Here is a 56,997-nt window from a genome sequence, read left to right on the forward strand (position 1 = left end):
CGTTTTCCATCATCAGGTCGTGCCACTTGCGCAGGACGACCGCGCGTTCCTTTGCCGTCTTCTTGCGCCACGCCGGCCATGCGGCGTTCGCGGCTTCGATCGCGTGACGCGTCTCGGCCGTGCCCATCAACGGCACCGTCCCAACAAGGTCTCCGGTTGAAGGGTCCCGGACTTCGAAAGTTTCGCCGCTTGCGGCCGCCTGCCATTCGCCGTTGACGTAGGCCTGCTGGCGAAACAGCGCCGGATCCTTCAACGCGCTTCCAAATTCCATCATCGTTCCTCGACTTGCAGAAAAATGTATCGGGCAATCCAATACGAATCCAACATGAAATCCGGCCACGGCGCGGCATGTCGACTACCATGACGCGCCGTGGCCGGGTCAGGCATCGCAGCACATTCGGAACGGGCTCGATCCAGTCATGCGTGCGCCATCATCCGGCGTGTTTCCCGCTGGCGTGCTCCTGCCCTTCGCCCAACAACGTCCGGGCAATTTCGGCGACGCGGTTGACGTGCGCAAGCGCAGCCTCGCTTGCGGCCGCGGCGTTCCCGGCCCGTATCGCAGCCACGATCAGGCGCATCTCCTGCACCGCCTGCTGCCCGCGATCGTCCGAGGAGATGGTCATCGCCCTCAGGCGGTTGATCCGCGCCATCAGGGACTGCACGATCTCCCACGCCACCTGCTTTTTCCCCGCCAGAAACATGCGCTCGTAAAAGGACGTCGTGAGCATCCGGACGCTGCGGTAATCCCGGCTTCCGAATGCATCCCGAATGTGATCGATCAGCGCTTCCAGTTCCGCGATCGTCCGTTCGTCCGCCAGTCGCGCACACGCCGAAGCGGCCTCCCCTTCCAGCAGGCCCCGAATCTCGTAGATCTCGGCTGCCCGGTCGAGATCGAGCACGGCGACGATCGGGCCCTGGTTGGGCACCGTATCGACGAGCCCTTCCGCTTCCAGATGGCGCAACACCTCGCGCACGACGGTACGGCTCACGCCCAGTTCTTCGCACAACGTCCGCTCGACGAGCCGTTCGCCCGGCAGAAAGCGGGCGTCGAGGATGGCTGCGCGCATTTTCTCGAGGACGAGTTCCCGCAGCGTGGTCGTGCGGCGCTCGACCTTCAGGGATGGAAACGATTCGTGCATCGCCGGCTGCCGGTTCATGCCTGCGCAAACAGACGCACGTCACGTGCATCCCAGTCCACCAGCGCACGGGTACCGACGACGATGCCGCTGTCCCGGTGATCGCCTGCCGGCATCCGGACGGAGATCTCCTGCTCCCACGGCGTGGTGACCGAATAGTGCATCGCGTCGCCGAGATACGTGATGTCGCGAACGGTCACCGGCAAGCCGGCCATGCCTTGCGCCGCATGGGCTGCACGGATGCGCATCTGCTCGGGGCGAACCATCAGCGTGCCGTCGCCACCGACGGCGACGGACGCATTGCCGGCGGTCGCGACGTGGTGGCCGCTCGGAAACACCGCATTCGATTGCGCCGTGCCGCTCGACGTGACGCGCACCGGAAGAAAATTGGAATTGCCGATGAAGTTCGCGACGAAACGCGAAGCCGGGTTCGCATAGAGCTCCTCGCCCGTCCCGCATTGCTCGATGCAGCCCTTGTTGAATACCGCAATACGGTCCGACAGGCGCAACGCCTCCTCCTGGTCGTGCGTGACGTAGAGAATGGTGACGCCGGTTTCCTGGTGAATGCGGCGCAGCTCGAGCTGGATCTCTTCGCGCAGCTTCTTGTCGAGCGCGGAGAGCGGCTCGTCCATCAGCAGCACCGGCGGATCGTAGGCCAGTGCGCGCGCGATCGCCACGCGTTGCTGCTGCCCGCCGGACAACTGGGCCGGCATGCGGTCACGGAACTCCGAAAGATGGACCAGCTCCAGCATCTTGTCGACTTTCCTGCTGATTTCCGCTTCCGGCTGGCGGCGCACCCGCAACGGAAATGCGACGTTCTGGCCCACGGTCAGATGCGGAAACAGCGTGTAGCGCTGGAACACCATGCCGATGTTGCGCTTGTTCGGCGCAACGGCGAGCAGCGGTTTGCCGTCGAGCAGCACCCGGCCCTCGGTCGGCTCCTGAAAACCGGCGACGATATAGAGCGTGGTGCTCTTGCCGGAGCCCGACGGCCCCAGGAACGTCATGAACTCGCCCTTTCGGACATCGAGCGACACCTGGTCTATCGCGACGACATCGTCGTAGGTCTTGCGCAGGCGCTGGATTTGCAGGAATGCGGAAGTCATGGCTCGGTTACCTCGTTTATCGAGCGCGGCGCAGCATTGCGCCCGCCAACATCAACACAGTCGTCAGGCCGACCAGCAACGAAGACGCTGCCGCGACCACGGGCGTCAGGTCCTGGCGCAGCGTCGCCCAGATGCGGACGGGCAGCGTCTGCAACGTGGGGCTCGACATGAAGATCGAGACCACCACTTCGTCCCATGATGCGAGGAACGAGAAGATCGCCGCCGCGAACAAGCCCAACCGGATCGCCGGTATCGTGACGCGCAGCTTGACTTCGAGCGGCGACGCGCCGCAGATCAACGCGGCGTCTTCGAGCGCGGTGTCGAAGCTCGCGAGCGAGTTGCTGATCGAAATGATCGAAAACGGCAACGCGATGATCAGGTGGCCGATCACGAAGCCCGTCATCGTGCCGTCCAGGCCGACGCGCAGGACGAACGCATAGAGCGCCACGGCCAGCACGACCACCGGCAGCACCATCGGCGTGAGGAAGAACGCCTGCACGGCAGCGCGGCCGCGAAACTTGCCGCGCACCAGCGCCAGCGACGCGAGAAAGCCGATCAGCACCGACAGCACGGTCACGATGACGGCGAGCCTGGCGCTCGTCATCAGCGAATCGAGCCAGCCCGCGTCGGTGAACAACTGGCGGTACCAGTCCAGCGTCCAGCCGGGGGGCGGGAAGATCAGCCACTGCGAATCGCCGAACGACAGCGCAACGATGAACAGGATCGGAAGCAGAAGAAACAGGGCGACCGCGCCGCCGACCGACAGCAACAGCCAGCGCACTGCACCCAGACGGTCGAAATCGAGCAACATGTCAGCGACCTCCCATACCGGCGCGCGCAGCGCCCGTGAAGCGCAACTGAAGCGCATAGAGCGACAGCGTCACCGCGAGCAGCACCAGTGCCGCGGCGCCCGCGAGCCCCCAGTTCAGCAATTGTTGAACGAGCTGCGCGATCAGCTCCGCCAGCATCATGTATTGCGCGCCACCCAGCAGTGCTGGTGTCACGAAATAGCCGAGCGCCATCACGAACACCATCAACGCACCCGACGCGATGCCGGGCATCGCAAGCGGGACGAGAATGCGCCAGAACGCCTGCCATCGGCTCGCCCCGCAGACCGCCGCGGCGCGCAGCGTGGACGGGTCGATGCTGCGCAGCGTCGCGTGCAGCGGCATGACGAGGAACGGCAGCATGATGTAGGTCATGCCGATCGTCACGCCGACCAGGTTGTTCACCAGCGCCAGCGGCTCGCTGATGAGGCCGAGCGCCATCAGCATCCGGTTGATCGGGCCGGTCGCCTGCAGCAGGACCATCCACGCGAACGTCCGCGCGAGCAGGTTGGTCCACATCGACAGCAGCAGGATCGAGAACAGCACCGAACTCAGCTTCCTGGGCGCGATCGCAAGCAGCCATGCGGTCGGAAAGCCGATCGCGACGGTCACCACCGTCACGACGGTCGCGACCAGAAACGTGTTCCCGAACACGCGCAGATAGGTGGTCGAACCGAGTAGCTGCACGTAGTTCTGCAAGCCGGGCGCCGGCTCGAGCACGCTGCGCAACAGCAGCGACAGCACCGGCAGCAGGAAGAAGATCGCGAGCAGCAACATCGCCGGGACCAGCAAGCGGATGTTGCGCCAGTCGGGCCGCCGGCGCGCGGCCTTCGCCGGCGGATGAGCGACGGAACTCAGAACATTGGGCATGGTGTCTCCTGCATCTCTCCTGTTTCAGTCATGCACCGCCCGTGTCATGGCTGGATCGGGGCATGCCTGCGTCAATCGTATTGACGTCGAGTCGTGCTACTTCGATTGCCACGCATACCAGCGCTTCGCAATCGCATCGCGATGGTCGGCCCAGTACTTCATGTCCAGGTTGATCTGCGAATCCTTGTACTGATCCGGCAACGTCTTCGCCACCGCGGCGGGCATCAGCGCCGCCGACTTCACGTTGACCGGCGCGTAACCCGTATCGGCCGCGAACTTCGCCTGTGCCTGGGCGCTGGTCGCCGCAGCGAGGAACTTCATCGCTTCGGCCTTGTGCTTCGCCCCCTTGGGAATCACAAGCATGTCGGCAGCCGTCAGGTTCTGGTTCCACGAAATGCCGACCGGCACGCCGGTCTGCGCGAGCGCATGCAGGCGCCCGTTCCAGAACATGCCCATCGGCGCCTCGCCCGACGCGAGCAGTTGCTGCGATTGCGCGCCGCCGCTCCACCACACGATGTTGCTCTTGATCGTGTCGAGCTTCTTGAATGCCCGATCGAGGTCGAGCGGATAGAGCTTGTTCGCCGGCACACCGTCGGCCAGCAGCGCGATTTCGAGCACGCCGGGCGCCGACCACTTGTAGAGCGTCCGCTTGCCGGGGAATTTCTTCGTATCGAACAGGTCGGCCCACGACTGCGGTTGCGCGCCCTTGAAGCTCGACTTGTTGAAGCCCAGCACGAACGAGTAGTAGAAGCTTCCCACCGCATGAGTCGTCGAGAAGCGCGGGTCGAGGTCGTCCTTCTTCACCACCGAGTAGTCGATCGGCTCGACGAGGCCGGCCTGCGCGGCCGCGTACGCGAAGTCGCCCTCCACGTCCACCACGTCCCAGTTGACGTTACCGCTGTCGACCATCGCCTTGAGCTTGCCGTAGTCGGTCGGCCCGTCCATCAGCACGTTGATGCCGCTCGCTTGCGTGAACGGCTGCGCCCAGTCCTTCTGCTGCGATGATTGCGTCGTGCCGCCCCAGCTCGTGAACACGATCTGCTCCGCGGCCGGCGCCGGCGTCGCAGCCATCGTCGCCGCGCAAAGCATGGCCATCGGGGCAAAACGTGAAAGGCTTCTGCTGCTCATGGTCTCTCTCCAGGGGAAAACGGTTGCGCGTCGCGGCCACCGGAGCGGCAGCCATCCGAACACGCGTATTCGGGCCGGCGACGCAGATCGCGCCGGCTTCATGATCTTGTCGCTCATCGCTGCGCCGTGATGGCACCTGCGCATTCCGGTTCGGCAGGTATCCTCAGTGTGCAAGCGCGAGCGTCTGTACCGTTCCTGCGTCGGCATCGCCGACATAGATGCCGTACGCGTCCTGCCTGCGTTCGCGCACATAGCGCTCGAGCATCGAACGCACGGCGGCATCGGTGATGTCGTCCCACGGAATCTGCCAGAGCGGCACGATGCGGATGCTGTCGTCGAACCACGGTGAACCGGTATGAATCACGCGGCCGCGGTAATAGATGTGTACGCCCGGCTCCTGCTCGTCGCTTGCCTCGAACACCGCGAACAGGAAGTCGAGATGCGCGTTGAGTCCGAGCTTCGCGAGCACGCCACGCAGGCTCGCCGGGTTGCCGGCCGGTTCGAGCCTGATGCCGGCCGGCAACCGCAAGCCTTGCGCGGTGTCGACGAGCACCAGCCCGTCGCGATGTTCCAGGATCGCGCCCACCTGGGCACGCGCGCCGAGCGCACGACGCAAGCCGGGCGCATCGAATGCCTGTTCCGCGGTGTGTCCGGTCATCGACTCAGCCATGGCGTTCTCCCGTGATCGCTGCGTTATTCGATGAGATTATGGTATGCCATCTTATGGCCCACAACAATGCGCATCGTATTATGGAATACCATGAGTCGATTCGGCATATAAAACAAAAAGCCGCCGGCGTGGTGTGCCGGCGGCCTTCCGTGTCGAACTTCGCGCGCCGTCCCCGCGCGCGGGATTCCGTCAATTGTCGGCGACTGCCTCGTTCTGCTCCGCGAGCGCCGCCAATGCCAGTTCGGAAACCCGTTTGATGTGCGCGGCCGACGCCGCAGAAGCCGCGTCGCCGTCGCGCCGCTCGATCGCGTCGAGCAAGCGGTTCATTTCGGCATTCGAGTCGCCGCCGCGCCCCGGCATCGCGATGGTCAGCGCGCGCAACCGGTTGATACGCGCGTTGAGCGTCTTGACGACCGTCAGCGACACCTGCTTCCCGGCTGCCTCGAACAGCGTTTCGTAGAAGCGCTCGGTGTACTCGAGCACGCGCGGCAGCTCCCGCTTCTCGAACGCATCTTCGATCACCGCGCGAACCTCGCGCAGCTGCCGCACGATCTCGGGGGTCGCGCCTTCGGCACAGGCCCGCGCGGCATTGGCTTCGAGCAGGCCGCGCAGTTCGTAGATTTCACCCACCTGCGCCGGATCGAGCCGCGCGACGACCGGGCCTTGCCGCGACACAGTCTCGACCAGCCCTTCGGTCTCCAGATGGCGCAGCACCTCGCGCACCACCGTGCGGCTCACGCCGAGCTCGTCGCACAGCGTGCGCTCGACGAGCCGCGCGCCCGGCCGGAAATACCCCTGCACGATCGCCCCGCGAAGTTTGTCGAGCGTCAGTTCACGCAGGGTCTTGGCATTGCGGTCGATCTTGAGGTCTTGCATGGGCGGCACTCTAGAAACAGGTTGGTAGCCTGCGCCGGCCGCGAGGCAGGCGCAAACATGGAATGCCATATTATGACTTAACTGTCATCAGGCTTTCCATCCCGCGCGATCGCGGCCCTCAGCCCGCCGTCAACATGCGGAACCGTCCTCCAGCCCTTCGACGATCGCGATCTGCGCGCGGCAGTGCCCGTCCCGCTTCGATTTCGCCGCCTGGTACTCGGGCGAGTGATAGCACGCGAGCGCCGTTTGCATGTCGGCAAACCGGATCACGACGTGGCGCTCGAACGACGCCCCCTCCAGCACCTGCGACGAGCCCCCGCGCGCCAGGAAAACGGCGCCGAACTTCCTGAACGCCTGCGGCGCGATATCCGTGTAGTCCTTGTATTTCGCGGCATCCAGCACCGTCACGTGGGCAATCCAGTACGCAGTCATTTTCCACCTCCATTTTCGAGAAATTTCCGGACGAGGGTTAACACTCATGGCATGCCGTAACATGGTATACCACAATCAAATCCACAATCAACGCACGAAAGGAAGGTGCCATGAGCCTGATTCGGAAATCCGTCCTCCATGTCGAGACCGTCTACGTCGATGGCGACAAGGTCGCGGCCAAGCCGCTGAAGATGATCGGGGCGGTCGCCGTGATCAAGAACCCGTGGGCAGGCCGCGGGTATGTCGAGGACCTGTCGCCGGAGATCCGCGCGCTGGCGCCGCAGCTCAGCGAACACCTGACGAAGCTGATCCTCGACGAAGCCGGTTCGGGCGAAGCCGTCGAAGCGTTCGGCAAGAGTGCGATCGTCGGCCTCGACGGCGAGATCGAGCATGCGTCCGCGCTGATCCACACGCTGCACTTCGGCAACACCTATCGCACGGCCGTCGGCGCGAAGTCGTACCTCGCGTTCAACAACACGCGCGGCCCGGCCAATGCGCCGCTGCTGATCCCGATGATGGACAAGAACGACGAAGGCCGCCGTTCGCACTACCTGACACTCCAGTTCGCGATTCCGGACGCACCGGCCGCCGACGAACTGGTCATCGCCATCGGCGCCGCCACCGCCGGCCGTCCGCATCACCGCATCGGCGACCGCTACAAAGATCTCGCAGAGCTCGGAAATGACGTCAAGAACCCTGCTGCTGTCAAATAAGCGCGCCGCCCACTTTCTCGAGCAAGGTGCCGGCGAACCGCTGGTCCTGATTCACGGCGTGGGCATGCAGGCGAACGCGTGGTATCCGCAGATCGACGACCTGTCGCGCGAGTTCCGCGTGATCGCGGTCGACATGCCGGGCCACGGCAAAAGCGACGCGCTCGACCCAGACGCCGACCTGCAGCAGTTCGTGCAATGGGCGATCGAGTTCATCGAAGCGCTTCACGCCGGCCCCGTGAATCTGGCCGGCCACTCGATGGGTTCGCTGATTGCCGCTGGCGTGGCCGTCACGCGGCCCGAGCTGGTCAAGCGGGTGGCCGTCCTGAACGGCGTCTACCGCCGCACCTTGCAGGCACGCGAAGCCGTGCTGCAACGCGCCGCGGAACTGCGTTCAGGAATCGTCGACGTGGAAACGCCGTTGCGGCGCTGGTTCAACGCCGACGAAGCGCAACAGGTCGCCGCGCAGAAGGTCGAGTCGTGGCTGCAGTCCGTCGACCTGGAGGGTTACGCCACCGCGTACACGGCGTTCGCGAAGGGCGACGAAGTGTATGCGGACGGCTGGCACCGGATCGCCTGCCCCGCGCTCGTGCTCACCGGGTCGGACGACCCGAATTCGACGCCGGAGATGGCCAGGCAGATGGCGCAGGCCGCGCACGACGGAACGGCCGTCGTGATCGAGAACGAGCGCCACATGGTGAACCTGACCGCGCCCGACGAAGTCAATCGCGCCCTGCGTGCCTGGTTGCAGACCCAGCCACAGGCGGAAACCCTGAAATCGGAAGTGTGACATGAGCCAAGCAACCAGCCAGGAAGCCCCGGTGATCAACACCCGGGAGCTGCGCGACGCGTTCGGCGCGTTCATGACCGGCGTGACGATCGTCACCACCGCGCGCGACGACGACCAGCCGCTCGGCTTCACCGCGAATTCGTTTTCGTCGGTGTCGCTGGACCCTGCCCTGCTGCTCGTGAGCATCGCGAAGACGTCGAGCAATTACCAGACGTTTTCCGCCACGGGCCATTTCGCGATCAACATTCTCGCGGAGGGGCAAAAGGACTTGTCCAATACGTTTGCCCGGCCGAGCGAAGATCGCTTTGCGAAGGTCGACTGGCAACTGAGCGCCCATCGCAATCCGCTCATCGACGACGTCAGCGCATGGTTCGACTGCACGACGCACGCTGTGATCGATGCGGGCGATCACGCGCTGCTGATCGGCAAGGTCGAGGCGTTCCATTCCACCGGCTACGCGGGCCTCGGCTACTACCGCGGCGGCTATTTCACGCCGGCGAAGGTGTCGGCCGAAGTCATCGCCGGCCCGAAGGTGATCGTCAGCGCGATCATCACGCGCGACGACAAGGTGCTCATGGTGAAGACGACCGACGGCAAGTGGGCACTGCCCACGAAGGAGATCGGCAACGAAGGCGCCGACAAGGCGCTCGCCGAACTCTTCCGACGCTACCTGCCGGATGCATCGGCAAGCTTCATCTATTCGGTCTACAACAATACCGAAACGCACTACCAGTACATCTCGTTCCTCTGCAGCGCACCGGACGAAGCGGCGATCGCGGGCGAATTCGTGAGCATCGACGACATCGCGTCTGACGCGTTCCAGGACAGCGCGCTGGCCAGCATGCTCGAACGCTATCGCAAGGAGAGCCAGTTGAAGAGCTACGGCCTGTACTTCGGCGATCACAGCACCGGCACCGTCCGCCCGCTTCTTTCCTGAAAGGTCACATCATGCGTTTTTCGCTTTTCGTTCACATGGAGCGCGTCTCCGACCAGACCAGCCAAAAGCAGCTGTACGACGAGATGGTCGAGCTGTGCCAGATCGCCGATCGCGGCGGCATGCACGCCGTCTGGACCGGCGAGCACCACGGCATGGATTTCACGATCGCGCCGAACCCGTTCATCAACCTCGCCGATCTCGCGAACAAGACGAAGCGCGTGCGGCTCGGCACGGGCACGGTGGTCGCGCCGTTCTGGCACCCGATCAAGCTCGCCGGCGAAGCCGCGATGACCGACATCATCTCGGGCGGCCGCCTGGAACTCGGGATCGCGCGCGGCGCATACTCGTTCGAATACGAGCGCCTGATGCCCGGACTCGATGCATGGGGCGCGGGGCAACGCATGCGCGAGCTCATTCCGGCGGTGAAGAAACTGTGGGAAGGCGACTACGCGCACGAAGGCGAGTTCTGGCAATTCCCGGCGACGACGTCGTCGCCGCTGCCGCTGCAGCAACCGCACCCGCCGATCTGGGTGGCCGCGCGCGACCCGAACAGCCACGAGTTCGCTGTGGCCAACGGCTGCAACGTGCAGGTCACGCCGCTGCACTTCGGCGACGAGGAAGTCGAGAAGCTCGTCGGCCACTTCAACGCCGCATGCGAGAAGTTCAGCGACATGCCGCGCCCGAAGATCATGCTGTTGCGTCACACCTATGTGGCGAGCAGCGAGGACGACGCGCAAGTGGCCGCCGACGAAGTCAACGTGTTCTACAACTACTTCGGCGCGTGGTTCAAGAATGAGCGGCCGATCAGCCGCGGGATGATCAAGCCGCTGAGCAAGGAAGAAATCGCCGCTCACCCGTTCTATACGCCGGAAGCGATGCGCAAGAACAACGTGATCGGCACGCCCGCCGAGGTCATTGCGCGCCTGAAGGCATACGAGGCGCTCGGCTTCGACGAGTACTCGTTCTGGATCGACACCGGCATGAGCTTCGAGCGCAAGAAGGCTTCGCTCGAACGGATGATCCGCGATGTGATGCCCGCGTTCCAATAAGGTCCCGACGCCATGAATGTGCATTTTCAGCTGTATATCGACGGCCGGTTCGAGCCCGGCGCCGCGACGTTCGGCAGCGTGAATCCCGCGACCGGCACGGTGTGGGCGCAGATGCCGGAAGCCCGCACCGACGAGGTCAACCGCTCGGTCGCGGCGGCCCGCCGCGCATTGATCGAACCGCAATGGGCCGGACTGTCCGCGTCGGCGCGCGGCAAGTTGCTGTACAAGCTCGCCGATCTCGTCGAACAGGCCGCCCCGCGACTCGCTGAAATCGAAACGACCGACACCGGCAAGATCATCCGGGAAACGTCGAGCCAGATCACCTATGTTGCGGAGTACTACCGGTACTATGCCGGCATCGCCGACAAGCTCGAAGGCAGCCATATCCCCGTCGACAAGCCCGACATGCAGGTCTGGCTCGAACGGCAGCCCGTCGGCGTGGTCGCCGCGATCGTGCCGTGGAACAGCCAGCTGTTCCTGTCCGCGGTCAAGGTCGGGCCGGCGCTCGCGGCCGGCTGCACGGTGGTGCTCAAGGCGTCCGAGGAGGCGCCGGGCCCGTTGCTCGAATTCGCACGGCTCGTGCACGAAGCGGGATTTCCGGCTGGCGTCGTCAACGTCATCACCGGCTTCGGCCCGGAATGCGGCGCGGTGCTGAGCAGCCACCGCGGTGTGGACAAGGTCGCGTTCACCGGCGGCCCGGAGACCGCGCGCCACATCGTGCGGAACACGGCGAACAATCTCGCGAAGGTGTCGCTGGAACTCGGCGGCAAGTCGCCGTTCATCGTGTTCGCCGATACCGATATCCAGAGCGCGGTGAATGCTCAGGTAGCCGCGATCTTCGCGGCGAGCGGCCAGAGCTGCGTGGCGGGTTCGCGCCTGCTGATCGAGGCCTCCGTCAAGGAGCGGTTCCTCGCGCTGCTGGTCGAACGCGTGTCGCGCATTCGCGTGGGTTCGCCGGGCGAGATGGCAACGGAGTACGGGCCGCTCTGCACGGAGCGACAGCTTCGCAACATCGAGACGGTCGTCGCGAGCTCGGTGCGCCAGGGCGCGACAGTGCTCACCGGCGGGAGCAAGCTGGAGCGCGACGGGTACTACTACGCGCCGACGATTCTCGACTGTACCGGCGTCGACCATGCCGACAGCATCACGACCGAACTGTTCGGCCCCGTGCTGTCGGTCGACACGTTCGAATCCGAGCAGGAAGCGATCGACAAGGCCAACAGCACGGCCTATGGCCTCGCGGCCGGCATCTTCACGACCAACCTCACCCGCGCTCACCGTGTGTCGAAGCGCGTGCGCTCGGGCATCGTCTGGATCAACACCTACCGGGCGGTGTCGCCGCTCGTGCCGTTCGGCGGCTTTGGCTTGTCGGGGCACGGCCGCGAAGGCGGCCTGAGCGCCGCGCTCGAATACACGACGACGAAATCCGTGTGGCTTCGCACGTCGGACGAGCCGATCAGCGATCCGTTCGTGATGCGTTGAGCTACGGCGCATTCACCCGCAGTACTGATCAAAAGCCTCGAAGGTGATGCCGGGCCGCGCGCGAGAACGTGCGCGGTTCTCCGGCATGAGCATCAGGCAATAAGAATGGAGACAGCATGACAAACCCGGAAAGCGATAACGGCGTTCTGGCTATCGAAAGCAACTCGATCGACTACGTTGCACCCGAGGCCCGGCACGGCAAGCCGGCCGACCTGTTCACCCTGTGGTTCTGCACGAACGTCGCGCCGCTGGCCGTGATTTCCGGCGCCACGTCGGTGCTGGTGTTTCACCTCGACCTGGCGAGTGCGATTCTCGCGATCGCGGCCGGCCAGTTCTTCGGCGCGATCTTCCACGCGCTGACCTCCGCGCAAGGGCCGCTCGTCGGCGTGCCGCAGATGATCCAGAGCCGTGCCCAGTTCGGCCGGTACGGGTCGCTGCTGGTGGTGGGCTTCACGACGCTGATCTACCTCGGCTTCTTCGTCTCGAACATCATTCTCGCGGGCAAGACACTCCATACGGCAGCGCCCTGGGTGCCCATGCCGCTCGCGACCGTCGTCGGCGCCATGCTCGCGACGCTGGTCGGCGTGATCGGATGCCACTTCATTCACCGCTTCAACAAGGTGGGCGCGTGGTTCATGGGCGGTGCCCTCGTCGTCGGCATCGCGCTGATGGCGCCGAACCTCGATGCCCGGATCTTCCAGCAGGGCCAGTTCGATCTCGCCAACTGGTTCGCGATGTTCGGACTGTGCGCGGTATGGCAGATCAGCTTCGCCCCCTATACGTCCGATTACTCGCGCTATCTCCCAGCCTCGACCGGATTCGCGAAGACCTTTGCGTACACGTACTTCGGCACGTCGCTCGGCACGATCTTCGCGTTCCTGTTCGGCGTGCTGGCCGTCAGCACCGGGCACTCCACGGACGCGATGCAGGCGATCCGCGATCAGACCGGCGTGTTCGGCTACGTGCTGATCTTCCTGTTCCTGGTCAACATCATCGGCCACAACGGGATGAACCTGTACGGCGCGGTGCTGTCCTTCATCACCGCCGCGCAGACCTTCCGGCCGCACTGGGTTCCCGGTCGAAGCGTACGCGTCGTCGTATCGATGGTCCTGCTGGTCGCGTCGACCGCCACCGCGCTGTGGGCATCGAGCAATTTCATCGCGATCTTCCTGAATGCGGTCTTCGCGATGCGCATCGTGCTCGCGCCGTGGATCGCGATCAACCTGATCGATTTCTATGTCGTCAACGACCGTCACTATCGGGTCGCGGAGATCATCGGCAGCCACGGCGGCGCATACGGATCGCTCAACTGCCGGAACATGGCGATCTACGTGTTCGGCATTGCGGTCCAGGTGCCGTTCATGGAAGAGCGTTTCTTCCACGGCCCGTGGGCATCAATCCTCGGCGGCGCGGACGTATCGTGGATGGTGGGCCTCGTCGTCACGGCGCTGGCCTGCTATCTGTTTGCGTCGAAGGACGGTTCGCACGTCGGCCGCAGGTGTCCGGCGGCCGCCGAGGCATTGGAGTAAACGGGGGTGTCGCTCGTCGGCGAGGTTCGCGCGGAACGCGCTCAAACACCGCTTCACGATCTTGTTCCGACGGTGACGGCAGGCTTTCAACGACGCTCGTGCGTCAACAGGAGAAATCGATCATGAACGAAGATGATGCGCTGTTTCAGAAGGGGTTGCCGATTCGCCGCGAAGTGCTCGGCGCCGAATATGTCGATGCGTCGATGGAAAAAGCCGATGCCTTCATGATGGCGTTCCAGCGCGCCACGACCGCCTGGGCCTGGGGATGGGCCTGGGGCGACGACACGCTCGATCGCAAGACACGCAGCCTGCTCAACCTCGCGATGTTGACGGCCGCCGGGCATACCAACGAACTCAAGCTGCACGTCAAGGGGGCGCTCAACACCGGGGTGAGCGTGGATGAAATCAAGGCCACGCTGCTGCATGCGACCGCTTACTCGGGCATCCCGCACGGCCTGAGCGCATTCAAGGCCGCACACGAAGTGCTTGCGGCCGAAGGCGTGTTGAAGTGAGTATCGCGAGCTGAACAAGGCTGAGCGGACAGTGCCGATGACTGGGCGGCCGTGTTTGCAGTCACGCCTGACGATCCGTGTCGGACATCCGGTCGTCCAGTCGTTTCGTCGACGTCGCCGCTCACGCCTGCCTGGCCGTGGCCTGCGCCGCCAGCGCGGCCCGCTCGATCCAGCGGATGGCCGGCGCATCCTGCTCGCCCGGTGCGGGCTTGCCGATCAGGAAACCCTGCACCTCGCGGCAGCCGGCTTCCGTGATGCACGCCAGTTGCTCTTCCGTCTCGACGCCTTCCGCGACGGTCGTCACGCCGAGGCGCTTGCCGAGATCGGCCACCGTGCGCACGACGGCCGCGCAGTCCGGGCGCGTGACCGCATCGCGCACGAAGCTGCCGTCGATCTTGATCTTGTCGAACGGGAACGCACGCAGATGCGCGAGCGACGAGAAGCCCGTGCCGAAGTCATCGAGCGCGACGCGCACGCCCATCGAACGCAGTGCGCGCAGGTCCGCGATGGCCTTGCCCTCGTCGTGCAGCAGCGCGGTTTCCGTCACCTCGATTTCCAGCCGGTCGGGCGCGAGCCCCGCGCCTGCCAGCGCCGCCGCGAAGATCGGCGCGATCGTGCCGTGGCCCAGCTGCCCCGCCGACACGTTGACGGCGACGCGCGCGCCGTCGGGCCAGCGCACCGCCTCCCGGCAGGCCTGCTCGAGCACGAAGCGGCCGAGCCGGTCGATCAGGCCGCCGCGTTCGGCCACCGGAATGAAGCGGCCCGGCGAAATCCAGCCGGCGCGCGGGTGATGCCAGCGCAGCAGCGCCTCGCGCGTCGTGATCTGGCCGGTGAGGACATCGACGATCGGCTGGTAGAACACGTACAACCCCTGGTTCTCGTCCAGCGCGACGCGCAGTTTCGATTCGAGCGCGACCCGCTCCTGCGCGCTCGTTTCCCTGTCCGGCGAGAACATCCGGTAGGTGCCCTTCCCGGCTTTCTTGGCCGCATAGAGCGCCATGTCCGCGCGTGACAGTAGCACGCCGGCGTCGTTGCCGTGATGCGGCGCCAGCACGCAGCCGATCGATGCGCCGATGCGGAACGGCCGGTCGGGCGACGGCGCATAGGGGGCGACGAGCGTGTCGACGAGCCGCGCGGCCGCGCCCATCGCGCGATCCGCATCGGTGTCGCGCAGCAGCACCGCGAATTCGTCGCCGCCGATGCGTCCGAGCATCATCGCCGGCTCGGGGCACTGCCCGCGCAGGCGTTCGGCGACCTGGCGCAGCACCGCGTCGCCCGCCGAATGCCCGCACGCGTCGTTGATCAGCTTGAAGCCGTCGAGGTCGATGAAGAGCAGCGCGAGCACCTTGTCCGAGCGGCGCAGGCTCGCGTCGAATTCGGCCAGGAAGGTCGCGCGGTTCGGCAGGCCGGTGAGCGAATCGTGATGCGCGAGCTGGTGAATGCGCGCCTCCGCCTCGGCCTGCTGCGTGACGATCGACCACGACAGCATCGGGCCGATGTAGCGCCCCTGGGCGTCGCGCACGGCCGAGACCTGGATGTCGAGCACTTCCGGCCCGAGCGGGACGCGGGCGCGATGCGGCAGGTTCGCGGGATCGGCGAGCAGGCGGCGCTGGTGCTGCGGGTGCGGATGGAAGAAGTCGATCGACGCGCCGAGCGCGTCGTCCGCGCGGATCGGCAGCAGGTGCTCGATCGAGCGCAGCAGGTTGCGCGACGTCGCGTTCAGGTAGTTGATGCGGAACGTCTCCGGGTCGGCCGTCATCACGGCCACCGGCATGTCGTCGATCATCCGCATCAGCCGCGTCTGCGCCTGCTCGCGCAGACGCGATTCGGCCTGCGCATCGACGGTGCGCAGGAAGCCCCGGTAATTGACGGAGATGACGGCGATCAGCGCGGCCGACACGAAGGCCATGTTGACCGCGGTGGCGACGAGTGTCGGCTGGCGCGTCGAGAGGAAGAACGCGATGAACGCGACGTTGACGACCAAGGCCACGCCCAGCGCGGCCGTACGCAGGTACATCAGGCTGAAGACGCAACCGATCACCGTGATCGCCATGTAGAACGCCACCTGGGCCTTCTGCCACGCATCGCCGTACGGGAACAGCAGCAGCGCCCAGGTGGTGAACGTCACCGCGACCGGGATCACCACCCAGTTCGTGACCGTGAGCGCGCGCATCACCGCGTCCGGCGTCGGTTCCAGCAGCCGGGTGCGGTGCCAGTGCAGCAACCGCGCGAGCGCCGCGAGCGTCATCGCGGCCGGCATCGCGACCGACAGCCACCACGGCGTGCTGCCGAAATGCGTGACGGCGAGGCTCCAGGTGCTCGAGATGAGAATCAGGTACGACACCGGGATCTGGCCGGCGAATACCCGGTATTGCGCCGCGAGCAGGTCCGGGTTCCGGGCCGGCGCCGCGATGCTTGCCAGTCTTGCCATCCGTGCGTAGAGGATTTTCATGTGAGCCTGCGGGGTGCAACCCGGGGGCGGGCTGCCGTGTCCGGCATCGAGGGTTACCCGCGCGGGCCCGGGTCGAGATCGGCCTCGACGGCCGATTCGGACGCAGGAGCCGCCGTGCGGGCGCGGTTGCCGCCGGTCAGCGCAATCTGCCCGCTGCCGACGATCTCGTTGAGGGGAGCGGGCCTGCCGAGCAGGTAGCCCTGCACTTCGTCGCAGCCTTCGTCGGCCAGCAACGCAAGCTGGTCGTGCGTCTCGATGCCTTCGGCCAGGATCGGAATGCCCAGGCTCTTGCCGAGCGCGAGCACGGCGCGGATGATCGCGCGATCCTGCGGTTTCGCTTCCGCGTCCGCGACGAACGACTGGTCGAGCTTGATGCGGTCGAACGGGAACGAGCGCAGCGTGTCGAGCGACGAATAGCCGGTACCGAAATCGTCGAGCGCGATGCTCACGCCCAGCGCCTTGATCTGCCGCAGCGTGTCCAGCGCGCGCTCGCGGCTGGCGAAGATCGTCGATTCGGTCAGCTCCAGCTGCAGGCGCGATGCCGGCAGGCGGGTTTCTTCGAGCACGTCCGCCACGAGCGTCGTCAGGTCCGCGTGCATGAACTGCACGGCCGATACGTTCACCGCGACCGCATAGGGCGGCTCCCACGTGGCCGCCCGCGCGCAGGCCTCGCGCAGCACCCATGCGCCGATGTCCAGGATCACGCCGTTTTCCTCGGCGAGCGGAATGAACTCGGCCGGCGGAATCGTGCCGAGCGTCGCATGATGCCAGCGCAGCAGCGCCTCGTAACCGCGGATCTCGCCGGTCGCGAGCGACGCCTGCACCTGGTAGTGAATGCTCAGCTGGTTGTCGGCCACCGCGCGGCGCAGGTCGGCCGCGAGGCTGCGCCGCGCGCGGACGATCAGGTCCATCGCCGGCTCGTAGAAGCAGATCGATTGCGCGATGCTGCCCTTGGCGCGGTACATCGCGAGATCCGCGTTGTTGATGAGGATGGCCTTGGTGGCGGCGTCGTCCGGGTAGACGGCAACGCCGAAGCTCGCGCCCGGCACGACCTCGTAGTCGTCCAGCCTGACCGGCTTGTAGAGCGCCGGCTCGAGCCGTTCGAGCAGATCCATCAGGCGCGTGTCGTCGTCCATCCGGCAGAGCGCCGCGAATTCGTCACCGCCGATGCGGGCGACGAATTCGCCTTCGCGCAGCAGGTTCGCCATGCGGCGCGCAAGGATGCGCAGCACTTCGTCGCCGGCGTGGTGGCCGCGCAGGTCGTTGATTTCCTTGAAGCGGTTCAGGTCGATGCCGATCAGCGCGAGCTTCGTGCGTTGTTCCTGCGCAAGCGCGATTTCGAGGTCGAGCCGCTCGTTGAAGCTGGCCCGGTTGGGCAGGCCGGTCAGCATGTCGCTCAGCGCCAGCCGGCGCAGGTGTTCGAGCGATTCTGCCCGCACGTTGCTGTCGATCACGTAGCTCACGAGCCCCGTGCAGACGATCACGAGCGACGTGCCCGCGACCGCCAGCGCGAGCGGACGCAGCTCGCTCATGTCGGTCCAGTTGCCGTCGAGCATCAGCGGCGTGACGCGCAGCGCGGACATCCCGGTGAAATGCAACGCGAGGATCGCGAGCGACAGCACGCCGGCCATCTGGTTGACGGCGTGCGGCGACGGCCGCATCGCGAGGTGCAGCGCGAGCGCGGCGAGCGTCATCGCCAGGACCACCGACGCGATCAGGTAGCCGACGTCCCACGACACGATCCCCTCGACCCGCCACGCGAGCATGCCGGTGTAGTGCATCAGCACGATGGCCACGCCGACGATCGCGCCGCCGAGCGCGGGCGCGACCTTGACGATGCGACAGGTCGTCAGCGCGAAGCCGATCGTGCTGCCGCCGACCGCGATGAGCAGCGACACGAGCGTGAGCGGCAGGTTGAAGTGCACGGGCGCGCCGGCTTCGAAGCCGAGCATCGCGATGAAGTGCGTGCACCAGATCGCCACGCCGGCCGAAATGGCCGTCAACACCTGCCAGCCGAGCCGCTGCGTGCCGGAGGTGCTCACCGTGCGCTGGAACAGGCGCGCGGTGACCCACGAGCCGCCTCCGCACAGCAGTGCGGCAAGCAACACCAGCCAGTGATTGTGCCGATGAACGATGCACCCGAAAACTGTCACCAAAACCTTTCTTCCCCTATCCGTCGCATGGGCTGATGCCATTCCCGATCGGTGCGGCGGGGGCAATGCCGCTTCGATCAGGCGCGCCCCCGAGATATCGGCATGCGATGAATAAACTGAACGCCGCGCGGCCGGGCGCAAACGATTGCCGGCAGATATTTTTTCCGGGAAAAAGGTGCCGGGACGAGGCGGGACGGGATAGCGGGGGGGCGGGCGATCGCTGGCCTGCCTGATGCGTGGTGCAGGCGACGGGTAATGCTGCGGGTGCAATGAAAGCCGGACTTCAAAAAAATCGACCGCCTGCAATAGCAGGCGGTCGATCAACCTCTGCCCTCCGTTCGCCCGGGCATCGTGTGGCTTCGACTGGTTCGCACTACTCCGAAGCGCAGGGTCCGCCATGCGACCCTCGGGCGTTCGACGCGCTCACACGAGCGCCATCAATTCACCCCGACCGCACTCCACGCGCGAGCGACCGCTGCGCTTTCGGGCGAGTTCGTGCCATACAGGTCGTTCGCTGCCTGGATCGATGCACGGCGTGCGTTCGGGTAGCTGGAGTTGGCGTTCAGATACACGGTCAGCGTCCGGTACCAGATCTTGCCGGCCTTCTCGCGACCCACGCCGCTGAAGGTCGTGTCGCCGTTGCAGACCAGCTGCGCCTTCGTCAGGCCGGTGTCGGTCGACGGCACCGTCGGGCCTTCAGCGAGCAGGTAGAACAGGCGGTTGCCGACGCCCGACGTGAAATGCGGATCGTGGCGCGGATTCGACCACGAGAATCCGCCGGACGGGTAACAGCTGAACGACCGGCCGTCGAGATCCTGCTTGTACATCTTGCGCAGGCCGCCGCTCACCACGCGCGCACCGATCACGTAGTTGCCGGGATCGTTCGGGTTGTTGGCGTAGTACTTCACGAGCGTGCCGAAGATGTCGGACGTCGATTCGTTCAGGCCGCCCGCGTCGCCCGAGTAGTTCAGGTTGGCCGTGGCCTCGGTCACGCCGTGACTCATCTCGTGTCCGGCGACATCGACCGACACGACGGGTTTCGGCAGGCTGGTGCCGGGTTGGCCGTCTCCATACACCATCACGTGCGAATCCAGCCATGCCGCATTCGCGCCGGTCGTGCCGCTGCCCGTGTTGAACACCACGTGCGCGTAGCTCTTCACGCCGCGACCGTCATTGAAGATGCCGTTGCGGTTGTGCGTGGTCTTGTAGTAGTCCCAAGTCAACGCGAGACCATAGTCGATGTCGGCGGCGACAGTCTGCCGGTCGGTGGTCGTATTGTTGCCCCACACGTTCGTGCTGCTCGTGAAGATCGGCAGGTCGGTCGCCTGCTCGACGTCGTCCGAGGTCAGCCCGCGGCCGTCGTAGACCGAGCCGGAGCCGCGGCTCGGATCGAGCATCCGGTACGCGTTCGTGCCCGTCTGGTCGGTGGTGAGCGTCAGGTTGCCGTAGTACAACGAACGGCCGGTGCCGGTCGCCGCGGCCGTCTTGATCAGGTCCTGTGCATCGAGCACGGTGCCGGTGCGCGCGTCGACGTAGTACAGCACCGCGTCGCCGTGCACATCGGTCGCCTTGCCGTAAACGCGCACCGCGTAGGCCAGCGTCGGCGTGACGTCGCGTGCGAACACGACGAGTTCCGCATCATCGACGCGGCGCACGTCGGAGTCGAAACGCGCGGCTGCGATGCGCTTGACCCGGGCAGCGCCGATGTCGGGTGCGTTGCGTACCACCGCGCGGTTTCCGACCTTGCCGATCGTGCCGGCGAGATTGATCGGCTCGAGCTGCGTCACGCTCGCCTGCTTCAACTGCCCCTTGCTCGAATGGACGACCACGTCGCCGCCGATCACGGGCAGGCCTGCGTAGAAGCGGTCGAAACGCACGTGCTCGGTGCCGTCGGGGTCGACGATCACGTCGCGCACCTGGAACTGATCGCCGTCCGCCGGCGCGCTCGCCTGCGGCCCGGCGAACTTCAACGTGCGTGCTGCGCCGCCGGCTGCGAGACTGAAGGCGGACGGGTTCTGCTGGATCAGTTGCAGTGCCTTGTCGACCGTAGCCGACTGGTCGCCGGCCTGGGCAAAAGCACTGAGACTCGCGACGGTAATCGCGGAGATGGACAGCAGACGAGACAGTTTCTTCATGTAATCCCCCGGGTTATAAGTGGGTGATGTTCGAGGAATGCATCAAGTACAAACTTTGATTTAAGACATGTCACGAACCGCAGAGGGATGCTAGAAGGTCATTTTTATAATTACAAGATATTTTCCAACAGTTTAATTTTTTCTGTCATCGGTGTTAATCGAGTCATGGTTTGGTGAGAAATTCGAAATGATCTTGTCGGCAGCGATGGCGGGATCGACAAGCTTGCATCGGTGGAATGTGCCGGCGAGGCCCGTGACGCCTGGGCGAGGCGGTGCGTGGCACGGGTCGCGCGGGACGAATGAAGTGAAGCCGGGGTGAAGCGCCGGCTACTATTTACTTTATTAAATATTTATTTTGATTGTTGCCATTCCCGATGCGTCAATGAAACCTTTAATGGCCCTTCGATTCTCGCTTTCGATGGCGACGCCGCTGAATTCGTAGCGAAAGCCTTCAGAGCGACGCACGAGGTAATGCTTTCTACGAATCGTTCGCCCGAGCGGCGCGGCGCAATCTATCGCATGTAGCCGATGAACGATCGACGTCCGCCGCCTGGCCGGCCCTCACCTTGAACCGCACCACCAGCCACGTCAGTGCGCCCAGCACGAACACGGCGAGCGTCCAAGTGCCGCCCTGGTGCTGCAGCACCGCGGCCGTCGCCCGCGATGCCCGCCAGTCCTTGCTGCAGGAAACGGCACAAGGCCATCGCATGCACGCCGTGTTCGTGCGCATCGCTGACGGCGGTCGCCATACTGTTCGGAAACGGCAACGCCTTGCCGAAAATCGCGACGAGCATGGGTGAACGGTGTGCCGGCGGCTTCGCACCAATCGCTGCGGATGGCGTTCTCCCGGGAGTCGGTGCTGCTGTGGTCGTACACCACGTTCGCCAGGAATCGCATCAAGTTCGCCGCCCTGCGGGACGACCCGACATTCGCGCATCTGCACTGGACGGAAATCACCCGGCCTTCGCACACCCGCACGGTCATCGACAGGCTGGCTCGCGCCGGCGGCCGAGCGCAACGCGATGCTTGCCTGCGTCAGTCGAACGTGCCTTGATAGGCCGGCGCGGCATCCGCGCGCGTGTTCAGTTCGAACATCACGCCGCCCGGTGCGCGGCAGAAGAAACGGGAACCACGCCCGTTGTTGAAGACGTCCGTCACCATCTCGACGCCCTCTTCGGTAAAGCGCTCGAACAACGCGCGAACGTCATCGAAGCTCGGCAGTTCGAACCCGACGTGGAAATTCGTCGGCCATGCCGGCATGTCGTCGCTGACGTGATCGATCACCACGTCGAAGCCCGGGCGCTTGAGGATCCAGGATTGCTCCCAGCTTCCCGCGATCGTGAAACCGAGATGCCGCTCGAAGAATCGGGCCGTCGCCAGCGTGTCGGACGACGGGAAGCTCAGGTGGTTGAGCTTCATGGTTTGCGTAATGGCAGTCATTGCGAGTCCCTGTCATGCGTGAATCGGCGGAGGCCCCATGCCGTTCCGCCCGACGCATTCAGAATACGAGCCGGCGCTCACATTCGACAACTCGCATTAGCCGCACGTCCGGACAGCCCGCGAGCCCGCTTGAAACCGAGGGCCGGGGCACCGTTTCGATCGCCGCGGATCGCGCTATTCGCATTCGGCAGGGATGAGCCTGAACACCCTCGTTTCCCGCCCCCCACGTCCATCTTCGTGACGATGCCGGCATGGGTCCAGCCGGTATCGTCAGGATTGCTTGACGCAGGGGTGTGCTGATGGAAGAAGATGCTGAACGACTCGATCCGGATACCGGAGGCCAGCGTACCGATTGCCCGGGCGCTCGACTGCCGGACGCGCCCGGCGCATCCATGTCGCGCTGCGCGACGCATCAAGCGTCGATGGCCCGAGGATGAAAAAACCACCCCGGGCCACGGATTTCCCGCCAGTGCCGGACATCACGACCGATGCCCGGCCCCACCGGTCAATCGATGCTGCGCGGACGACGTCAGAACTGGTAACCCGCGCCCACCACCGCACCGAAGTCCGAACGCGCATTGCCCGTCACCGACGCCTTGACGACCCAACGGTTGCTTTCCGTGACGTACGAATACCCGGCGGCGAAACCCTGCTGGCCGTGATAGTTCGACGTCGCCGCCGAAACCATCGAGCGGCCCGCGCCCGTCGGTTGCGGCAGGCCGGCCACGGCCATCGCCGATGCCACGCCGCCGTACATGTCCTTCTTCAGGTCGTTGAACGAGTTGTACACCTGGCCGATGCGCTGGTCGGTGTAGCCCTTCGCCTGATTCGACGCGGCCGACAGGTTGTCGTTCAGCTGCTGCACGTTCACCGCGTCGGTGGGCGCCGTGCCGGCCGCGACGTTCGTGACCTGGCGCTCGCTGCCCTTCGCGCCGACCGAGAACGAATTGTCGCGATCGGCGACGGAGCCCTGGCCGACCGCCACCGCGTTCTTGCCGGTTGCGGTTGCCGTCGACCCGATCGAACCCGCATCGGCACGCGCGATCCACGACGTGTTCGCATCGGTCACCGCCGCACGGATCTGATCGTTGGCCGCGACGTTCTTCAACGCATTGTTGAACTGGCCCATGTTGACCGCGTCGTTGTTGTTCACGCCAGCCGCGACGCCGGTCAGCACGCGGTCGCCCGACGTGCCGGAGAAGTTCACGCTGGTGCCGCCGGTGTCCTTCCCGACCGTGATCGCGCCGTTCGGATCCTGCTGCTGCACGAGGCCGGCCTTGCCGTTCGCGATGCTGGTCACGTTCCCCTGCAGGTTCGTGATGTCGGTCGTGTTCTTCGCAACCTGCTGGTTGGTCGCGTTGAGCTGCGAACCGTTCACCGCGTCCGTGCTGGTTGCGCTGAGCGTGCCTGCCTGCACGTTGGTGATGCGCGTGCCGCCGGCGCCGCCGAGCGTGATCGAGCTCTTCGAGCTGTCGTCGTACTGCACCGCGAGCGCGCCGAGCTGGTTGAGACTCGACTGCACGCCCTTCAGCTGCTTCACGTTCACCGCGTCCGTATCGTCGGTACCCGCCGCGACGTTCTTCAGCACGACGGCCGCATTCGTGTCGCCGCCGACCAGCGATACCGAATTCAGCCGGTTGCCGTTCGTGTCGACGTTGTACTTGACGACGTTCTTCACGGCCTCGCCCGCCTGGTTGGACACCTGCGTGATCTGCTGTTCGAGCGACGACTTCACGCCCGACAACTGGCCGCCGTTCACCGCGTCCGTGCTGCCCGCGGCGATGTTGCCGTCGGCCACGTTCGTCAGCTTCGTCGGTGCGCCGCCGCGCGCCGCGTTGTAGGCGCCGGCCTTCGGGTCGAACTGGAGTGCGTCCTGTTGCAGCCCGGCGATCGCGGCCGTGTTGCCAGCGATGTTCGTTTCGGCGTTGCCGATGCGCGTTTCGTGATTCTCGAGCGTCGTCGTGTTGCTGCCGACGCGGCCGTCGAGGTTCGTGAGCGCGTCGCCGACGTTGTTGAACGAGCCGCCGCCGACTTTATAGGCCGGCGCGCTGATCGAGCCGTCCGGATTCGCCGTCGCGCCGCCGCCCAGCGCGGCCGCCGTGCCGTCGGTCGAGCGGCGCAGTTGCGCGCCGTTCACCGCATCCGTGCTGCCGGCCGCCACGTTGCCTTCCGCGACGTTGGTCAGGTGCACCGGGCTCCCGCCGTTGCCCACGCCGAGCGAAACCTGCTTCTTGCTCGCGTCGTCGTACTTCACCGCGAGCGCGTCGAGCTGGCTCGTGCCGTCCTGAATCGCCGCGTTCAACTGGTCGACGTTGACCGCGTCCGTGCCGTTCTTGCCGGCCGCGACGTTGCCGATGCGTTGCGGACCGTTGCCGCCGTGGCTCGCATCGTAGGTGCCGAGGGTCGCGTTCCACTGGAGTGCGTCCTGCTGGAGGGCCGCGATGTTGCCCGTATTCGTCGTCACCTGGTTGCCGAGCGTCGTGACGCTGTTGCCGACATTCGTGATCGACTGGTTCAGCGTGTCGGTCGCCTTGCCGAGCTGACCGACGTTCACGGCGTCGCCTGCGGCAACACCGTCCGCGACGTTGTGCAGCGCGACTGGTGACTGCGCGCCCTTGCCGCCGAGCGTCACGCCGCTGTGCGCATCATCGTCGTACTGCACGGCGTTCTTCGTCGCGTTGCCGATCTGGTTCGTGATCGACGTGCTCAGGTTGCCCAGCGTCGTGCTGATGTTGTTCGTCACGCTCGTGCTGAGCGATGACAGGCCGCCGTTCAGTTGCCCGACGTTCACTGCATCGGTGTTCGCGACGCCGGCTGCGACGTTGTGCAGCGTCGTGCCGTTCGTGCCGGCGAACGTCACCGAGTCGAAGCCGCTCTGGCCGTCGTACTTCACGTTGCGTGCGTCGGCTGCCTGCAGGTTGCTGATATTGGTGGTTGCCGTGCTCAGCGACGCGTTGATGCCGGTGACGCTGGTCTGCAGGTTCGTGATGTTCGACGACGCCGTCGAAATGGACGTCTGCAGCGGTGCAACGCTGCCCTTCAGCTGGCCGACGTTGACCGCATCGGTATCGGCGACGCCAGCCGCGACACCGTTGATCGTCGTGCCATTGGTGCCGTCGAGTGCGATCGCCGCATGCGAATCGTCGGTGTATTTCACGACGTTCTTCGTTGCGGTCACGATGCTGGTGCTGAGGCTGTTGCCGACGCTGGTCACGCGCTGGTCGACATTCGAGATCGTGGTCGACAGCGAATCGCCGACCGACGTCACACGCGCATCGACCGTGGCGATGCTCGTGCTGAGCGTGCCGTTCACGTTCTTCAGCTGCTGGACGTTGACGGCGTCCGTATCGGCCGCGCCTGCCGCGACGTTCTTGAGCTGGCGCTCGTTGCCGATCGAGCCGAACGACACCGCGCCGCCAACCGGCGCGGCCGTGCCGCCGAACACCGGCGTGCCGCCATTGTTCGCACCGACGCTGCCCGAACCGATCGCCACCTGGTTGTTGTCGTTCGTCTGCGCGCCTGCGCCGATCGCCACGGACTGCGTGCCTCCGGCGCGCGTCTGGGTGGCTGCGTCATACGACGCGCCGGCCGACACGCCGTCGCTCGACGTCGGGTTGGCACCGCCGATCGCAACCGAGCGATCGCCGCTGGCGAGGGCCGAGTGACCCAGCGCGATGGAGCTCGTGCCGTGCGCATCGGCGACGTTGCCGAGCGCCATCGAGAAATCACCGACCGCGGCCGACTGGCGACCGATGGCGAGCGCCGTGTTGCCTTGCGCGACGGCTACCGTGCCGATGGCCGTGGCCGAGTTCGCCAGCGCCTGCGAACCGACGCCGATCGCGATCGCACCGCCGCTGCTGGTGCCGCCATTGCTGCTTGCATTCGACTGGTCGCCGATCGCGATCCCGCTGGTGCCTGCCTTGGCATTCGTGCCCATCTTGACGTTTGTCGTGCTCACTGCCACGTAACTCCCGCTCTTGGTCGCGACACACAGCGGGTTCGTCCCGTCGATGCACTGGCCGTTCAGCGCGTTGTCCGGGTTGCCGCGGTCGACGAAATTGTCCGCATGCGCGGCGCCCGAGATCAGGACACCTGCACCCGTGAACATGGCGGCGGCAAACGCCGAAATCTGCTTCCTCTTCATGGTCTTCTGCTCCGTTTTGTAGCGTTTGGTTTGGATACGGACTACTTACTTTTATTGAAGACTTCACCTGCGATTGCGATTGCGACTTCAGTGCGGAACCCGATTCCCGTGCCTGGCCCGAGCGTGCCGGAGGCGACACGCATCGTCCGACCGTGGCGACGGGACGTTCGAAAGCGCGGGCACGCCGTTCGCGTGACGGCCCGTTCCGTTAATTCATGCAGTGCATTAGGAATGCATATCGTTTTATATGGGCGAATTCGCCCAGCGACTGAATCCGGAGATTCAACCCGCCGTTATGGACACCCCTGATTTGATGTCGCGCCGACCGCGACCAACCCCGCTTCTTTTATTTCATCCACGGCAACCGGATTCGCGCTTGCGCGCAACGGACATGCGCCCGGAGTCACATCAATTGATGCTTCGGACCCGAATCGCACAACGTCCGTCACAACCCGCCGTGCCTTGTGCTGCTCGGTGCAACCCTGCGCTCAAAGTTCGGACGAATTATGAGACACGATTTAAAATTACTGAAGTCGACATTCTTTATAGATTGTAAAATTCAATATATTCAATGAGTTGCAACAAAAACACGTATCTCGCAAACGATTTCGCGCCATCGCAATTAATCGAGATGTTTTACCGGGAGGATAAAATCTTTGCTGAGGCGGATTAAAGAAAAATTCCCCGCAAGGTTTTTCCAGAAAAAACGCGGAACTGCGCGATTGCATGTGGCGACGAAAATTGAAATGGCGGAAATGGACAGGCATCGGCGTGCGGTACTGCAAACACAAATCACGATATACGATGAAGCATCCGAAAAACGGCATGAAGCAAATAGAGCCAATGCGTCTGGCGAGAATTGAAATATGCTCCTACAATTCGGCTCGCATCGATCCCGGCGGGCGCGCACCTTTCAGCGCGCGACGGCGACAACGCTCGGCGCCTTTACCGGGTCAGTGATCGGAACCCGCCATGCCGGGCATTACGCCGACCGGTTGTCCGTCATGTCGTCGGGTGAAATCCGAATATCGATGCGCTTGTACGTCGCCATGGAGCAGCTTCCGACGATTGATCCGAACCGGGCCGGCCACCCGCAGGAACGCAGCCAGCAGCCATTCCAGAACAGGTGCACGATGCATCCATCGACCTCCGCATTGGGCGGCGCCCATATCCTGATCGTCGACGATCAGCCCGACCAGCTTCGCTTGCTGATCGACATCCTGCGCGGCACGGGGTGCCGGATCAGCATTGCATCCGACGGGCTGCAGGCGTGCCAGCGCGCGCAGGCGCTCCTGCCCGACCTGATCCTGATGGATGTCCGCATGCCGCGCATGGACGGCTTCACCGCGTGCCGGCTGCTTGCCGCCGATCCGCTGACGTGCGCGATTCCGGTGATCTTCCTGACCGTGGCCGGCGCCTTGCACGAGCGCCTCGAGGGGTTCGACATCGGCTGCGTCGACTATGTGGTGAAGCCGTTCGAGCCCGCCGAAGTGCTCGCGCGGATTCGCGTGCAGCTCGCGCGGGAGAAGCGCGAGCGGCCCGTCGACACGGACAGCCCGTTCGTGGCCGGCAAGGACGACGACATCATCGTGCGCGCGGCCATCCGCCACCTGGCACGAACGCTGAACGATCCGCCGACGGTGGAGCAGCTGGCCCGCGCGGTCGGCACGCATGAAAAGCGGCTGTCACGCGCGTTTCGCGACAATCTCGGCCAGACGGTGTTCGAGTATCTGCGCCAAGAGCGGCTGCGGATCGCGCAGGACCTGCTGGATTCGACGTCGCTCAGCATTGCCAGCATTGCGAAGGAAATCGGTTTTTCCACACCGGCGAATTTCGCGACCGCATTCCGCGAGCGTTTCGGCCTCACGCCGACCGAGTGGCGACGCCAGCGTCACGCCGGCGAACGCGCCGCGCGCCGGGAGCCGCAACGCGACGCATAGGGCCGTTCCGCGCGTTCGCGATTACCAGTCGTATTTCGCGGTGGCCAGCACGGTCCGCTCGTTGCCGAACACGCAGACGGCGTACGATTGGCAGCCGCTGACATAACGCCGGTCGAACAGGTTCGCGACGTTCAGCGCGAACCGCCAGTGCGGCATCTCGTAGTGCAGCGCCAGGTCAACCAGCGTCACGCTCGGCACGGTCAGCGAGTTGTCGGGCGCGCCGGCCGACGCGCTCTGGTAGCGCGCGCCGCCGCCGATCCCGAGGCCCGACAGCGCGCCCGTGCGCCAGGTCCAGTCGGCCCACATCGACGCCATCTGCCGCGGCAGCGGCACGGCCACCGGCCAGTTGTTCAACGACGCGTCGTTCGCCTGCACGTTCTTGACGTCCTGATACACATACGACGCGACGACCGACAACTCGCGGGTGACCTTGCCGACCGCGCTCAGCTCGATCCCGCGCGAGCGCACCTTGCCGGTCTGCACGGACGTCGTGCCGGTCGGGTCGAGACTCACCGGTGTCGGCGTCGCGACGTTGGTCTGGTCGATCTGGTAGACGGCCGCACTCAGCAGCAGGTTCTTGCCGGGCGGCTGCCAGCGCAGCCCGGCTTCCGTCTGCTTGCCGCGCGTCGGCTTGGGCATGCCGCCGCCATACATCCTGACGCCGATGACGGGATCGAACGACGTCGAATAGCTCACGTACGGCGACAGCCCGGCGTCGCCCTGATAGGTGAGCCCGACGCGCCCGGAGAACGCACTGACGTCCTGCTGCGCCTGCGTGCCGGCCGTCCGGTCGTCGAACCGCGCATTGACGAAATCCTCGCGGCCGCCGAGCGTGAGCGTCCAGCGCTTCCAGCGGATCTGGTCCTGCGCATACACGCCGAACACGTTCATCGCCGTGTACTGGTCGACGTGGCCGAGCGACGTCGGGCCGGAGAAAATCGCGTCCGTGACGGGCCGGTAGACGGGGCGATACAGGTTGAGCGACGGCGCCAGCGCGAGCCATACGCTGTTGGTCGTCGTCTGCCGGTCATATTGCGCGCCGAGCAGCAGCATATGTTCGAGCGGCCCCGTGCCGAAGCGCGCCTGCGCGTGGTTGTCGATGTCGAACCGGCTGTAGTTGAGCTGGAACAGCCCCGCATAACGCATCATGGTGGTGCTGCTGCGGGGCATGAAGCCGATACCGAACACCGTCGCGTCGTCGAGCGACAGGTGCGACCAGCGCACGTCCTGGTGCAGCGACCAGATCGCATTCACGCGGTGCTCCAGCGCGTAGCCGAGCGACCACTGCTTCTTCCGGTAGTCGTTGAACCCGGGGGCGCCCATGTAGATGTCCTGCGACAGCCGGCCGTTCGGGTTCGGCAGCACCGTGCCCGACGCGGGCAGGAAGTTCGACGAAATGTCGCTGCTGTCCTGCAGGAAGGTCGCCGAAAGCGTCAGCGACGTATCGGCGTTCGGCCGCCATCGGAACGACGGCGCCAGCGCGACGCGCCGGTCTCCGTTCGGGCCGGTGACCGCGTTGCCGTCGCGCGCCACGCCGACGAAGCGGTACGCATAGCGGCCGTCCGGGTCAAGCGCATCGCCGACGTCGAGCATGAATTGCTTGCGCGCGTCGTTGCCGATCTGCACGCCGGCTTCGCGGACGCGCTCGCCGTCGGCAAGCTTCGTGTGCGCATCGACGATCGCGCCGGGTTCGCCCGCGCCGTACAGCACCGACGTCGGCCCGCGCAGCACGGCGATCGAGTCGATCGTGTACGGGTCGACGCGCCAGTTCGCGATGACGGCCGTATTCGGCGCGGCCACGCCGTCGACGTACAGCGTCGGCGTGAAGCCGCGCAGCGCCGCATACCAGTCGGTGCGGCTGTCGGCGCCGAACGTGGCAAATCCCGGCACATAGCGCAGCGCCTGGTTCAGGTCGGTCGCGCCGGTCATCTCGATCTGCTGCGCGGTCACGAGATTGATCGTCTGCGGGATCTCGGCCACCGGCGTGTCGGTCTTCGTGCCGGCCGTGGTGCGCAGCCCGACGAGCCCGCTCGACGCGCGGTCGCCCTTCCCCGTCACGTCGATTGCCGGCAGCACCGCCGCCGCCGCGCCGGCCGGCGGCGTGGCTGCCGCCCCCGATGCCTGCGCGTGTGCGCCGCCTGCCGCCGCCATGACCCACGCGCTCCCGGCAGCGACCGCCCTCGCGCGTCGCGCCGCACCCGTCCCCGTTACCATCGTTCCATGCTCCGTCGTGCTGGTGGCCGAATCGGCCCGATCGCGGCGCGACGCACCGCCGGCGTCCGCCCTGTGTTGTCAAGCCTGCGATGCTGGTTGCGCGCGAGTCGGCATGCACCGGCCAATGGCGTCGTTCACGAGCGCAGCGATGATACCGGGCGAACGTGGCGCAGTCTCAAAAAAGATGCGCCGGCGTTCGGTGCGTGAAAAGCGGAGCCGGTTCGGCATCGATCCGTACGGCTTTCGCCAGGCAAGGCAAGGCGGATGAAAGACGGAGACGCCGGATTGCGTGCGCCACCGGAGCGGCCGCGGGATGCACGGCCCTGCACGCGTCACCGGGCTTCGCCGAGCGTTGCGGGCCGTGCGCGCCCGACGTCGCGATATCGTCGGCCGGCAGCTTCTCGCGAGAGTGTGGCACCCGCAGCGACCGCACGGAACCCACCGGCACATTCAATCGAGGCTGTCCCGATCGCCCGCGAGTTGCGCGTTCAGCACGCGCGCGTCCGCCTGCCGGTCCAGCGACAGGCACAGGTCGCTCAACGCATCGACGCGCGCACGGTCAAGCGCCAGGCTCGCGAGCGCACGATATTTCGCCAGCAGCGCCGCATCCGGCAGCGGATTGCGCGGATCGCCGAGTGCGATCGGAACATGACGCGATTCCCGCATCCCGTTCGCGCGGCACAGGATGACCGTCGGTTCGTCGAGATCGCCGAGCGCCGGGTCGACGTCGATCTCGATGCGCGCGAGCAGCGCGGTGACGCGCGGATCGGTGCGCCGGTCGTCCCGATAGACGCCGAGCCCCGTATCGCCGAACGCGAGTGCCGCCGCCACCGCGTACGGCAGGCTCATCTGCGCGGACGACAGCGTCGACAGGTCGCGGCCGCCGCACATCCGTGCCACGAACGCGCTCGCACGCACGACCACCCGCTCGATCTCGCCCGCGTCCAGCGTGCGGCCGCCTGCAAGCTGCAGCGCCGCGTCGACGGCTGCATGCGCGCTGCGGCACGATGCATGCGGCTTGATCGAGCAGCGCATCAGCTTCCAGCGCACACCCAGGCCGTCGGTCAACGCGTCGGGCACACGGGACTGCGCGGCGAACGTGTTGAAGAAGCCGCCCCATACGTCGTCGAACACGCGGGCCGGACCGCTTACGCCTTCGCGCGCGAGCAGCGCGGCGAGCACGCCGCCTTCCGCTGCGCGCCCGGCGTGCAGCCGCTTCGTCTGCGATCCGTCGTGGATGAAGCCCCACAGCCCGCCGGAGAAGCTGGCCGCGTGGCCAAGCGCATCGCGCGTGCGTGCGGCGTCGAGCCCGAGCACGCGCGCGCTGGCGGCCGCCGCGCCGAACACGCCGCAACTGAGGGTCGAGTGCCAGCCCGCACCGTTGTGGACCGAGTAGCCGCCGGCCGCCTCGAGTACGCGCCGCCCCACGTCATAGCCGAGCACGATCGCCGCCACGCATTCGCGCCCCGTCACCGGACGGCCGGCGCACGACAGCGCGGCGAGTACGGCAGGCAGCACGACAGCCCCCGAATGGTCGCAGCCGCCGGAATCGTCGAGCTCGAGCGCATGCGCGGCAATGCCGTTGACGAATGCCGCGTCACGCGCGCCGGCGGTCCGGCGCGTGCCCCAGAGCGATGCGCCGCCGTGAGCGGTGTCGCCGGTCAGCGCGCGGGCGATGCGTGTCTCGACGGCCGACGTGCCGGCCAGCGCGGCACCGAATGTGTCGAGCACGTGACGCCTGGCCTTCGCGACGACTTCCTCCGGCAACGCGTCGGCGTCTGTCTGCGCGACGAATGCCGCGAGCCGCGTCGCGCGCGTTTGCGCATCCGTCGTCATCTCGCCGACGCCTCGGCCACGCAGTGCGCGAACACGTCGACCGGATGGCCCGGTTCATTGACGGGCGCCTGGGTACGCCACCAGCGCGCGATGTCGCTCCCGGTGGCGAACCACACGTCGCCCGCGTCGCGCAGGTGAGCCAGCAACGCCCGCAGCAGCTCGATGCGCGCCGCCGTGCCGATGATCTCGGGATGCAGGCGCAGCACGCAGCACAGCCCGAAGCGCCGGAACCCGTCGACGTCGCGCAGCCAGTTGTCGAGCACGTCGCGATAGGCGGCGATGCGAGGCTGGCCGGCAGGCACGGGCGGCGACAGGTTGAACGCGAAGTACGGCTCGTCGTCGAGTTCGTCGTGGAGCGGCAGTTCGACGAGCCGCGCACCTCCCGTGCTGCCGTCGCCGCGCGGATGCACGTACGGCCGATCGTCGCCGCGCCACGACGACGACCACGTGAAGCCTTCCGCGACGAGAAAATCCGCGAAACCGTCGGCCCAGTTGCCGGTGAACGAGCGAAACCCTTCCACGTCGCGGCCGGTCGCGTCCGCCAGCGCGGCACGCCCGGCGCGGCACGCATCGACCTGCGCGGCGAGCGGCAGCGCATCGAAATCCTCGCAGCGATAACCGCTCACGCCGAGTTCGTGGCCGGCCGCCGCGATTTCGCGCACCGCGGCCCCGTGGGTGTCGGCGACGACGCCGGGCACGAACCAGCTTGCCGGCACGCCGAATGCGTCGAATGTTGCGAGCAGCCGGTCGACGCCTCGGGTCGCGCCGTAGCGCCACACCGACAACGATTTCTCGCGGCCGACGATGCGCGGCTCGCGGGTCTGGATGCCATGAATGTCGTTGAAGTCGACCGTGATCGCGACCGCGCAGCGCGCGCCGCCCGGCCATGCAGGCAATTTCGTCACGCGTTGCTCCGTTGCGTCGGTCGTGCATCTCGCGCGGCCTGCGCGAGCCACCAGTCGGCCACTTCGCGGCAGCGCGCGAACCATACGCCATCCCGTGCGCGCATGTGCGCGAACCACGCCTCCAGCAGCGCGATGCGCCCCGGCTTGCCGCAGACCTTCGGATGCAGCAGCGTCGTCAGGCACAGCCCTTCACGGTACACGCCGTCGAATTCGCGCGTCCAGTTGTCAAGTGTCGCGCCGTAACCGGCGATCCGGTCGAGCCCGGCCGGATAGTCGGGGTTGCGGTGATACGCGAGCGACGCGTAATCGTCGGTCTCCCAGCGGCCCGGAATCTCGACGAGCGGCGGCGCGCCGTCCGTGTCGTGCAGCAGGTAGGGCCGGTCGTCGCCGCGCATCGAACTCGAATAGCGCACGCCCGCCTCGCGCAGCACGGCCACGGTCGCGTCGCTCCAGTCGCCGGACGGCGTGCGAAACCCGACCGGCCGCACGCCGAGCGTGCGCGCGAAGACGTCGGCCGACTGTGCCATGATTTCGCGCTGCCGCTCGGGCTCGAGTGTCCAGAACGCTTCGTGCCGATAGCCGTGATAGCCGATTTCGTGGCCGCGCTCGACGATCGCCGCGCATTGCGCGGGCCACGTCTGCGCGATCCACGCGGGCACGAAAAACGTCGCGGGCAGGTCGAACGACGCGAGCACATCGAGCAACCGGCCGAGCGCGCGCCACGGCCCGTAGCTGCCGAGCGTGAAATAGGCCGGGTTGCGCCAGATCGACCCGTTCAGCATCGCGTCGCCGGTCGGGCCGTCGAGATCGAACGCGAGCGCGACGCATGCGCGCTGCGCGTCCGGCCAGCGGGGAGCGAGGCCCGTCATTTCGCGCTCAGCGCGTCGCGTTGATCGTCGCCTTCGCCACTGCGTGCTCCTGCAGCCCCCACTTCGCGAGCAGCTTCTGGTACGAACCGTCGGCGATCAGCTGGTTGAGCGCCGTCGTCAGCGCGCTGCTCAGCGCCGTATTGCCCTTCGCGACGCCGATACCCGTGTATTGCGACAGGAACGGCTTGCCGACCGGCGCATACGCGTTCTGTTCGAGACCGTTCTGGTACGGCAGCGTCTCGCCGCCCTGCACGGCCGCGTCGATGCGGTTCTGGCGCAGCTGCATCCGGGCGTCCGCGGAGCCGTCGGTGCCCACCACGACGATCGCCGGCTTGCCGGCCTTCACGCAGTTCTCCGCGCTCCACGCAGTCGTGTTGTCCGGAAACGACGTGCGCCGGCTCGACCCGACGCGCTTGCCGCACAGCGCGTTCATCTGCGCGAACTCGCCGGCGCGCGCCTTCAGCGTATAGAACTGCGGGCCTGTCTCGATGTAGTCGACGAAGGTCACTGCATCGCGGCGGGTCGGCAGGTCGGTCATGCCGGACAGGATCATGTCGACGCGTTGCGTGGCAACCGCGCTCATCATCTGGTCGAAACTCGTTTCGACCCAGTTCAGTTTCGCGCCCATCTTCGCGGCCAGCGCCTCGCCGAGATCGACGTCGAAGCCCGCCAGCTTGTCGGTTGCCGGGTCCTTGTACTCGAACGGCGGATAGTTCGGCACGATCGCGACGTTCAGCGTGCGTTTCGCGCTCGCGGATTGCGCGGCGGCATACGACGCGTGGAGCGCGAGCGCGCCGAATGCGACGGCGGCCAGCGTGCGGGTCAGGACGGATGCTTTCATGGGATGTCGCCTTGTCGTAATGAAGTCATGGGGGGACTGCGCCGCTCTCGTTGACGGCTCGATCGTTCGGGGGCCCGGCCCGTTCATGCAATCACGGCGGAGATGAACTCGCGGGTGCGCGCCTGCGTCGGCGCGGACAGCACCTGGTCGGGCGGCCCGCTCTCGACGATCCGGCCGCCGTCCATGAACACGACGCGGTCGGCCACCTCGCGCGCGAACCCGAGCTCGTGCGTGACGACGATCATCGTCATCCCGCTCTTCGCGAGATCGCGCATCACGGCGAGCACTTCGCCGACGAGTTCGGGGTCGAGCGCCGACGTCGGTTCGTCGAACAGGATCAGTTGCGGATGCATCGCGAGCGCCCGCGCGATCGCGACGCGCTGCTGCTGGCCGCCCGACAGCTCGACCGGAAACGCGTCGCACTTGTGCCCGAGCCCGACGCGCGCGAGCAGCGCGCGCGCTTCCTCCTCGGCTTGCGCGCGGCGGCGCTTGAGCACCTGCACCGGGCCTTCGATCACGTTCTCGAGCGCGGTCTTGTGCGGAAACAGGTTGAAGCGCTGGAACACCATGCTGGTCGCGAGCCGCTGGCGCGCGACCTGGCGCTCCGACAGCGCGTGGAGGCGGTCGCCGGTGCGCCGGTAGCCGGCCAGCTCGCCGTTGACCCACAGCGCGCCCGCGCTGATCGTCTCGAGCTGGTTGATGCAGCGCAGGAACGTGCTCTTGCCCGAGCCCGACGGCCCGATGATGCACAGCACTTCGCCCGGCGCAACGTCGAGCGTGATGCCGTGCAGCGCCTGGAAATCGCCGTACGACTTGCGCACGTCGACCGCGCGAACGACCGCGTTCGTCATGACGTTCTCCCGATGATTGAGGATCGTATCGTTCATTTGCGCCCTGCCGCGCGGCCCGCGCCGCGTGCGTAGCGCCGTTCGACGCGCGCCTGCGCGAGCGACAGCACGGTCACGACCGCGAGATACCAGATGCCGGCAACGATCAGCAGCTCGATCACGCGGGCGTTCGCGTAATAGATGTTCTGCGCGTTGTGCAGCATCTCCGCGTATTGTACGACGCTCGCGAGCGACGTCAGCTTGACCATGCCGATCAGCTCGTTGCCGATCGGCGGCACGATCACGCGCATCGCCTGCGGCAGGATGATCCGGCGCAGCGCCTGCAGGCGCGCCATGCCGATCGATTTCGCGGCCTCGTACTGGCCGGTGTCGACCGACAGCAGCCCCGCACGCACGACCTCCGACGTATACGCGCCCTGGTTGATCCCGAGCCCGAGCACTGCCGCGAGGAACGGCGTCATCACGTCGACGGTCCGGAATTCGGCGATGCCGGGGATGCCGAGCGTCGGAAACACCAGCGCGAGGTTGAACCACAGCAGCAGCTGCAGGATCACCGGCGTGCCGCGGAACAGCCAGATGTAGCCCTGCGCGATCGCGCCGAGCACCGGGTTCGACGACAGCCGCATCACCGCGGTGACGACGCCGAGCACGACGCCGAGCGTCATCGCGAGCACGGTCATCACGATCGTGTTGCCGAGCCCCGTCAGGATCGAATGCGCGGTGAGGAACTGGCCGACGACGCGCCACTCGATCTGCCCGCGCGCGAACGCGGCGACCACGTAGGCGAGCGCGGCGATGATCGCGATCGATGCGACATAGCGGCCCCAGTAGCGCCGGCGCACGCGCACGAGGCCGGCGGTATCGTCCGCCGCGGGGCCGGCAGGCACGGATGCGCGGTCGAGACGGCTGGAATCGGACGCGCTCAGCATGACGGCCCCCGGTAGTCGGCCGCCCACGCGGCCTGGCGTTCGATTGCTTCGCTCAGGCGGCCGATCTGCTCGCGCACGCGGGCGGGCGACGTGCCGCCCGCACCGCCGCGGGCCGCGACGGCCGCATCGAGCGTCAGATGCGCGCGCACCGCCGGCGCGAGCCGCGCGTCGACGGCCTGCAGCTGTGCCGTGCTCGCGTCCGCGAGCTCGATGCCGTCCCGCTCGCACGCACGCACGAGCGCGCCGGTGATCTCGTGCGCTTCGCTGAACGGCACCCCCGTCAGCGCCAGCCAGTCGGCGACTTCGGTGGCGAGCGTGAAACCGAGCGGCGCCTGGCGACGCATCTCGTCGACGTTCACGCGCATCGTGCGGATCATCCCGGCCATCGCGGGCAGCACGAGCTCGAGCGTATCGATCGCATCGAACGCGGCGATCTTGTCTTCCGCGAGATCGCGGTTGTACGCGAGCGGCAGCGATTTCAGCGTCGCGAGCAGGCCCGTGAGATTGCCGATCAGGCGCCCGGCCTTGCCGCGCGTGAGTTCCGCGATATCCGGGTTCTTCTTCTGCGGCATGATCGAGCTGCCCGTCGCATAGCCGTCGTCGAGTTCCACCCAGCGGAATTGTCGCGACGTCCACAGGATCACTTCTTCCGACAGGCGGGACAGGTTGACGGCCAGCATGCTCGTGACGAACGAGAATTCGGCGACGTGATCGCGGGCGGCCACCGCGTCGATCGAGTTCTCGCACGGCGCGTCATAACCGAGCTCCTGCGCGGACAGCTCGGGTCGCACGCAGATCGCCGAACCGGCGAGCGCGGCCGCGCCGAGCGGCGAACGCGCGGTGCGGCGGTCCCAGTCGACCAGGCGGTCGGCGTCGCGATACAGCGACTGCGCGTGCGCGAGCAACTGATGGCCGAACACGATCGGCTGCGCCGGCTGCAGGTGGGTGAATCCGGCCGTCACCGTATCGACGTGCCGGCTCGCCTGGCCGACCAGCGCATCCTGCAGGTCGAGCACACCGCGCACCAGCTGGCGCGCCTTGTCGCGCAGGTACAGGCGCAGGTCGTTCGCCGCCTGGTCGTTGCGCGAGCGCCCGGCGCGCAGCTTGCCGCCCAGCGCCGGCAGCCGCTGCGTGAGTACGCGCTCGAGGAAGGTGTGCACGTCCTCGTCGGCCAGCGACGGCGCGATCGCGCCGGCCGCGTAGTCGCGTGCGACGCCGTCCATCGCGGCCAGCAGTTGCACCAACTCGTCGTCGCTCAGGATGCCTGCGCGATTCAGCTCGCGCGCATGCGCACGGGAGCCGGCCAGGTCGTACGGCACGAGACGGAAGAAACTCGGATCGGAGCGGGACAGGTTCAGCAGCGCATCGGACGGCTGCGACTGGAAGCGGCCGCCCCACAGGCGTTCGATCGGTTCGGTAAGGCTCATTGCGGTCGACCTCGACTCGGTTGGATTGCCCCCACTGTAGGCATTCAATTTTTTTGTTGTAGCGAGAAATTGAATCCGCTTAAATGAAATTTTTCTCAGCACAGCGTCGTTCGACGTGCCTGCCGATGCGCAACCGCCTGCCCCCGCTGAACCCGCTTCGCGCGTTCGAAGCCGCCGCCCGGCGCGGCAGCGTGTCGGCCGCCGCCGACGAACTGCATGTGACCGCGAGCGCGGTCAGCCACCAGATCCGGATTCTCGAAAGCACGCTCGGCGTCGCGCTTTTCGTCAGATCAAAGGCGCGCGTGAAGCTCACGCCGGAAGGCGAGGCGCTGCTGGAGCCGGTCGGCACGGCGTTCGACATGATCGCGAACGCGACCGTCAGGCTCGATTCGCCGGCCGCCGCCGGCGATCTCGTCGTGTCGACGCCGCTGTCGCTGACGTCGCGCTGGCTCGCCAGGCACATCGGCGATTTTCTCGAGCGCTACCCGGGTATCCACCTGAAAGTGATTCCGTCGAACGACGAGCGTGAGATTTATTCGCCGGACGTCGACGTCTGCATTCGCTATGGGGAAGGCAACTGGCGCAACCGGCACGTCGAGTTGCTCGAGCATCCGGCGCTGTTTCCGGTCGTGAGCCCCGCCTTGATGAACGGGCCCGATGCGATCCGCAAGGTGCAGGATCTCGCGGGACGCACGCTGTTCTGCGAGCATGCGGGTTCGTGGATGCGCTGGCTGGCGGAAGCGAACGCCGACCAGCTGCCGGGCATCCGCATTCTCGAAATCGGCAACGCGCACATCGGCGTCGAAGCCGCGGTGCACGGGCAAGGCGTGGCGCTCGGCGACAGCCTGTCGGTGCGCGACGACCTGATCGACGGCACGCTCGTGCGGCCGTTCAGCGCCACGGTGCCGTCACGTCATGCTTACTATCTCGTCACGCGTCAGGAGCTGGCCGACTCGCCGCTCGTGACCGCGTTCACGTCGTGGCTGCGCGCGCGCCTCGCGTGATGTGCGTCGCGACGCGACGCGAGCGCGGACTCAGGTCGCGAGACTCGCCAGGTCGTCCCACACCATCACGATGTTGTGCGACCGCCAGACCGGCCCCGGATCGATGGTCTCGCCGGCAAACCGGCCGTGCAGCGCCTCGTAGAACGCGATCGCGGTGTCGTTTCCGGTGACGACGCTCAACGCGGCGCCGCGGTAGCCCGACCGGCTCAAGTGCATCGCCAGTCGTGCCAGCAGCTGACGGCCGATGCCGCGCCGCTTGTACCCGGGATCGACATACAGGAATTTGATCTCGCCGCGGCCGCCGAAGATCGGTTCCGACGGCGTGCCGGCCGCGCCGATTCCAACGATCCTGCCGTCGATCTCCGCAACCAGCACGAGCTGGTGCGCGTCGTTCGACGACAGCTTTTCCTGCCATTTCCTGCCGCGATAGCGTTCGTCGAGGACGGCATACGCTTGCGCCGGCGCAAGATCCCTGTAGGTATGCCGCCAGACCTTGACGTGAAAATCGGCGATCGCCTGCGCATCGTCGAGATGGGCGGACCGGATGGTGATGCCAGTCATCGAAAACTCTCCCGGGCAGCGTGGCGATGGGGGTATGGCGTGCATCGCGGATTGTCCGCGATCCGTGCAGCGATGTCGATCACCGCTCATCGCCGGCGGCCGGGAACGCCGAACGTGCCCGCCGTTTCCTTCGTCAACCCCGCGCGCGCCGCATCCTGAGCGTCGCCGACGGCGATTCGCCGAATGCCCGCTTGTACTCGATCGCGAACCGCCCGAGGTGCGCGAAACCCCATTTCATCGCGATGTCCGTCACCGACGCGTGCCCCGGCGCCGCGTCGGCCAGCAGTTCATCACGCACATGCTGCAGCCGCAACTGCCGCACGAAGCCCATCGGCGTGATCCCGTGGCGATGGCGGAAGCCGGCGAACAGCGTGCTCGGGCTGACGCCCGCGAGTTCGGCGAGCCGTTCGATCGTCAGCGGCTCGTCGAGATGCGCGCGGATGTAGTCCTCGACGCGCCGCACGTAGAACGGCGCAATCGCGACCGGCAGATGCCGCGTGCCGTTGCGCGCGCTGTTCGGGTGGCCGTGCAGCAGCAGGTTGAGCAGCGTCGATTCGAGCTGCTCGAACGCGAGCGGATGACGCAGCGGATGCGCATCCGTCGCGATCGCGCCGGCAAGGATCGGCAGCATCTGCATCAGACACGTTCCCTGCGACGACGACAGGCTGAATTCCGGCTCGAATTCGACCGGCGCGCGCCGGTCGTCGCCGAAATGCCGCTGCGCGTGGCGCTCCATCACTTCGCGCTCGATGCGCAGGATGACTTGCGGGCACGCGTCGCCCCAGCGCATCTTCAGCGACAGCGTCGGCGAGATCAGCGACGCGGTGCCCGGCGACGACACGAAACGCGCCGAGCCGCACTCGATCTCCGCGTCGCCGCGCAGCGGGATCTGCAACAGGAAGAAGTGCTCGAGCGGCCCGGGCTCGATGCTGACGCCGCCGCCATAATCGAGCAGGTTCAACGACAGGTTGCCCCAGCGCGCGTGATGCATGCAGCTGTGCAGCGCGCGCGATTCGCCGGTCGGCGTGAGCCGGTGCGGCTTGAAGACGTCGGCGACGCGTGCGCGCACCTCGTCGACGTCGTTCGACTGCAGCAGCAGGTTGTCGTGATTGAAACAGGCCGTATCCGGCAGCCAGCCCGTTCCGGAAAATTGCGCCATCGATGTTCTCCCGTCATGCTCGGTTGCACTCGCGTCGTGCATGCGTTCCCGGTATGGGGGCATTCGCCGCACGATCCGGATAGCGCCCGGAGTATCCGGACAGTCCGGCCGCCAAAGCACGCAAGTCCCGCGCAAACAACGCAAGAAGCGGACCGTTCGCGCATCGTAGAAAACTGTGCGGGCCTTCCGCATCCGCACATACCCGCAGTCAGCCGCGCGCCCGCCCACGCGCGGCGGCCGGTTTCCCAGGTTTCCGGAATTCGCGGATACCGGCCGAAGAAAGCGGATAGAAGTGCCCATTTCGTCCGCCAATACTGGGCCCGTCGCAGCAAAAAACTGGAATGGAGGGACACATGCAAGGACGTCACATCGAGATTCCGTCGCCGGACGGCGGCACGTTTCGCGCGTACCTGAGCACGCCGGCCGCCGGCAAGGGGCCCGGCATCGTGCTGTGCCACGAGATCTTCGGCGCGAACGCGACGATGCGGGAAGCGGCCGACTACTACGCGGAGGAAGGCTATACGGTGCTCGTACCCGACCTGTTCTGGCGCCAGTCGCCGGGAATCGAACTCGGTTACACGGCCGCCGACATGGAACGCGCGATGGCCCTTTATCAGGAATACGACGAGAACAAGGGCGTCGAGGACATCGGCGCCGCGCTCGCGGTGCTCAGGCAGTTGCCGGAATGCACGGGCGAGGCCGGCGTGCTCGGTTACTGCCTCGGCGGCAAGCTCGCGTATCTCGCCGCATGCCGGCTGCCGGGCGTGGCCGCGGCGGTCAGCTACTACGGCGTGGGCATCGAGCAGGCGCTCGGCGAGGCGTCGCACCTGCACGGCCGGCTCGTGCTGCAGATCGCGGGGCAGGACCGCTTCTGCCCGCCCGACGCGCAGCAGCGCATTGCCGACGCGCTCGCCGGGCACGACGGCGTCGAGGTGTATGTGTATCCCGGTGTCGATCACGCGTTCGCACGCGCCGGCGGCGATCATTTCGACAAGGCCGCCGCGATCATGGCCCATCAGCGCGCGATCGCCGCGTTCCGTGCCGCGCTCGGCCCGCACTACGATCTGTCCACACTGTGGGAAGCGCATCTGAAACACGAATTCGACACGCGCAACGTCGACGCCACGATGGCGACGATGGTTGCCGAACCGTACGTCAACCATATTCCGACGCTGACGGGCGGCGTCGGCTACGACGAGCTCAAGCGCTTCTACACGCATCATTTCGTGCATGCGAATCCGCCGGACACGACGATCACGCCGATCTCGCGCACGGTCGGCGCGAGCCAGATCGTCGACGAGCTGCTGTTCTGCTTCACGCACACCACCGAAATCGACTGGATGCTGCCGGGCGTCGCGCCGACCGGCAAGCGCGTCGAGATTCCGCTCGTCGCGATCGTCAAGTTTCGCGGCGACAAGCTCTATCACGAGCACATCTACTGGGACCAGGCGAGCGTGCTCGTGCAGATCGGCCTGCTCGATCCGGCCGGCCTGCCGGTCGCGGGTGTCGAAACGGCCCGCAAGCTGCTCGACGAAACCGTGCCGTCGAACGGCCTGATGCACCGTTGGCAGGACAGCGAACCATCGGCGGGTGCGCATTGACGCGGCCCTTCCCTCACCCCACGATTTCCGGAGAGACCCCATGACTGCCGTTGCTGGCAAAGTCGCGATCGTCACCGGCGGCGCCACGCTGATCGGCGCCGCGGTCGCGCAGGACCTGAGCCGCGCCGGTGCGTGCGTCGCGATCCTCGATCTCGATGCCGAGAACGGCGCGCGCGTGGCCGATTCGCTCGGCGAACGGGCGATGTTCGTCGCGCTCGACATCACCGACGATCGCGCGATCGAGCACGCGGTATCGGCCATCGTCGAGCGGTTCGGCGCGATCGACGTGCTCGTCAACCTCGCGTGCAGCTACGTCGACAACGGGATCCAGGCGACCCGCAACGACTGGCTCGCCGCGATGGACGTCAACGTCGTGTCGGCGGCGATGCTCGCCAAGGCCGTGCACCCGCACCTGGTCCGGCGCGGCGGCGGCGCGATCGTGAACTTCAGCTCGATCTCGGCCCAGTGCGCGCAAACCGGCCGCTGGCTGTACCCCACGTCGAAGGCGGCGATCCGCCAGCTCACGCGCAGCATGGCGATGGATCTCGCGCCCGACCGCATTCGCGTCAACTCGGTGTCGCCGGGCTGGACGTGGTCGCGCGTGATGGACGAGCTGACGCACGGCGATCGTGCGAAGACCGATCGCGTCGCCGCGCCGTTCCACCTGCTCGGCCGGGTCGGCGATCCGTCGGAGGTCGCGCAGGTCGTGACGTTCCTGTGCAGCGACGCGGCGAGCTTCGTGACGGGCGCCGACTACGCGGTGGATGGCGGCTATTCCGCGATGGGCCCCGAACAGGCGGCGCCGGCCATTCCGCGTCTCGCGGAGTGACCGTCCCTCACCGCCGCTTCCCGCAATCATTTCGATTCCGGCCGGCATCCGGCCAACCAAGGACATACCCATGAGACGCATCGCCATCGTCGGCGCCGGCCAGTCCGGCCTGCAACTCGCCTTCGCCCTGCTCGACCAGGGCTACCACGTCACGCTCGCGACCAACCGCGACGCCGAACAGATCCGCACCGGCAAGGTCATGTCGAGCCAGTGCATGTTCCACACGTCATTGCAGATCGAGCGCGACCTCGGCCTGAACGCCTGGGAGGAAGCGTGCCCGTCCGTCGAAGGGATCGGCATCGCGGTGCCGCATCCGGACGGCAACGGCCGCAAGGTGATCGACTGGTCGTCGCGGCTGACCCGCTACGCGCAGTCGGTCGATCAGCGCGTGAAGATGGCCGACTGGCTCGACGGCGTGAAGCGCCGGGGCGCGGATGTGCGCATTGCCGACATCGGCGTGCCCGAACTCGAGGAACTGGCGCGCAGCCACGACCTCGTGCTGCTCGCGGCCGGCAAGGGCGAGATCGTCAACCTGCTCGGCCGCGACGACGCACGCAGCGCGTTCGACCGCCCGCAACGCGCGCTGGCCCTTACCTACGTGAAAGGGATGACGCCGAGCCAGCCGTATTCGCGCGTGCGCTTCAACCTGCTGCCGGGCATCGGCGAGTACTTCGTGTTCCCCGCGCTGACCACGACGGGCCCGTGCGAAATCATGGTGTTCGAAGGCATTCCGGGCGGCCCGCTCGACTGCTGGGCCGACGTGAAGACGCCCGAGCAGCATCTGGACCGCAGCCTGTCGTTCCTGCAGCAGTACGTGCCGTGGGAATTCGAACGCTGCCGCGACGTCGAGCTCACCGATCCGAACGGCACGCTGTCCGGGCGCTTCGCGCCGACGGTGCGCAAGCCGTTCTTCCGGTTGCCGTCGGGCCGCACGGTGTTCGGGATGGCCGATGCGGTGGTCGTCAACGATCCGATCACCGGCCAGGGATCGAACAACGCCGCGAAATGCGCGAAAGCGTACTTCGATGCGATCGTCGCGCGCGACGCCGCACCGTTCGGCGAAGACTGGATGCAGCAGACGTTCGAAGGCTACTGGGCGTATGCGCAGCATGTCGTGCGCTGGACCAACTCGCTGCTCACGCCGCCACCGCCGCACATCCTCGAGCTGCTCGGCGCGGCTGGCCAGTTGCCGACGCTCGCCGCGGCGATCGTCGACGGCTTCGACGATCCGCGCCGCTTCTCGCCGTGGTGGTTCGAGCCGTCGGCCTGCGCGGCGATGATCCGCGAACACAGCGCACGCACGGAGTAACCGGCATGGAAACGACCGCTACCGATCGCCCGGCCCTCGACCCGCTGCAGTTGCGCGCCGCGTTCGGGCAATTCCCGACCGGCGTGACCGTGATCACCACGTGCGCGCCCGACGGACGCAAGGTGGGCCTCACCGCCAATTCGTTCTCGTCGCTGTCGCTCGATCCGCCGCTCGTGCTGTGGAGCCTGCGCAAGGTCGCGCCGAGCCGCCCGGATTTCGTCGCGGCCACCCATTTCGCGATCAACATCCTCGCGCACGACCAGATCGACCTGTCGCGCCGCTTCGCGACGCCCAGCGCCGACAAGTTCGACGGCGTGCTTCACGTGGATTCGGAAACCGGCGGCGTGCCCTGCCTCGACGGCGCGAGCGCGCGCTTCGTGTGTCGCAACGTCGGCCATTACGAAGGCGGCGATCACCTGCTCTTCATCGGCCAGATCGAACAGTTCGACACGTTCGGAAAGGCGCCGCTCGTGTTCCACGCCGGCCAGTATCGCGCGATCGCCGATCATCCCGATCTTTTTCGTGTCATTTGATTAGTTATACCAATAAATCAACAGGAGGTGGTGAACATGAAATTCGGCTCTCGCGTGCTCGTCGTCGCAAGCCTCACGATCGCCGGCATGGCCGCAGGCGCGCCGGCCGGCGCAGCCGACCTGCCGGCGGTCAATCTCGGCATGACCAGCTTCCTCGACGGGATGCCGCCGGCCGGCTCCGGCTGGTACGGCACGCAGTACCTGCAGTACTACACGGCCGGCCGCGTCAACGACAATGCGGGCAACAAGGTCGGGCTGCCGAAGCAGGACATCGACCTGTTCGCGGGGCTGAGCCAGCTGGTCTATCAGTCGCCGCTGGCGTTCGCGGGCATGCATCCCGGTCTCGACGTGATCCTGCCGTGGATCGCGTCCGCACGAACCGACGACGGCATCGGCAACGTCGCGCTGAATGCGCGTGCCGGCTTCGGCGACCTGCTGATCGGCCCGTTCATCCAGTTCGACCCGGTGATGGGCGCGCAAGGCCCGCGCTTCGCGCAGCGCGTGGAATTCCAGTTCATCGCGCCGACCGGCGCGTACGACCCGTCGCGGGCGATCAATCCCGGCAGCCACGTCTGGTCGTTCGATCCGTACTGGGCGGCGACGCTGTGGCTCACGCCCAAATGGACCGTGTCGTGGCGGCTGCATTATCTGTGGAACGCGACCAACCACCAGCCGGCCACGTCGCTCGGGCCGGACGTGTCGTCGACGCAGGCCGGCCAGGCGATCCACGCGAACTTCGCGACCGAGTACGAAGTGCGCCCCGGCCTGCGGCTCGGGCTCAACGGCTACTGGCTGCGCCAGACCACCGACATGAAGGAAAACGGGCAGGACGTGCCGGGCACGCGCGAGGCCGTGTTCGCGATCGGCCCCGGGGCGATGGTCAGCTTCTCGCAGCAGGATCACCTGATGTTCAACGCGTACTTCGAAACCTATGCGCGGAACCGGCCGCAAGGCACGCGGTTGGTGCTGCGGTACGTGCATCACTTTCAGTGACGGCCGCGGCCGGCTGAACGGGCCCGGCGCTCCGCCGCTCGGCGGCCTCCTACTTCGCCGCCTGCGCCGCCGGCGTGAACGAGCACTTCGGATCGTTCTTGCCCCGCGCCGAACAGCACTCGAGCAGGTCGCTCACCGACTTCACGTTGGCGGCGTTCCATTCGTCCCGGCTGCGATTGTTGTCGATCGGCATCCAGTGCGTCAGCGGATAACTGCTCGCCAGCTGGTTGCTGCCTTTCGGCGGCGGCAGCAACCCGGCGGCGAGCGGCACGTAGATCTTGCAACTGTTCTGGTCGCCGATCCGGTGGCAGCCGATGCAGGTATTGCCGGGCGTGCTGATCGCGTGCGACGTCCATGACGCGAAGTCGGCACCGAGATTGACGTACTTGCCCCACGGATCGGTCGGCACGCGGTTCCACACCTGCCCGATCCACGGGCTGTACATGACCGGGCTCGCGTCGTGGCACGACACGCAGCGCTTCGTCGCGGTCGCAGCCGGCTTCCACCAGAATTCCGCGGCCGACGGACGACCGGGTGGCGGTGTCTTCTCGTTCGGCGGCGGCACGCGCGACGCGTCCATGCCGCCCGCGCCGCCCTTGTCCGCATGAAACCAGCAGGTCTTGCCGTTGCGCACGTGGTGCAACACGATGTCGACTTCGTCGTAATACGGGCTGCGGTTCTCGCGGATCTGCTTGCGGCGGCAAAACGCCGAGATCTGCGTGTCGCCGTGAGACAGGTCGAGGATCTTCGAGTAAGGCGTGCATTGCCCGGAGGTCGGCGCTTCGTACGGCAACAGCGCCGGTCGATCGCAGGTCATGTGTGCCGTGTACCGCGCGGGCACGCTGCCGTTGACGGTAATCGGCACGTCCGTACCGCTGTTGCAGTCGAACGCGGGAATCTCGCCGATTTCGTCGGTGCACTGCTGTGCGTATTCGTGCAGGGAGGCATCGGCGCCTTCGGCCGCAAACGAGGCGGGCGCGGCCAGCAGCATCGCCAGCGCCGCGACGCAGGTCCTGATCGTCATGCCGCCTCCTTCGTGTAGCGCATCGCCACCTTGCGAATGGCCTCGATGTATTTGACGTAGCCGGTGCATCGGCACACGTTGCCGCCCACCCACGTCTCGATCATCGCGTCCAGTTCGGCGGCATGCACCGGCTGCGCGCGCAGATGATCGAGCATCGCGGTCGCGGCCATCAGGAATCCCGACGCGCAGTAGCCGCACTGGAATGCAAACGATTCGAGAAAGCTCTGCTGCAGCGGCGACAGCGTGCCGCCCTGCGCGAGCCCCTCGATCGTGTACACGTGCATGCCGGCCATCGCGCTGACCGGCGTCGAGCACGACAGCGTCTTTTCCATCGGCGCATCGGGCGTGTTGCGCACGCCGACCGTGCACGCTCGGCACACGCCGATGCCGCAGCACAGCTTCGTGCCGGTCAGGTCCTGTCGTTCGTGCAGGAAGTCGATGAGGTTCATGTCGGCGTCGGCGGCGGCTGCCTCGACGGGCTGGCCGTTCACGACCATGCGGACCGGATCGCTCATTGCAGTGCCTCCCGAATCTTGTCCGGCGTCACCGGCGTGACCCTGAACCGCTTCCCCGTCGCCATCGCCAGCGCATTGAGCAGCGCCGGCGCAATCGGGCACATCACCGCTTCCGCGATGCCGCGCGCGTTCGCGGGGTCGTTGCCGGGCGGCGGCAGCGCGATCAGCTCCTGTTCGGGAATGTCGGGCAGGCGCGTCACCTCGTAGCGGTCGAGGTTCCATCTGCCGCCGCCCGGCCCGTCCGGGCCGAGCGGACACGTCTCGGTCAGCACGTTGCCGATCCCCATCGCGACCGCACCTTGCGACTGCCCTTCGACGAGCTCCGGCGACAGTTGCCGCCCGACGCTCACCGCCGACACCACGCGCTCGACCTTCACGCGCCCGTTCGCCGGATCGACGGACACGCCGACGAGCGACGCCGATGGCGCATAGGTCGTGCGCCCGTAAAGGCTCGTGTCGACCGGCGGTGCCTGCAGCGTGCGGTACAACGGCGTCAGGAAGTAAGGATCGAGGCCGACCGCCACGTAGTCGTAATCGACTTGCGCGCTGCCCGACGCGAACGGATAGGTGCCCTTCCAGAAGTAGCCGGCATAGCTCGCATGCACGGCCGCCACCGTCTGCAGGCCCAGCTTCGTGATCGCGCCGAGCAGCGCCGGCCACGGGATCGGCGCGAGGCCGTTCGCGACGAGCGCGCGATCGGCCCAGCGTACGTCCTCGGCGCGCACGGGCACGCCCCACCACGCACGGGCGGCCGGCAGCACGCTTTGCAGGAACAATGCCTGGGCCGCCCCCTTCACCGCGTGGTACTGATGGAACGCGCCGAGACAGGCGCTCGACGAACCGTACGTGTAGCGCACCGTCTTCGGGTTGGCCGACGGGTTGCTCGAGCGCGTGAGCCCGAGCGCATTGAACGGACCGATCTCGCTCATGGCGATCGTCTGCGCGTTCTGCCCGAGAAATTCGGCCGGTGCGAGGCCCAGCGTCGTGGCCGCGCCGTTACCCATGTCGGTGTACGGCGTGACCACGCGCAGCCGGCTGTCGGGCAGGATCTGCACCATCCCGAACATGCCGTCTCCCGAGGTGCCGTATGCCTCGTTCGCCATCGCGAGTCCAACGCCGTAGCGGAGATGGCGCGCGCTGCGTTCCGCGCGGATGCGCTCGCGTTCGCGCCACAGCGGGTGCTGTTCGAGCCGGTCGAGCAGCGCGTCGAGCTGCAGGTCGAACAGGATCGGCGCGCCCGTGATCGCGCGCCCCTTGCCGAGCCCGGGCGTGCTGCCGAGAAAATTGGCGCGGCGGATCGCGAACGGCGAGAGCCCGAGCCGGCGCGCGGCCTCGTCCATCAGCGTCTCGACCGCCATGAACGCCTGCGGGCCGCCGAAGCCGCGCTGCGACCCGCCGAACACTTCCCGCGTATAGGTCGAGGCCGCCTGCGCGCGTGCGCGCGGAATCTCGTAGCAGCTCATCGCGCTCAGCGCGGCGAGCTGCGCGACGTACGGCGACAGGTTCTTCTTGCCGCCGCCGTTCATCAGGAAATCGCACGTGATCGCTTCGAGCTTGCCGCGCCGGTTGAACCAAAGCGATTCGGAGAACTGCGTTTCGCAGCGCTTCAACCCGACCTGGAACTGCTCGTAGCGCGACTGCTGCCAGCGTAGCGCGCCCTTCGCGAACGGCGCCGCGAGCGCGAGATAGAGCGGGAAATAGGACTTGTCGCGCCCGCCGAATCCGCCGCCCGGATAGCACGCGATGACGTGTGCCTCCTTGACCGATACGTCGCTACCCTGGAACAGACCGAGCGCACCGGTCGCATCGTCGTTCGCCGACTGCGTGCCGAGCACGAGGCTCATTTTCGCGGCGGATGGGTCGTACCATGCGAGCCCGGATTCAGGCTCCATGAACATCGGGTCCATCGCCGGGGTCTCGAATCCTTCGTTGCCGGTCGCGCGCACGCCGATCCACGCGCCTGCGGCAGCGTTGCGGGCAATCGTCGCGTCGATGTTGGCGACCGCCTCCTCGCGTTCCTTCAGGTATTCGGCGGTCGGCTTGCCGTTGCTGTCGGTCTGGTATTTGTCGACGTAGTTGAAGCCGCGTTCGTCGTCGCGCACGTAGACGGTCACGGGGGAAAACGGCACGGCCTGCGCGGCCGTCGGGCGCGTGACCGGCGCGCCGTAGCGAATCACGCCGCGATTGAAATCGAGCAGCTTCTTCGCGCGACGATAGACGTCGAAGTTCTCGAAGACCAGCAGCGCGGCCGGTTGTCCGTAGCAATCCGCCGCGTGGCCGGTGCGCGCGAGCCAGTAGATGTCCTGGTTCGCGATCGGGTCGGCCTCGGGTGCCAGCGGAATCCGTCGCGCACTCAGCAACGCGTTGTCGACAACGGCGATCGGCCGCAATTCGGCAGGCAGCACCCCGAGGTCGTAGCCTTCGTACACGGCGTCGACCCGATCGCACCGCAACGCATAGAGCCAGCTCTCCTGCTGCGGCCAGCCGACGAAGTCGCGCGACTTGAAGTCGCGCGCGTAGATCTTCTGGCCCGTGACCTTCGGGATGCCGTCGATGCGCCAGCGCGCCTTGCCGGGCACCGGCGCCCAGCCCGGCCCGGCCGCGTCGTCGTCCGCCTGCCCGGCCGCGCCGAGCGCCAGCGCCGGCAAATGGGTGATCGAGATCGCGACGAGCGCGCCGCTCCCGGCCAGCTTCAGAAAGGTCCGGCGTGTCACAGGCACATCGATGGCCATGCTGGGTCCCTCGTTCGAACAGTCGTGCCGGCACGGCCGACGCGCGACACGACGCCGGCCGTGTGCGGGCCGCTTCGCGTGTGCTTCGTCGTGCGGGATGTCGGTGCGGAAACGGTCTTGCGGACGCGCTCGCGCGTCGGCGCTCAGGAATCGGGGGGAAGCGGACCGGGAAACGTGCGCGGCGGATTCGCGCGGGCGCCACGGGCTCGCGGATGTCTGCTGGATGAAGCGTCAGGCCGCCTGCTTGCTGCTTGCTTGTTCATGTTTCCCCCGGCCTTGATCGTGCGCAACTGGCCTGTTTTCCGTATTGTCGGGCAGTCTCTTGATTTTCACGTGTTTTTGTTCGGTATTTCCGGCACGTGTAACGTTTGCGCCGTCAGTGCCGTGATGCACGCATGATTTTGAATAATGTAGAAATTCGGGCCGGGTATTTCAAGGAGATTTTCAGCTGGCGCGCATGGCGCCGGCATGCGGATGATGCCCCGTCGCGCAGCGCCGACCGGCCCCGGCCCGGCGGTGCGGCTCGAGCGACGACACGCATTGCGCGAATCGCTTTCTTGAACGACGCTTTCCCGCGGTGCGCAAAAAACGAACGAGAAGCAATTGCAATGGATGACGAAGTAAACAATCCCGCGGATCATTGCCGTCATTCAATATCAGGCGAGGTATCGCCGTGCCGTTGCATTCAAGCGCACAACGCGATGCCGGCACACTTCGCCGGCATTCAGGTTAGCAGTAGGGGGCAGCCGGTATGGCGGTGGACTACGGCTCGTTCCATGGCCGACCATGGGTCCAGGATGCCTTGACGCCGCTATGGTCAACCTGTCTCGCGGCGCCGCCTGGGGAGGGAGCCTCCATGAAGCCTGTTACCGTGCCGGCCGGCGGGGGTGGCCGGCCGGCACGCAAAACATCGATCGACGAAACCGGCGCAACGCCGGCGCGCCCCTCACTGCCCGATGCCCACGAACGTCGGCAGCAGCACGCGATAGACGTGGATCATCGCCGGCCCGAGCAGCACCAGCATCAACGCGGGGAAAATGCAGAAGATCAGCGGGAACAGCAGCTTCAGCGCGATCTTCGCGGCTCGCTCTTCCGCGCGCATCCGCCGCCGCGTGCGCAGCATGTCGGACAGCACGCGCAGCGATTCGCTGATGCTCGTGCCGAAGCGGTCGGCCTGGATCAGCATCGCGCAGAACGATTCGATATCCTCCACGCCGGTACGCAGCGCGAGATTGCGCAGCGCCGTTTCCTTCGTGAAGCCGGAGCGCATCTCGAGCAGCAGCAGGTCGAGTTCGCTCGCGACCACCTCGCTGCTGAACCGCAGCTCCTCGCTCACCTTCATCAGCGCCGCATCGAGCCCTAGGCCCGCTTCGACGCATACCGTCAGCAGGTCGAGCGCGTCCGGGAAATCCTCGAAGATCTTCTGCTGGCGCACCTTGACCCGCTGCGACAGCACGATGTTCGGAATGTAGTAGCCGATCCCGGCGAGCGCGACGAGGATCGCCGACAGGATCGCGCGTTCGTCCCCGAGCGACGTCGTGATCAGCACCAGCAGCGCCGCGCACGGCAGCCCGAGCGCGAGCGCCGTCTTCGCGGTGAAGTACAGCGCGGCCGCGCTCTGGTTGCGCCAGCCGGCATTCATGAGCCGGATGCGCAGCGGTGAATTCTCCCAGCCCTCCTTCGGCACCGACAGCTTCGAGATCGGCGTGGACAGCTCGACCAGCTTCGCGACCCAGCGGAACGCCAGGTCATCGCCGTCTCCCGTGCCCGCCGCGCCGGTCGCGCCCGCGCCGGCCCCGCCCGCCTGCTGGAGCCGGCGCTGGATGCTGCGCGGTGCGAACAGCAGCATCGCGACGAGCACGCCGCCGGCCACGAAGATGAACAAGCCGCCCAGCATCACGGCCTGGACCACGCTCAGATTTTGCATGACAGCCTCGCAATGGTTCGTTATACGGCTCGCGCGTCAGACGCGAATGCGGACGATACGGCGAATCCAGAACAGCCCGAACAGCATCGACACCAGCATCGTGCCGACCATCCTGATCCCCGCCGGATCCTCCCAGAGCACCGAGAGGAATTCGCGGTTCAGCAACGCCATCACCGCGGCGGTGCCGAACGGCAGCAGCCCGAGAATCCATGCCGACAGGCGGCCTTCGGCCGACAGCACGCGCACCTTGTCGAACAGCTTGAAGCGCTCGCGGATCAGCGCGGAGATACAGTCGAGCAGTTCGGCCAGGTTGCCGCCCGTCTCACGCTGGATCAGCACCGCGATCACGAAGTAGCGCAGGTCCTGCACCGGCACGCGCGTCGCGAGGTTCATCAGCGCATCGTGCAGCGACACGCCGTAGTTCACTTCGTCGAACGTGACGCGGAACTCGCCGCCCATCGGATCGGGAAACTCGTCGCCGACCATCCCGAGCGTGCTCGTGAACGAATGACCGGAACGCAGCGCGCGCGAGATCATGTCGCAGATGTCCGGCAACTGCCGCTCGAGCTTGCGCATGCGCCTCCCGCGGCAGCGCATCACGTACATCGTCGGCAGGCATCCGGCGAACACCGCGACCGGCAGCGCCGCGAGCTGCGGCAACGTCGCGAAGCTCAGCGCGAGCCACGCGAACGCCGCGAACACCGCGCTGAGCATGATCAGCTTCGGCAGCGTCCAGTCGAGGCCCGACTGCTGGATCACGAGATCGAGCCGGTGCACGCGCGGCACGCGCAGCAGCAGCCGGTCGAACGGCTTCGACTCGTCGAGCATCCGCTTCTTCAGGATCGACAGCCGTTCCTGCTGGACGTTGCCGCCCGCCGACATCGAGCGGATGCGCGACTCGATCCGGCGCGCAGCCGTCCCGTGCCGCGCGTTCCACCATTGATAGCCCCCTTCGATCGCGAGTACGACCGCGACGAAGGTGAGAATCACAAAACCATAAAAGATCGTGTTCATGAAGCCTCCCCGGCAGCGAACGGCGCCCTGTCGTCAGTTCGTCTCGTACCGCTGAGACGGGTCGTACAGCGAATCCGGCAGGTTGATGCCGAATGCCTGCAGCCGCTCGGCGAACTTCGGCCGCACGCCCGTCGCGCAGAAGTGGCCGCGTACCGTGCCGTCGCGATCCACGCCCGTGCGCTTGAACGTGAAGATCTCCTGCATGTTGATGATGTCGCCTTCCATCCCTGTGAGTTCCTGGATGCTGACGATCTTGCGCCTGCCGTCGGTCAGCCGCGCGGCCTGCACGACCACCGAGATCGCCGACGCTATCTGCTGGCGCATCGTCTTCGGCGGCAGCGTCAGGCCGGAGACGCTGATCATGTTCTCGAGCCGCGTCAGCGCGTCGCGCGGGGTATTCGCGTGGATCGTCGCGAGCGAGCCTTCGTGGCCGGTGTTCATCGCGTTGAGCATGTCGAGCGCTTCGGCGCCGCGCACTTCGCCGAGGATGATCCGGTCAGGGCGCATCCGCAGCGCATTGCGCACCAGCGTGCGCTGCGTGATCTCGCCTTTGCCTTCGATGTTCGGCGGGCGCGTTTCGAGCCGCAGCACGTGCGGCTGCTGCAGTTGCAGCTCGGCGGCATCCTCGATCGTCACGATCCGCTCGTTGCGCGGAATGTAGCCGGACAGGATGTTGAGCAGCGTCGTCTTGCCGCTGCCGGTGCCGCCCGACACCAGCACGTTCACCTTCGCGCGCGACAGCGCGTCGAGCAGCTCGGCCATCGGCGGCGTCAGGCTGTGGTAACGCACGAGGTCGTCCATCTTCAGCGGGTTGACCGCGAAACGCCGGATCGACATCAGCGGCCCGTCGATCGCGGACGGCGGGATGATCGCGTTCACGCGCGAGCCGTCCGGCAGCCGCGCATCGACCATCGGGCTCGATTCGTCGATGCGGCGCCCGACGCGCGACACGATCTTCTCGATCACCTTCATCAGGTGCGCGTCGTCGTAGAACGTCACGTCGGTCAGTTCGAGCTGGCCGAAGCGCTCGACATAGACCTGCCGGTACGTGTTCACGAGGATGTCGGAAATGGTCGGGTCGCGCAGCAGCGCTTCGAGCGGGCCGAAGCCGAACATCTCGTCGTACACGTCGATCGCGAGCTGCCGCCGCTCGATGTCGTTCGCCGGCAGCCGCTCCTCATCGAGGATGCGCGTGATCAGCAGGCCGATCTCCATGCGGACCGATTCCTGCGGCATCCGCGACAGGCGCTCGAGTTCGACGCGTTCGAGCACGGCCAGGTGGATTTCGCGGCGCAGTTTCTGGTATGCGTCGCGCACCGACGAATGCGCCGGGCCGGCCGGTTCGCTGCCTGCCGCCAGCGGCTGGGCCCGCTGCAAGGACATCTGTTCGCGCAATGACATGATGGTTCCCCGAAAGATTTACATGGATTTGAGCTTCGGCGTGGCCTTGCGGCCGAACAGCCGGGACATCAGCGGTTCGCTGTGCGTCGCGTCGTGCCCCGCGCGCACTGCCCCTTCGACGAGTTGCTTCGCATACCCTTGCACCGCACGGACGACCCCCGTGCCGCGCGCGACCCGCGACACCGGATGGCCCTGGTTGATCGCTTCGAGCACGGTATCGGCATCGTCGGGAATCGTGCAGGCCGCCTTCAGGCCGAGCACTTCCTCGAGCGCGGCGCGGGTCCGGTCGCTCGTGCGCGTCGCACGGTTCAGGACGAGCCGCATCTGGTCGGTCGAGTAGCCGAGCGACACGAGAATCTCCAGCAGCCGGCGGCCGGCACGCACGTGCGGCATCGTGGGCTGAAGCACGAGCTGGATCTGGTCGCTGCGATCCAGCGCGACCATCGACAGCGGATTGATGCAGACGCCGACGTCGAAGATCACGAAGTCGTAGCGCGGCGCGGCGACGCCCAGGATCCATTCGAGCGCGTCCTCGCGCATCTCGGCGGCCTTGACCGGATCGCCCGCGCCCGCGAGCACGTGGAAGTTCTCCGTCACGTGCGCGACGCTCGCGTCGAGGAACGCGCTGTCGAGCCGTTCGATCTGCGCGCACAGCTGCGGCAGCGTCGACGGCGGGGTCTCGTCGCTGACGAGGAACGCCGCGTCGGCGAACTGCTGGTTCAGGTCGATCAGCAGCACCCGGCGCTTGAAGCCTTCGGCGATCTCGAACGCGAGGTTGCTGGCCGCGAAGCTCGTGCCGGCCCCGCCCTTGCACGACATGAACGACACGATCCGCGTATCGTCGGTGTCGCGCCGCGTGCTTTGAGCGGCCGCCCGTTCGAGCGCGTTGCCGAGCGCCTGCGGATCGAGCGGCCATTGCAGCACGTCGCGCGCGCCCGCACGCATCGCGTCGAGCAGCATGTGCGGCGACGTGTCCGCCGTCACGAGAATGCAGGTCAGGCCCGCGTGCGCGCGGCAGATACGCTCGATCGCCGACAGCTCGGACGGTTCGAGCGCCGTGCCGTCGACCAGCAGGATGTCGAACGCGTCGAGCCCGTCGGTGCGATGTTCGATCTGCGATGGGCGGCCGGTTGCGCGCGTCGCGCGATAGCGTCCGCAGTCGGCGACGAGGCGCGCGATCTGCGTGAGTCGCGCGGTGTCGTCGGAAGCTACGAGGATGTTGATCATGTCGTGTGCCTCGCCTGTTCGTTCAGTTGCAGTTGGCGCCGCCGGTTGCGGAAGTCAGGCTTTCGCGCGGCAGTGTCGTCGTGAACGGCGGCATCGTCACCGTGACGTTCACGAACGGGATCATCGTCTTGACCGTGACGTTCGTGACGCTGACGGTCACGAACTCGCACGAATTCACGTCACAACTTGCGGGCGAGTAGTTCACCGACACGTTCGCGTTCGACAGCAGCGGCAGCAGCGATCTCACCCGCTTCACGACGCCGGCCGCATTCACGTCGCATACCACCGCCGTGCGCGCGCCCAGGCGCACGGCCTCGCTCGCGGTGTTCCAGTAGAACAGCACGCGGCCGAATTCGAAGATGCCGATCAGCAGCATGATCAGCACCGACGCGATCAGCGCGAACTCGACGATCGCGGCGCCGCGTTGGGCACGCCTGCGTGACGGGGGGGCATGGCGCGCGTTCATGACACTTGCCTCATCACGGTGACGATGTTGTTGAAGGTGATCGACGGCAGCCCCGGGAACGCGGGGATCGGCTGGTACTTGTAACCCGTGATCTTCACTTCGACGACGTTGATCGCGCCCGTCGCCGTGCCGCCTGACGCGTTGTTGTTCGCGTCGTAGGTCGGCAGGTTCGCGAACTGCGACGGGTCGGACTGGTCGCTGCAGCCGGTCGTGCGCTGCGCGTCGCAGATCGTCACCATCGACGTCGTGAGCCCCGGCACCAGCTCGGTGCCGGAAGCCCCGCACGTCGTGCTGCCGTAGACGACGAGGCACTGCGCCTGCGCGGCCGGATACGCGCTGTCGCTCGGCAACCAGACCGACAGGTAGCGCGCCGCATCGCGCGTCGCCTTGGTCAGCGTCTCGAACTGGTAGATCGCGCGGCCGAACTCGGCCACACCCGTCGCGAGCATGATCATCGGCATCAGCACGAGCGCGAACTCGACGGCGACGGCGCCACGGGTGCGCGAACGGCGAAT

General features: G+C 66.5%; 52 protein-coding genes and 1 pseudogene (1 of these 53 only partly in view). 18 read left to right on the plus strand and 35 right to left on the minus strand.

The features are described from left to right. The 6 genes from C5O79_RS00005 to C5O79_RS00030 form a co-directional block, all read right to left on the minus strand. On the minus strand, window positions 1-274 hold a 274-nt coding region (locus C5O79_RS00005; RefSeq protein WP_131931049.1), incomplete at its 3' end, for an aldehyde dehydrogenase family protein. 157 nt (window positions 275-431) lie between these two features. Beyond that, the gene (locus C5O79_RS00010) at window positions 432-1,139 is read right to left on the minus strand and encodes a GntR family transcriptional regulator (protein WP_047853722.1); all 708 of its coding nucleotides are present in this window, start codon (window positions 1,137-1,139) and stop codon (window positions 432-434) included. Window positions 1,140-1,153: 14 nt separating this feature from the next. Continuing rightward, window positions 1,154-2,242: an ABC transporter ATP-binding protein gene (locus C5O79_RS00015; protein ID WP_047853308.1), complete on the minus strand. Its 1,089-nt coding sequence runs from the start codon at window positions 2,240-2,242 to the stop codon at window positions 1,154-1,156. A 16-nt stretch (window positions 2,243-2,258) separates the two neighbouring features. Beyond that, the gene (locus C5O79_RS00020) at window positions 2,259-3,053 is read right to left on the minus strand and encodes an ABC transporter permease (RefSeq protein ID WP_122477877.1); all 795 of its coding nucleotides are present in this window, start codon (window positions 3,051-3,053) and stop codon (window positions 2,259-2,261) included. Between the two features lies 1 nt (window position 3,054). Beyond that, window positions 3,055-3,939, minus strand: coding sequence for an ABC transporter permease (locus C5O79_RS00025; RefSeq protein WP_047853306.1), 885 nt, complete (start codon window positions 3,937-3,939; stop codon window positions 3,055-3,057). 96 nt (window positions 3,940-4,035) lie between these two features. Further along, window positions 4,036-5,067, minus strand: coding sequence for an ABC transporter substrate-binding protein (locus C5O79_RS00030; RefSeq protein ID WP_047853305.1), 1,032 nt, complete (start codon window positions 5,065-5,067; stop codon window positions 4,036-4,038). On the opposite strand from C5O79_RS00030, the gene C5O79_RS37965 reads away from it, so the two are divergent. Continuing rightward, complete coding sequence (locus tag C5O79_RS37965) at window positions 4,967-5,197, plus strand: hypothetical protein (protein ID WP_165935636.1); 231 nt, start codon at window positions 4,967-4,969, stop codon at window positions 5,195-5,197. The two genes, C5O79_RS00030 and C5O79_RS37965, sit on opposite strands and share 101 nt — an antisense overlap. Window positions 5,198-5,230: 33 nt before the next feature. Here the strand turns inward: C5O79_RS37965 and C5O79_RS00035 are convergent. The 3 genes and pseudogenes from C5O79_RS00035 to C5O79_RS00050 form a co-directional block, all read right to left on the minus strand. Next, a pseudogene (locus tag C5O79_RS00035) lies at window positions 5,231-5,662 on the minus strand (flavin reductase); the annotation flags it as partial. 264 nt (window positions 5,663-5,926) lie between these two features. Beyond that, window positions 5,927-6,613 (minus strand): GntR family transcriptional regulator, encoded by a 687-nt coding sequence (locus C5O79_RS00045; protein ID WP_047853304.1) that lies wholly within the window; start codon window positions 6,611-6,613, stop codon window positions 5,927-5,929. Window positions 6,614-6,742: 129 nt separating this feature from the next. Next, the gene (locus C5O79_RS00050; protein WP_122477881.1) at window positions 6,743-7,045 is read right to left on the minus strand and encodes a DUF1330 domain-containing protein; all 303 of its coding nucleotides are present in this window, start codon (window positions 7,043-7,045) and stop codon (window positions 6,743-6,745) included. A 110-nt stretch (window positions 7,046-7,155) separates the two neighbouring features. On the opposite strand from C5O79_RS00050, the gene C5O79_RS00055 reads away from it, so the two are divergent. From C5O79_RS00055 to C5O79_RS00085, 7 genes are all read left to right on the plus strand, one after another. After that, the gene (locus tag C5O79_RS00055; RefSeq protein WP_047853302.1) at window positions 7,156-7,758 is read left to right on the plus strand and encodes an amino acid synthesis family protein; all 603 of its coding nucleotides are present in this window, start codon (window positions 7,156-7,158) and stop codon (window positions 7,756-7,758) included. After that, window positions 7,727-8,545 carry an alpha/beta hydrolase gene (locus C5O79_RS00060; protein WP_122477883.1) on the plus strand — a complete coding sequence of 273 codons (819 nt, stop codon included), beginning with the start codon at window positions 7,727-7,729 and terminating at the stop codon, window positions 8,543-8,545. The genes C5O79_RS00055 and C5O79_RS00060 overlap by 32 nt, the downstream gene beginning before the upstream one ends. Before the next feature lies 1 nt (window position 8,546). Then, a complete protein-coding gene (locus C5O79_RS00065; protein ID WP_122477886.1) occupies window positions 8,547-9,482 on the plus strand; it encodes a flavin reductase in 936 nt (311 codons plus the stop codon). A gap of 11 nt (window positions 9,483-9,493) precedes the next feature. After that, window positions 9,494-10,531, plus strand: coding sequence for an LLM class flavin-dependent oxidoreductase (locus C5O79_RS00070; RefSeq protein WP_122477889.1), 1,038 nt, complete (start codon window positions 9,494-9,496; stop codon window positions 10,529-10,531). Window positions 10,532-10,543: 12 nt separating this feature from the next. Continuing rightward, window positions 10,544-12,013, plus strand: coding sequence for an aldehyde dehydrogenase (locus tag C5O79_RS00075; RefSeq protein ID WP_122477892.1), 1,470 nt, complete (start codon window positions 10,544-10,546; stop codon window positions 12,011-12,013). Window positions 12,014-12,129: 116 nt separating this feature from the next. Then, a complete protein-coding gene (locus C5O79_RS00080; protein WP_122477894.1) occupies window positions 12,130-13,542 on the plus strand; it encodes a cytosine permease in 1,413 nt (470 codons plus the stop codon). A 122-nt stretch (window positions 13,543-13,664) separates the two neighbouring features. Then, window positions 13,665-14,054 carry a carboxymuconolactone decarboxylase family protein gene (locus C5O79_RS00085; RefSeq protein WP_047853296.1) on the plus strand — a complete coding sequence of 130 codons (390 nt, stop codon included), beginning with the start codon at window positions 13,665-13,667 and terminating at the stop codon, window positions 14,052-14,054. A gap of 121 nt (window positions 14,055-14,175) precedes the next feature. Here the strand turns inward: C5O79_RS00085 and C5O79_RS00090 are convergent, their stop codons facing one another. The 3 genes from C5O79_RS00090 to C5O79_RS00100 form a co-directional block, all read right to left on the minus strand. Further along, window positions 14,176-16,506 (minus strand): EAL domain-containing protein, encoded by a 2,331-nt coding sequence (locus C5O79_RS00090; RefSeq protein WP_122477897.1) that lies wholly within the window; start codon window positions 16,504-16,506, stop codon window positions 14,176-14,178. Between the two features lie 53 nt (window positions 16,507-16,559). After that, on the minus strand, window positions 16,560-18,659 hold the full coding sequence (locus tag C5O79_RS00095; protein WP_236862420.1) for an EAL domain-containing protein: 2,100 nt from the start codon (window positions 18,657-18,659) through the stop codon (window positions 16,560-16,562). 437 nt (window positions 18,660-19,096) lie between these two features. Then, a complete protein-coding gene (locus tag C5O79_RS00100) occupies window positions 19,097-20,794 on the minus strand; it encodes a M4 family metallopeptidase (RefSeq protein ID WP_047853293.1) in 1,698 nt (565 codons plus the stop codon). Between the two features lie 566 nt (window positions 20,795-21,360). Between C5O79_RS00100 and C5O79_RS37970 the strand changes: the two genes are divergently transcribed. Both C5O79_RS37970 and C5O79_RS00110 read left to right on the plus strand, forming a co-directional pair. After that, window positions 21,361-21,594, plus strand: coding sequence for a hypothetical protein (locus C5O79_RS37970; protein ID WP_163009066.1), 234 nt, complete (start codon window positions 21,361-21,363; stop codon window positions 21,592-21,594). Then, a complete protein-coding gene (locus tag C5O79_RS00110; protein WP_221624124.1) occupies window positions 21,591-21,848 on the plus strand; it encodes a hypothetical protein in 258 nt (85 codons plus the stop codon). Before C5O79_RS37970 ends, C5O79_RS00110 begins: the two co-directional genes overlap by 4 nt. Here C5O79_RS00110 and C5O79_RS00115 read toward each other — a convergent pair. Further along, window positions 21,830-22,234, minus strand: a complete 405-nt coding sequence (locus C5O79_RS00115; RefSeq protein WP_174242169.1) for a VOC family protein — start codon at window positions 22,232-22,234, stop codon at window positions 21,830-21,832. The two genes, C5O79_RS00110 and C5O79_RS00115, sit on opposite strands and share 19 nt — an antisense overlap. A 529-nt stretch (window positions 22,235-22,763) precedes the next feature. Further along, window positions 22,764-26,378, minus strand: a complete 3,615-nt coding sequence (locus C5O79_RS00125; RefSeq protein WP_122477905.1) for a YadA-like family protein — start codon at window positions 26,376-26,378, stop codon at window positions 22,764-22,766. A 656-nt stretch (window positions 26,379-27,034) separates the two neighbouring features. Here C5O79_RS00125 and C5O79_RS38345 point away from each other — a divergent pair. Further along, window positions 27,035-27,241 (plus strand): hypothetical protein, encoded by a 207-nt coding sequence (locus C5O79_RS38345; protein ID WP_163009067.1) that lies wholly within the window; start codon window positions 27,035-27,037, stop codon window positions 27,239-27,241. A 90-nt stretch (window positions 27,242-27,331) separates the two neighbouring features. On the opposite strand, the gene C5O79_RS00130 is transcribed toward C5O79_RS38345, so the two are convergent. Continuing rightward, window positions 27,332-27,517, minus strand: a complete 186-nt coding sequence (locus C5O79_RS00130) for a hypothetical protein (RefSeq protein ID WP_124473757.1) — start codon at window positions 27,515-27,517, stop codon at window positions 27,332-27,334. Here C5O79_RS00130 and C5O79_RS00135 point away from each other — a divergent pair. Then, complete coding sequence (locus C5O79_RS00135) at window positions 27,512-28,318, plus strand: response regulator (RefSeq protein ID WP_046547361.1); 807 nt, start codon at window positions 27,512-27,514, stop codon at window positions 28,316-28,318. The genes C5O79_RS00130 and C5O79_RS00135 overlap by 6 nt on opposite strands. Window positions 28,319-28,339: 21 nt before the next feature. Here the strand turns inward: C5O79_RS00135 and C5O79_RS00140 are convergent, their stop codons facing one another. The 8 genes from C5O79_RS00140 to argH all read right to left on the minus strand — a co-directional run bounded on the left by C5O79_RS00140 (window position 28,340) and on the right by argH (window position 38,187). Next, on the minus strand, window positions 28,340-30,532 hold the full coding sequence (locus C5O79_RS00140; RefSeq protein WP_131931040.1) for a TonB-dependent siderophore receptor: 2,193 nt from the start codon (window positions 30,530-30,532) through the stop codon (window positions 28,340-28,342). A 450-nt stretch (window positions 30,533-30,982) separates the two neighbouring features. Next, complete coding sequence (locus C5O79_RS00145) at window positions 30,983-32,368, minus strand: MmgE/PrpD family protein (RefSeq protein ID WP_122477910.1); 1,386 nt, start codon at window positions 32,366-32,368, stop codon at window positions 30,983-30,985. Next, window positions 32,365-33,273 carry a polysaccharide deacetylase gene (locus tag C5O79_RS00150; protein ID WP_046546951.1) on the minus strand — a complete coding sequence of 303 codons (909 nt, stop codon included), beginning with the start codon at window positions 33,271-33,273 and terminating at the stop codon, window positions 32,365-32,367. Before C5O79_RS00150 ends, C5O79_RS00145 begins: the two co-directional genes overlap by 4 nt. Continuing rightward, window positions 33,270-34,142: a polysaccharide deacetylase gene (locus C5O79_RS00155; protein ID WP_122477915.1), complete on the minus strand. Its 873-nt coding sequence runs from the start codon at window positions 34,140-34,142 to the stop codon at window positions 33,270-33,272. Before C5O79_RS00155 ends, C5O79_RS00150 begins: the two co-directional genes overlap by 4 nt. Before the next feature lie 7 nt (window positions 34,143-34,149). Further along, entirely contained in the window at window positions 34,150-34,983 is an 834-nt protein-coding gene (locus C5O79_RS00160; RefSeq protein ID WP_122477919.1) for an ABC transporter substrate-binding protein, read from the minus strand. A gap of 83 nt (window positions 34,984-35,066) precedes the next feature. Beyond that, the gene (locus tag C5O79_RS00165) at window positions 35,067-35,870 is read right to left on the minus strand and encodes an amino acid ABC transporter ATP-binding protein (RefSeq protein WP_046546953.1); all 804 of its coding nucleotides are present in this window, start codon (window positions 35,868-35,870) and stop codon (window positions 35,067-35,069) included. Further along, window positions 35,867-36,760, minus strand: a complete 894-nt coding sequence (locus tag C5O79_RS00170) for an amino acid ABC transporter permease (protein WP_081421341.1) — start codon at window positions 36,758-36,760, stop codon at window positions 35,867-35,869. Before C5O79_RS00170 ends, C5O79_RS00165 begins: the two co-directional genes overlap by 4 nt. Continuing rightward, window positions 36,754-38,187, minus strand: coding sequence for an argininosuccinate lyase (gene argH / locus C5O79_RS00175; protein WP_046546954.1), 1,434 nt, complete (start codon window positions 38,185-38,187; stop codon window positions 36,754-36,756). Before argH ends, C5O79_RS00170 begins: the two co-directional genes overlap by 7 nt. 125 nt (window positions 38,188-38,312) lie before the next feature. On the opposite strand from argH, the gene gcvA reads away from it, so the two are divergent. Continuing rightward, window positions 38,313-39,191, plus strand: coding sequence for a transcriptional regulator GcvA (gcvA, locus tag C5O79_RS00180; protein ID WP_046547364.1), 879 nt, complete (start codon window positions 38,313-38,315; stop codon window positions 39,189-39,191). A 30-nt stretch (window positions 39,192-39,221) separates the two neighbouring features. Here gcvA and C5O79_RS00185 read toward each other — a convergent pair whose 3' ends face one another. Together C5O79_RS00185 and C5O79_RS00190 are read right to left on the minus strand one after the other, a co-directional pair. Then, the gene (locus C5O79_RS00185; RefSeq protein ID WP_046546955.1) at window positions 39,222-39,752 is read right to left on the minus strand and encodes a GNAT family N-acetyltransferase; all 531 of its coding nucleotides are present in this window, start codon (window positions 39,750-39,752) and stop codon (window positions 39,222-39,224) included. Window positions 39,753-39,885: 133 nt separating this feature from the next. After that, the gene (locus C5O79_RS00190) at window positions 39,886-40,911 is read right to left on the minus strand and encodes an AraC family transcriptional regulator (RefSeq protein WP_122477921.1); all 1,026 of its coding nucleotides are present in this window, start codon (window positions 40,909-40,911) and stop codon (window positions 39,886-39,888) included. A 353-nt stretch (window positions 40,912-41,264) separates the two neighbouring features. Here C5O79_RS00190 and C5O79_RS00195 point away from each other — a divergent pair, with 353 nt between their 5' ends. From C5O79_RS00195 to C5O79_RS00215, 5 genes are all read left to right on the plus strand, one after another. Continuing rightward, window positions 41,265-42,512 carry a dienelactone hydrolase family protein gene (locus C5O79_RS00195; RefSeq protein ID WP_047853284.1) on the plus strand — a complete coding sequence of 416 codons (1,248 nt, stop codon included), beginning with the start codon at window positions 41,265-41,267 and terminating at the stop codon, window positions 42,510-42,512. A gap of 40 nt (window positions 42,513-42,552) precedes the next feature. Then, window positions 42,553-43,341: an SDR family oxidoreductase gene (locus C5O79_RS00200; protein WP_047853283.1), complete on the plus strand. Its 789-nt coding sequence runs from the start codon at window positions 42,553-42,555 to the stop codon at window positions 43,339-43,341. Window positions 43,342-43,411: 70 nt separating this feature from the next. Continuing rightward, window positions 43,412-44,650 (plus strand): styrene monooxygenase/indole monooxygenase family protein, encoded by a 1,239-nt coding sequence (locus C5O79_RS00205; RefSeq protein WP_047853282.1) that lies wholly within the window; start codon window positions 43,412-43,414, stop codon window positions 44,648-44,650. Window positions 44,651-44,655: 5 nt separating this feature from the next. Continuing rightward, window positions 44,656-45,183 (plus strand): flavin reductase family protein, encoded by a 528-nt coding sequence (locus C5O79_RS00210; protein WP_047853281.1) that lies wholly within the window; start codon window positions 44,656-44,658, stop codon window positions 45,181-45,183. A 36-nt stretch (window positions 45,184-45,219) separates the two neighbouring features. Next, the gene (locus tag C5O79_RS00215; RefSeq protein WP_047853280.1) at window positions 45,220-46,176 is read left to right on the plus strand and encodes a transporter; all 957 of its coding nucleotides are present in this window, start codon (window positions 45,220-45,222) and stop codon (window positions 46,174-46,176) included. A 49-nt stretch (window positions 46,177-46,225) separates the two neighbouring features. Here C5O79_RS00215 and C5O79_RS00220 read toward each other — a convergent pair whose 3' ends face one another. The 10 genes from C5O79_RS00220 to C5O79_RS00265 all read right to left on the minus strand — a co-directional run. Beyond that, window positions 46,226-47,200, minus strand: coding sequence for a hypothetical protein (locus C5O79_RS00220; protein WP_047853279.1), 975 nt, complete (start codon window positions 47,198-47,200; stop codon window positions 46,226-46,228). Beyond that, complete coding sequence (locus tag C5O79_RS00225) at window positions 47,197-47,715, minus strand: (2Fe-2S)-binding protein (RefSeq protein WP_046546963.1); 519 nt, start codon at window positions 47,713-47,715, stop codon at window positions 47,197-47,199. The genes C5O79_RS00220 and C5O79_RS00225 overlap by 4 nt, the downstream gene beginning before the upstream one ends. After that, window positions 47,712-50,447 (minus strand): molybdopterin cofactor-binding domain-containing protein, encoded by a 2,736-nt coding sequence (locus C5O79_RS00230; protein WP_122477923.1) that lies wholly within the window; start codon window positions 50,445-50,447, stop codon window positions 47,712-47,714. The genes C5O79_RS00225 and C5O79_RS00230 overlap by 4 nt, the downstream gene beginning before the upstream one ends. A 329-nt stretch (window positions 50,448-50,776) precedes the next feature. Next, on the minus strand, window positions 50,777-51,097 hold the full coding sequence (locus C5O79_RS00235) for a hypothetical protein (protein WP_124473763.1): 321 nt from the start codon (window positions 51,095-51,097) through the stop codon (window positions 50,777-50,779). Between the two features lie 296 nt (window positions 51,098-51,393). Then, window positions 51,394-52,374, minus strand: a complete 981-nt coding sequence (locus C5O79_RS00240) for a type II secretion system F family protein (protein WP_046546965.1) — start codon at window positions 52,372-52,374, stop codon at window positions 51,394-51,396. 36 nt (window positions 52,375-52,410) lie between these two features. After that, complete coding sequence (locus C5O79_RS00245) at window positions 52,411-53,388, minus strand: type II secretion system F family protein (protein WP_046546966.1); 978 nt, start codon at window positions 53,386-53,388, stop codon at window positions 52,411-52,413. 33 nt (window positions 53,389-53,421) lie between these two features. Continuing rightward, entirely contained in the window at window positions 53,422-54,789 is a 1,368-nt protein-coding gene (locus C5O79_RS00250; protein ID WP_046546967.1) for a CpaF family protein, read from the minus strand. Window positions 54,790-54,807: 18 nt separating this feature from the next. Further along, window positions 54,808-56,016 carry an AAA family ATPase gene (locus C5O79_RS00255; RefSeq protein WP_046546968.1) on the minus strand — a complete coding sequence of 403 codons (1,209 nt, stop codon included), beginning with the start codon at window positions 56,014-56,016 and terminating at the stop codon, window positions 54,808-54,810. Window positions 56,017-56,038: 22 nt separating this feature from the next. Further along, window positions 56,039-56,482 (minus strand): TadE family protein, encoded by a 444-nt coding sequence (locus C5O79_RS00260; protein ID WP_047853276.1) that lies wholly within the window; start codon window positions 56,480-56,482, stop codon window positions 56,039-56,041. Continuing rightward, window positions 56,479-56,997, minus strand: the 3' portion of a protein-coding gene (locus tag C5O79_RS00265; RefSeq protein ID WP_047853275.1) for a TadE/TadG family type IV pilus assembly protein. The gene runs 15 nt beyond the window's last position; the window shows 519 of its 534 coding nt (coding positions 16-534); its start codon lies off the right edge, out of view — the gene reads right to left on this strand; it ends in the stop codon at window positions 56,479-56,481. Before C5O79_RS00265 ends, C5O79_RS00260 begins: the two co-directional genes overlap by 4 nt.

Source organism: Burkholderia sp. SRS-25 (assembly GCF_004343765.1).
Taxonomy (GTDB): Bacteria; Pseudomonadota; Gammaproteobacteria; order Burkholderiales; family Burkholderiaceae; genus Burkholderia; species Burkholderia contaminans.

Excerpts from the sequence above, each read along its gene's own strand:
- C5O79_RS00045 (WP_047853304.1), bottom strand. The coding sequence starts at position 6,613 with ATGCAAGACCTCAAGATCGACCGCAATGCCAAGACCCTGCGTGAACTG.
- C5O79_RS00010 (WP_047853722.1), bottom strand. The coding sequence starts at position 1,139 with ATGCACGAATCGTTTCCATCCCTGAAGGTCGAGCGCCGCACGACCACG.
- C5O79_RS00190 (WP_122477921.1), bottom strand. The coding sequence starts at position 40,911 with ATGGCGCAATTTTCCGGAACGGGCTGGCTGCCGGATACGGCCTGTTTC.
- C5O79_RS00085 (WP_047853296.1), top strand. The coding sequence starts at position 13,665 with ATGAACGAAGATGATGCGCTGTTTCAGAAGGGGTTGCCGATTCGCCGC.
- C5O79_RS00215 (WP_047853280.1), top strand. The coding sequence starts at position 45,220 with ATGAAATTCGGCTCTCGCGTGCTCGTCGTCGCAAGCCTCACGATCGCC.
- C5O79_RS00080 (WP_122477894.1), top strand. The coding sequence starts at position 12,130 with ATGACAAACCCGGAAAGCGATAACGGCGTTCTGGCTATCGAAAGCAAC.
- C5O79_RS00145 (WP_122477910.1), bottom strand. The coding sequence starts at position 32,368 with ATGACGACGGATGCGCAAACGCGCGCGACGCGGCTCGCGGCATTCGTC.
- C5O79_RS00245 (WP_046546966.1), bottom strand. The coding sequence starts at position 53,388 with ATGAACACGATCTTTTATGGTTTTGTGATTCTCACCTTCGTCGCGGTC.
- C5O79_RS00255 (WP_046546968.1), bottom strand. The coding sequence starts at position 56,016 with ATGATCAACATCCTCGTAGCTTCCGACGACACCGCGCGACTCACGCAG.
- C5O79_RS00025 (WP_047853306.1), bottom strand. The coding sequence starts at position 3,939 with ATGCCCAATGTTCTGAGTTCCGTCGCTCATCCGCCGGCGAAGGCCGCG.
- C5O79_RS00090 (WP_122477897.1), bottom strand. The coding sequence starts at position 16,506 with ATGAAAATCCTCTACGCACGGATGGCAAGACTGGCAAGCATCGCGGCG.
- C5O79_RS00030 (WP_047853305.1), bottom strand. The coding sequence starts at position 5,067 with ATGAGCAGCAGAAGCCTTTCACGTTTTGCCCCGATGGCCATGCTTTGC.
- C5O79_RS00165 (WP_046546953.1), bottom strand. The coding sequence starts at position 35,870 with ATGAACGATACGATCCTCAATCATCGGGAGAACGTCATGACGAACGCG.
- C5O79_RS00070 (WP_122477889.1), top strand. The coding sequence starts at position 9,494 with ATGCGTTTTTCGCTTTTCGTTCACATGGAGCGCGTCTCCGACCAGACC.
- C5O79_RS00230 (WP_122477923.1), bottom strand. The coding sequence starts at position 50,447 with ATGGCCATCGATGTGCCTGTGACACGCCGGACCTTTCTGAAGCTGGCC.
- argH (WP_046546954.1), bottom strand. The coding sequence starts at position 38,187 with ATGAGCCTTACCGAACCGATCGAACGCCTGTGGGGCGGCCGCTTCCAG.
- C5O79_RS00125 (WP_122477905.1), bottom strand. The coding sequence starts at position 26,378 with ATGAAGAGGAAGCAGATTTCGGCGTTTGCCGCCGCCATGTTCACGGGT.
- C5O79_RS00205 (WP_047853282.1), top strand. The coding sequence starts at position 43,412 with ATGAGACGCATCGCCATCGTCGGCGCCGGCCAGTCCGGCCTGCAACTC.
- C5O79_RS00250 (WP_046546967.1), bottom strand. The coding sequence starts at position 54,789 with ATGTCATTGCGCGAACAGATGTCCTTGCAGCGGGCCCAGCCGCTGGCG.
- C5O79_RS00115 (WP_174242169.1), bottom strand. The coding sequence starts at position 22,234 with ATGACTGCCATTACGCAAACCATGAAGCTCAACCACCTGAGCTTCCCG.
- C5O79_RS00050 (WP_122477881.1), bottom strand. The coding sequence starts at position 7,045 with ATGACTGCGTACTGGATTGCCCACGTGACGGTGCTGGATGCCGCGAAA.
- gcvA (WP_046547364.1), top strand. The coding sequence starts at position 38,313 with ATGCGCAACCGCCTGCCCCCGCTGAACCCGCTTCGCGCGTTCGAAGCC.
- C5O79_RS00155 (WP_122477915.1), bottom strand. The coding sequence starts at position 34,142 with ATGACGGGCCTCGCTCCCCGCTGGCCGGACGCGCAGCGCGCATGCGTC.
- C5O79_RS00195 (WP_047853284.1), top strand. The coding sequence starts at position 41,265 with ATGCAAGGACGTCACATCGAGATTCCGTCGCCGGACGGCGGCACGTTT.
- C5O79_RS00170 (WP_081421341.1), bottom strand. The coding sequence starts at position 36,760 with ATGCTGAGCGCGTCCGATTCCAGCCGTCTCGACCGCGCATCCGTGCCT.
- C5O79_RS00240 (WP_046546965.1), bottom strand. The coding sequence starts at position 52,374 with ATGCAAAATCTGAGCGTGGTCCAGGCCGTGATGCTGGGCGGCTTGTTC.
- C5O79_RS00260 (WP_047853276.1), bottom strand. The coding sequence starts at position 56,482 with ATGAACGCGCGCCATGCCCCCCCGTCACGCAGGCGTGCCCAACGCGGC.
- C5O79_RS00020 (WP_122477877.1), bottom strand. The coding sequence starts at position 3,053 with ATGTTGCTCGATTTCGACCGTCTGGGTGCAGTGCGCTGGCTGTTGCTG.
- C5O79_RS00015 (WP_047853308.1), bottom strand. The coding sequence starts at position 2,242 with ATGACTTCCGCATTCCTGCAAATCCAGCGCCTGCGCAAGACCTACGAC.
- C5O79_RS00200 (WP_047853283.1), top strand. The coding sequence starts at position 42,553 with ATGACTGCCGTTGCTGGCAAAGTCGCGATCGTCACCGGCGGCGCCACG.
- C5O79_RS00225 (WP_046546963.1), bottom strand. The coding sequence starts at position 47,715 with ATGAGCGATCCGGTCCGCATGGTCGTGAACGGCCAGCCCGTCGAGGCA.
- C5O79_RS00135 (WP_046547361.1), top strand. The coding sequence starts at position 27,512 with ATGCATCCATCGACCTCCGCATTGGGCGGCGCCCATATCCTGATCGTC.
- C5O79_RS00130 (WP_124473757.1), bottom strand. The coding sequence starts at position 27,517 with ATGCATCGTGCACCTGTTCTGGAATGGCTGCTGGCTGCGTTCCTGCGG.
- C5O79_RS00160 (WP_122477919.1), bottom strand. The coding sequence starts at position 34,983 with ATGAAAGCATCCGTCCTGACCCGCACGCTGGCCGCCGTCGCATTCGGC.
- C5O79_RS00140 (WP_131931040.1), bottom strand. The coding sequence starts at position 30,532 with ATGGTAACGGGGACGGGTGCGGCGCGACGCGCGAGGGCGGTCGCTGCC.
- C5O79_RS00100 (WP_047853293.1), bottom strand. The coding sequence starts at position 20,794 with ATGAAGAAACTGTCTCGTCTGCTGTCCATCTCCGCGATTACCGTCGCG.
- C5O79_RS00065 (WP_122477886.1), top strand. The coding sequence starts at position 8,547 with ATGAGCCAAGCAACCAGCCAGGAAGCCCCGGTGATCAACACCCGGGAG.
- C5O79_RS00060 (WP_122477883.1), top strand. The coding sequence starts at position 7,727 with ATGACGTCAAGAACCCTGCTGCTGTCAAATAAGCGCGCCGCCCACTTT.
- C5O79_RS00210 (WP_047853281.1), top strand. The coding sequence starts at position 44,656 with ATGGAAACGACCGCTACCGATCGCCCGGCCCTCGACCCGCTGCAGTTG.
- C5O79_RS00220 (WP_047853279.1), bottom strand. The coding sequence starts at position 47,200 with ATGACGATCAGGACCTGCGTCGCGGCGCTGGCGATGCTGCTGGCCGCG.
- C5O79_RS00075 (WP_122477892.1), top strand. The coding sequence starts at position 10,544 with ATGAATGTGCATTTTCAGCTGTATATCGACGGCCGGTTCGAGCCCGGC.
- C5O79_RS00185 (WP_046546955.1), bottom strand. The coding sequence starts at position 39,752 with ATGACTGGCATCACCATCCGGTCCGCCCATCTCGACGATGCGCAGGCG.
- C5O79_RS00235 (WP_124473763.1), bottom strand. The coding sequence starts at position 51,097 with ATGACGGCAATGATCCGCGGGATTGTTTACTTCGTCATCCATTGCAAT.
- C5O79_RS00055 (WP_047853302.1), top strand. The coding sequence starts at position 7,156 with ATGAGCCTGATTCGGAAATCCGTCCTCCATGTCGAGACCGTCTACGTC.